Below are 56813 nucleotides of genomic sequence, written 5' to 3' on the forward strand. Positions count from 1 at the left end.
CTGCCACAGCTCGAACCGCAGATCCTGCAGCGCTGGGACAGTATTGGCCTGTACGGAAAGTTGCGCGAGATTGGCAAGGATCGTCCGAAGTTCGTTCTGCACGACGGCCCTCCGTATGCCAACGGCACGATCCACATCGGTCACGCACTGAACAAGATTCTCAAGGACATGATCATCCGCTCGAAAACCCTGTCGGGTTTCGACGCGCCGTACGTTCCGGGCTGGGACTGCCACGGCCTGCCGATCGAGCACAAGGTTGAAGTGACCCACGGCAAGAACCTGGGCGCGGACAAGACCCGCGAGCTGTGCCGTGCCTACGCCACCGAGCAGATCGAAGGGCAGAAGTCCGAGTTCATCCGCCTCGGCGTGCTGGGCGACTTCGCCAACCCGTACAAAACCATGGATTTCAAGAACGAGGCCGGTGAAATTCGTGCCCTCGCCGAAATCGTCAAGGGCGGTTTCGTGTTCAAGGGTCTCAAGCCTGTGAACTGGTGCTTCGATTGCGGCTCGGCCCTGGCTGAAGCCGAAGTCGAGTACGAAAACAAGAAGTCCTCGACCATCGACGTTGCCTTCCCGATCGCTGACGAAGCCAAACTGGCTGCCGCGTTTGGTTTGCCGTCGCTGAGCAAACCAGCCTCCATCGTGATCTGGACCACCACCCCGTGGACCATCCCGGCCAACCAGGCGCTGAACGTTCACCCGGAATTCAACTACGCCCTGGTCGATGTCGGCGACAAGCTGCTGGTGCTGGCTGAAGAGCTGGTTGAAGCCTGCCTGGCTCGCTACGGCGTTGAAGGTTCGGTCATCGCCACCACTACCGGCAAAGAGCTGGAGCTGATCAACTTCCGTCACCCGTTCTACGACCGTCTGTCGCCGGTATATCTGGCCGACTACGTCGAACTGGGCGCTGGCACCGGCGTGGTTCACTCCGCTCCGGCCTACGGCGTGGACGACTTCGTGACCTGCAAGAAGTACGGCATGGTCAACGACGACATCCTCAATCCCGTGCAGAGCAACGGTGTGTACGTGCCGTCGCTGGAACTCTTCGGCGGCCAGTTCATCTGGAAGGCCAACCCGGCCATCGTCGAGAAGCTGACCGAAGTCGGTGCGCTGATGCACACCACCGTCATCGAGCACAGCTACATGCACTGCTGGCGCCACAAGACTCCATTGATCTACCGCGCCACCGCGCAGTGGTTCATCGGCATGGACAAAGAGCCGGTCAGCGGCGACACCCTGCGTGTACGCTCGCTCAAAGCCATCGAAGACACCCAGTTCGTCCCGGCCTGGGGCCAGGCGCGTCTGCACTCGATGATCGCCAACCGTCCGGACTGGTGCATCTCCCGTCAGCGCAACTGGGGCGTGCCGATCCCGTTCTTCCTGAACAAGGAAAGCGGCGAGCTGCACCCACGCACCGTTGAACTGATGGAAGAAGTCGCCAAGCGCGTTGAAGTCGAAGGCATCGAAGCCTGGTTCAAGATGGACGCTGCCGAACTGCTTGGCGACGATGCGCCGCTGTACGACAAGATCAGCGACACCCTCGACGTCTGGTTCGATTCGGGTACCACTCACTGGCACGTTCTGCGCGGTTCGCACCCGATGGGGCACGAGACCGGCCCGCGTGCCGACCTGTACCTGGAAGGTTCCGATCAGCACCGTGGCTGGTTCCACTCGTCGCTGCTGACCGGTTGTGCCATCGATAACCACGCGCCGTATCGCGAGCTGCTGACCCACGGCTTCACCGTCGACGAGTCCGGCCGCAAAATGTCCAAGTCTTTGGGCAACGTGATCGCACCGCAGAAAGTCAACGACACCCTGGGCGCCGACATCATGCGTCTGTGGGTCGCTTCGACCGACTACTCCGGCGAGATGGCCGTGTCCGAGCAGATCCTGCAGCGCAGCGCGGACGCCTACCGGCGTATCCGTAACACCGCGCGCTTCCTGCTCTCGAACCTGACCGGTTTCAACCCGGCCACCGACCTGCTGCCGGCCGAAGAGATGCTGGCACTGGATCGCTGGGCGGTGGATCGCACGCTGCTGCTGCAACGCGAGTTGCAAGAGCACTACGGTGAGTACCGTTTCTGGAACGTCTACTCCAAGATCCACAACTTCTGCGTGCAGGAGCTGGGTGGTTTCTACCTCGACATCATCAAGGATCGTCAGTACACCACTGGCGCCAACAGCAAGGCCCGCCGTTCGGCGCAAACCGCGTTGTTCCACATCTCCGAAGCGCTGGTGCGCTGGATCGCACCGATCCTGGCGTTCACCGCCGACGAGCTGTGGCAATACCTGCCGGGCGAGCGTAACGAATCGGTCATGCTCAACACCTGGTACGAAGGTCTGACCGAGCTGCCGGAAGGCTTCGAGCTGGGTCGCGAGTACTGGGATCGCATCATGCAAGTGAAGGTCGCGGTCAACAAAGAAATGGAAATCCAGCGCGCGGCGAAAGCCGTCGGTGGCAACCTGCAAGCCGAAGTGACGCTGTTCGCCGAAGACGCCTTGAGCGCCGATCTGGCCAAGCTGAGCAACGAACTGCGCTTTGTCCTGATCACTTCGACCGCCAGCGTTGCACCGTTTGTCCAGGCTCCGGCCGACGCGGTAGCGACCGAAGTCAGCGGCCTGAAGCTGAAGATCGTCAAATCGGCCTTCGCCAAGTGCGCCCGTTGCTGGCACTGCCGCGAAGACGTTGGCGTAAACCCGGAGCATCCGGAAATCTGCGGTCGCTGCGTTGATAACATCAGCGGCGCCGGCGAGGTTCGTCACTATGCCTAATGCCGTTGGCCGTTTCGGACGGTTGAGCTGGCTCTGGTTGAGTTTGCTGGTTCTGGTCATTGACCAGGCCAGCAAGTTCTACTTCGAAAACAAGCTCGAAATGTTCCAGCAGATCGTGATCATTCCCGATTACTTCAGCTGGACCCTGGCTTACAACACCGGTGCTGCGTTCAGCTTTCTCGCTGACGGTTCCGGCTGGCAGCGCTGGCTGTTCGCCCTGATCGCGATCGTGGTCAGCGCGGTGCTGGTGGTCTGGCTCAAGCGACTGGGGCGCAACGAAACCTGGTTGGCCATCGCTTTGGCGCTGGTGCTGGGTGGTGCGTTGGGCAATCTGTATGACCGCATTGCCCTGGGCCATGTGATCGACTTCATTCTGGTGCACTGGCAGAACCGCTGGTACTTCCCGGCGTTCAACTTCGCCGACAGCGCCATCTCCGTTGGCGCGGTGATGCTGGCACTGGACATGTTCAAAACCAAGAAAACCGGAGAAACCGTTCATGACTGAACAGGTATTGGCTGAGCAACGCATCGGCCAGAACACGGAAGTCACCTTGCACTTTGCATTGCGCCTGGAGAACGGCGACACGGTCGATAGCACCTTCGATAAGGCCCCGGCGACTTTCAAGGTCGGCGACGGCAACCTGCTGCCGGGTTTCGAGGCTGCTTTGTTTGGCTTCAAGGCCGGCGACAAGCGTACGCTGAGCGTCGAGCCGGAAAACGCTTTCGGTCAACCGAATCCGCAGAATGTGCAGATCATCCCACGTTCGCAGTTTGCTGATATGGAGCTGTCGCCGGGTTTGCTGGTGATCTTCAACGATGCGGCCAATACTGAGCTGCCGGGTGTGGTGAAAGAGTTCGACGATGCGCAAGTGACCATCGACTTCAATCACCCGCTGGCGGGCAAGACGCTGGCCTTTGACGTGGAAATCATCAGCGTCAAGGCGTTGTAAAAATGTGGGCGCGGGCTTGCTCGCCAAAGCGGTGTGTCAGACAACTTATAGGTTGAATGTCAGTCAGCATTCGCGAGCAAGCCCGCTCCCACAGTCGTTATTCACTGTTTTTTTCGCGCGCAAGACACGAGGCACAGCATGCAAATCAAACTCGCCAACCCCCGTGGCTTCTGCGCCGGCGTGGACCGGGCGATAGAAATCGTCAACCGCGCCCTGGAGGTCTTCGGGCCGCCGATCTACGTGCGTCATGAAGTAGTGCACAACAAATTCGTCGTTGAGGATTTGCGCAGCCGTGGCGCCATTTTCGTCGAAGAACTGGATCAGGTTCCGGACGATGTCATCGTGATCTTCAGTGCCCACGGTGTTTCGCAAGCCGTGCGTACCGAAGCCGCTGGCCGTGGCCTGAAAGTATTCGACGCCACCTGTCCATTGGTCACCAAGGTGCATATCGAAGTCGCCAAATACAGCCGCGACGGTCGCGAATGCATCCTCATCGGCCACGCCGGTCACCCGGAAGTTGAAGGCACCATGGGCCAGTACGATGCCAGCAATGGCGGTGCAATCTACCTCGTCGAAGACGAGAAAGACGTGGCCGAGTTGCAGGTACATGACCCGGAAAAACTGGCGTTCGTCACACAGACCACGCTGTCGATGGACGATACCAGCCGCGTTATCGATGCTTTGCGCACGCGTTTCCCTGCCATCGGTGGCCCGCGCAAGGACGACATCTGCTATGCCACGCAAAACCGACAAGACGCGGTCAAGCAACTGGCCGACGAATGCGACGTGGTCCTGGTGGTCGGCAGCCCGAACAGCTCCAACTCCAACCGCCTGCGTGAACTGGCCGAACGCATGTCCACTCCGGCCTACCTGATCGACGGTGCCGAAGACCTGCAAAAGAGCTGGTTCGATGGCGTCGAGCGCATTGGCATCACCGCCGGTGCTTCCGCACCTGAAGTGCTGGTGCGTGGCGTGATCCAACAGTTGCAGGCCTGGGGCGCTACCGGTGCCGATGAGCTGGCGGGCCGCGAAGAGAACATCACGTTCTCGATGCCTAAAGAGCTGCGCGTACGTTCGATTTAAGCGTATTTGTTTTCTGACACAACGCCTGTTCAGCGTTTTTGCTGCTCAGGCGCACTCGACCGGTCGCCGCCAGCACCACCTGGCGCTGGCTGATCGGCTCGCGAGTCGAGCAAATGTGTAATGTCCCGGCCTGAAAGGCTCGACCGGGCATCAGCGGTTGCCCCAGGCTGCTGAAGCGCACATAACGGCTCACCAACCAGTTGCCGACAATCGGCACCTTCGCGTCACTCGCACGCTCCACCAGCAGCGGATTGCTGCTGTCCTCCGGCCCCTTGCCGCTGATATCCAGAATGATCCGCCAGCCCTGACTCCAGTCGCCATTGATGCCATGGATTACCACGCTTTGATTGCGCGTGATCGCCATTGTGCGGGCATTGCGGATGCCGTCGAGCAGCGACTGTGCGGCCTGATCACGATGGTTCGACTCCCTGAACGTGGCAAACGTCGGACTGACCAGCAGCAGAACAATTGCGCCAATCGCCAGTCCCATAAGCAGTTCAATCAGGCTGAAGCCTCGTTGCGGCATGAAAATTCCCTCCATGGCGTGTGATGTGCGGCGCGATCCGTGCGCCGCACAGGGCAAATCAACCGACACAGGTCGGTTGAATGTTCTAGCGTGTAGAAGCAGGTATAGCTGACGGCAACGGAGGGCAACGATGGATCTTCGTACAAAAGGTTTCACGCTGATCGAGTTGCTGGTTGCGGTCGCGATATTCGTAACCCTGATCACTTTGGCGGTGCCTGCGTTTACCCGTTCGATACAGGGCAGCAGGGCCGATACCGAAATGGGCGACCTGCAACGAGCGATCAATTTCGCACGACTGGAAGCGATTGATCGGGGCGTGACGACGCGGCTGCGGCCGACGGCCGGGGGCAATGCCTGGACCGGCGAACTGTCGGTCTACGACAGTACTGGCACTTCGGCCAATGTGTTGCGGGTTGTTCCAGCCATGAGCAGCGGCGCAACTCTGGCGCTAACCTCTGGGGTGACCGCACTGGACTTCAACAATCTCGGCGGTCTGGCCGCGCCATCGACGGCGGTGGTCTTCAGTTACACCTTGGGAACGCAAAGCAGGACGCTGAATGTGTGTTTGAACGGACGAATTCAATTGGGTGGAAGTTGCGGATGAGGGCAGGGAGTAAAAACGCACAGGAAGGCATGACGCTGATCGAAGTGCTGGTCGCGTTGTTGATTCTTACGGTCGGGCTGTTGGGGGCGGCGGCCGTGCAACTCAATGCCCTGAAGTACACCGACAGCTCGCGCATGACCAGTCAGGCCAGTTTCATTGCCTACGACATGATGGACCGTATCCGCGCCAATTCCGGCGCCGACTACACCGTCACGCCACCGACGTCGGGCAACCTTAGCGTCGCCCGCGATCAGGATCTCTACGATTTCACCACCAACATCGTCGGTTTCGGCGGGCCGACGGCGACCGGCAGCATCACGCTCAACCAGCGGGTTTACACCATCACCATCACCTGGAGTGACGCGCGGGCAGCCAACACGGCCAGCGCTCAACGCAGTTTCGTGCTGACCAGTCGCGCTGCGGTCGATCCGGTGGCCACGCCATGAAGCGTCACAACCGCGGTTTTGGCCTGATCGAGATGCTGGTCGCCCTGGCACTGGGGCTGATTGTGGTGTTGGGCGTGGTTCAGACTTTCATCGCCGCGAAGAATACCTACGTCAGCCAGAACAGTGCCGCTGCCATGCAGGAAGATGCGCGTTTCGTGTTGAGCAAAATGATTCAGGAAATCCGTATGGTCGGGATGTTTGGCTGCCTTGGCACGATCACCGACGCCAGCACGTCAGGGGATTTCAGTGCGGCGCAGATCACGCCGATCAGTTGGGACAACGCGAACCTGAAACTGACGCTGGTCACGGCCGACATCGGCGGCAGCGGCGGCACACCGACCTGGACAGTGCTCTCCGATTGCCGCAACAGCGCAACGGCTTACACCGGTTTGCGAAGCCCGGCGACCGGGCAGATCGCTTTCCCGATTCGCCGTCTGCTCTACAGTTTCAGCAACAATCAGATTCTGATGGGCACCGGCAGCGGCACACCTGCTCAGCAAGTGTTGGTGAATAACGTCAGCGCTTTCAACGTGACTTTCGGTCTGGCCAGTTCAGCCACCGATGTGGCGGCTTCGACTTACAGTACCAACCCCGGTGATCCAGCGCGGATCCGCAGCGTGCGCTTGAGCCTGACCCTCAACGACCCGAGCAAACGGGTGGCCGATCAAACCTTCAACGTGGTTGCGGCTGTCCGCAACCGCTTGCAGTGAGGGCTGCTCCTGTGAGGATTTCTTTCCATCAACGTCAGGCGCAACGCGGCATGGTGCTGCTGGTCAGCCTGGTGTTTCTGTTGTTGCTGACGATGATCGGCCTTTCGTCGATGCAAAGCGCCACCCTTCAGGAAAAAATGGCGGGCAGTGTGAGCCTGCGCAATCAATCGTTCCAGACCGCTGAAGCCGCGTTGCGGGTGGGTGAGAGTGCGGTGCAACTCGATACCTATACGCTGGCAGTGTGCAGCGGCACGACACAATGTGCGCCGCCGGCAGAGTCATCGGTGGTCAGTGCGGCCGGGTTCAATTCGACATCGGGCGTGACCTGGATCACCGCCGGTAACGGCTTCTATGGCGTGCAGAACATCGGCACGACGCTGACCGCCGTCAACGTGCCGAGCAACACCTCGGCAACGCTTTATCGGGTGACCGCGGTCGGCATTGCCGGCACTTCGCGCAGTGTGGTGGAGAGTGTCTATGCGAAGTATTAAGCGCTGCGCATCGCTGCTGTTCGGCATGCTGCTGGGTTTCTATTTGGCAACACCGGTCTATGCGTTCACACCATCCGACTCGCCGCTGTTGAGCGCTGCAGCGGTAGCGCCGAATGTGATGCTGCTTATCGACGACTCGGGAAGCATGAACAGCATCATTTATGCGCCGGGATTCGATCCTGCCGTTGACCGCACACCGGCACGACAGTGCAACGGCTTTTTCGGGTTGTGCTTCAGTTCGACGGAGATCAGCGGTAACACGGTATTTTTGTCGAGCCTTTCGACATCCGGTTGCTTCGGCGGAGCGTATGCGTTTTACAACAACAGTCTGACGCCGCTTTGCCTGAAATTGCCGGATCCGGTGGGTGGTGGCAACACGCGATACTCAGCGGACTACATTTCCTACGTGGTCGGTCTGGCCAACGGCAGTAACCGTGACTTCACCACCGGAGCGATTCCCAACGACTACCGGATCAACGTCGCGCGCAACGTATCGACAGCTCTGGTGACCAGCAATCGCACATTGCGCATTGGCCTGTCGACGTTCAATCCGGTCACCAGCAACAATTCAGGTAATGGCGGTTACATCGCCCGTACCATCAGTGATCTGTCACCGGTGACCGGCAGCGTTACCCAGGCCCAGGCCGACAGCAACTACAACGCTCTGATCTCCTCGATCAACGGACTGAGCGCTGTGGCGAACACGCCGCTGGCGGAAACCTATTACGAAGTCACCCGCTACATGCGCGGTATGACGCCGTACTACAACAATTCGCCGAGCACCTACACCAGCCCGATCCACTATCGCTGCCAGAAAAATTACGGTGTGGTGATCACTGACGGGTTGCCGACATTCGACCGTACCTTCCCGACCAACGATCCGTTAGGCGGCAGCCGTTTACCGAACTGGGATGGCGTCAACAATGACGGCAATAACCTCAATGGCGACGATGAGGGCGACACACTCTATCTGGATGACATCGCCAAATTCGCTTTTGACATCGACATGCGTTCAACCGGTACGGACGCGGCGGGCAAGAGCTGGAATGCAGTGGATTTTCCCAAACAGAACATGAACACCTACACCGTGGGGTTCACCGCTGACAACGAGATGCTCTCCGATGCGGCCAGTTACGGACAGGGCAAGTACTATCAAGCGACCGACAGCACTGGGCTGAACGCGGCATTGTCGTCGGCGCTCAGCGATATTACGTCCAAGGCCGGCTCCGGCGGCAGCGGTGTCACCAGCGGCACTACACTCGCCAGCGGCACCAGCTATTTCCAGACCAGCTACGACCCCAAGGACTGGCGCGGCACGATCAAGTCCTTTGGCTTCACAGCGGCCGGGGCGGTGAACACGTCGGCGACACTCTGGACCACTGACACGACCATCGTGCCGGGGGCTACGGCGCCGATCTACCAATCCTGGAACACATCCAGCAATGCCGCTGTAACGCTGTCCTACGGTAACTTTTCCGCCACACAACAGACGACACTCAGTCAGGGCCTGCCCACCGGCATGACGGGTAACGATCTGGTGGAATGGAGCAAAGGGACCAACAAGGCCGGGTTCAAGGTTCGCAGTGTGTTGTTGGGCGACATCATCAACTCGCCACTGGTGCTGGCGTCGCCAACAGATAAAACCGCCTCAGACCTGTCCGGCGACACCACTTACAGCGCCTACCTGACCACCAAAGCGGCGAACATGAACGCCAGCCTTGTGGTGAATGCCAACGACGGTTTCGTCAACGTCATCAACTCGGCCAACGGCACTCGGCGCTACGCCTACATGCCGTCCAGTGTGTTGCCGTCGCTGCGCTTTATTGCCGATCCGACGTACATCAACGGTGTCAGCCACAAGTTTCTGGTCGACGGTCAGGTCGGCGTGTATGACGCCCAACTCAACAGCGCCTGGAAAACCCTGGCCATCGGTGGCACCGGTGCCGCTGGCAAGACGTTCTATGCGCTGCAACTGTTTGACGCGTCTGCGGGCAACGTTTTACGCGCTCTGTGGGAAGTCAGCGCACCGGCCACCGCCAGCACCGCCAACGCTTTTAATGATCTGGGTTACGCCTATGCCCGACCGGAAGTGGCACGCTTGGCCGATGGGCGCTGGGCGGCGTTCATTGCCAACGGTTATGGCAGCAACTCCGGGGTGGCCGCCTTGTATGTACTGGATGTGCGTGATGGATCGTTGATCAGGAAAATCGTGATCGACAGTACAGAAACCACTAACGGTCTGTCCTCGGTGAAACTCAAGGTCAACTCGTCCAATGTGGTGCAGGCTGCCTATGGCGGCGACTTGAAAGGGCGATTGTGGAAGTTCGATTTGAGCGCGACGTCGACCAGCAGTTGGGGTGTAGCATTTTCCGGCAAACCGTTGTTCACCACGGCAGGTGGATCGACTCAGCCGATTACCGCGCAACCGTTGCTGGCAGACAACGCGCTGGGCGGCAAACAGATTTTCGTCGGTACCGGTAAATTCAACGAAACGGCAGATAAGACCAACAAGGATTTGCAGGCGTTCTACTCGGTGTGGGATGCCGATGGTGGCTCGGGGCAACTCACTGTCAGTAGTTTGCGGGCGCAGGCCGTCACGGGCGTATTCTCCGGTAGTTCCGGGCAATTCATTACCACCACCCAGAACGACACGACTTATCCGGGGGAGAAAGGCTGGTATCTGCCATTGGTGTATAACAACGCGCTGACCGGTGAGCGGGTGATCAATCAGGCCAGCCTGGTGCTCGGTCGGATCATCTTCACCACGGCGAGCGTCGATACCTCCGATCCCTGTGCCAGTTTCGGCACTGGCAAACTGGTCGAACTCGATGCGTTCAGCGGTAAGATGCTTAACTACGCGGTGCTCGATACCAACGCCGATGGTGTGGTCGACAGCAACGACACGATTTCCAGTGGCGTTGTGTTTACCGGCGGTATCCCGACCCTGAATGCCATCGTCAACGGTGCAACGCGCAAGATCGTGAGTGACTCCAGTGGTGGCGTGACTACCCTGGTGGAAAAATCCGGCGGCGGCAGCCGTCGTATCATGTGGCGACAAATACAGTAAGTGAGAGTTTGAGGCATGCGCAGATTCAACCGAGGTTTTACCCTGATCGAAATCATGATCGTGATTGCGATCATCGGGATCGTCATCACCATCGGCTATCCAAGCCTCACCGAGTACGTTAAAAAGGGCCGCCGTGCCGAGGTGGTATCGCTGTTGTCGGAGCAGGCGCAGACCCTCGAGCGTTTCTACACCAAGAACAATGTCTACACCGGCATTACCGGGCTCAGCACAGGCAACGATTTCTACACCGTCACGCCGACCATTGCTGACCAGACCTTCCTGCTGACCGCCACCCGTAAAACGGGCACGGCCATGGCCACCGACAAGTGCGGGGACTTCACCCTCACCAACACCGGTGTCAGAAGCATGAACAACGCGACTACCGGGCTGACCACCAAGGATTGCTGGGGCCGCTGAAGCGCTTTTCTCAGGGCGCTTTTTGCGCCCACTGTCTTTTTTACGGTTGGATCAAACATGACCAGGCAACAGCAAGTGGTGATTGTTGGTGGCGGGGTAATTGGCCTGCTCACCGCCTACAATCTCGCCTCCGAAGTGCGCAGCGTGGTGCTGCTGGATCGCTCGAACGTCGGCCAGGAATCGTCCTGGGCTGGCGGCGGCATTGTTTCTCCGCTGTATCCGTGGCGCTACAGCCCGGCCGTTACTGCGCTGGCGCATTGGTCGCAGGATTTTTATCCACAGCTCGGCGAGCGCTTGTTCGCCGATACCGGGGTTGATCCCCAGGTGCATACTACGGGCTTGTACTGGCTGGATCTCGATGACGAGGCCGAAGCGCTGGCGTGGGCCAAACGGGAAAACCGTCCGCTGCAGGCTGTGGATATCTCGGCTGCCCACCAAGCGGTGCCGGTGCTCGGTGAAGGTTTCTCACGGGCGATCTACATGGCTGATGTAGCCAATGTCAGGAACCCACGGCTGGTCAAGTCGCTGAAAGCGGCGCTGCTGGCGCTGCCAAACGTGACCATTCACGAACAATGTGAAGTCAGCGGATTTGTTCGTGAGGGTGAGCGCGTCGTGGGTGTCGAGACATCCAATGGGCTGATCGCGGGCGATCAAGTGGTTCTGACGGCGGGCGCATGGAGCGGTGACTTGCTCAAGACGCTGGACCTGACATTGCCGGTCGAGCCGGTCAAAGGCCAGATGATTCTATACAAGTGCGCAGCGGATTTTCTGCCAAGCATGGTGCTGGCCAAAGGGCGCTATGCTATTCCGCGCCGTGACGGGCATATCCTGATCGGCAGTACGCTGGAGCACGAGGGCTACGACAAGACACCGACCGACGTGGCGCTCGAAAGCCTCAAGGCTTCTGCGGTTGAGTTGTTGCCGGCGCTGGCAGATGCCGAAGTGGTCGGGCATTGGGCGGGGTTGCGTCCGGGGTCGCCGGAAGGTATTCCCTATATTGGCCGGGTGCCGGGGTTTGATCGGTTGTGGCTCAACTGCGGTCATTACCGCAACGGACTGGTGCTGGCACCGGCGTCGTGCCAGTTGTTTGCCGATGTGATGCTGGGACGGACGCCGATTATTGATCCGGCGCCGTATGCACCTGAAGGCCGTATCTAGTCAGGTATTCGTTGGCGTTTGCGTTACCGCTTTCGCGAGCAAGCCCGCTCCCACAGGGGGCTTGCTGTACACACTATTCATGTACACCCTCTAAACCTGTGGAAGCGAGCCTGCTCGCGAAGGGGCCTCAATCCAGACCGAGCTTCTTCAGGCGATAGCGCATCGAACGAAACGACAGACTCAAGCGCTGCGCCGCCGCCGTGCGGTTCCAGCGGGTTTCCTCCAGCGCCTGCAAAATCAGTTTGCGCTCGACGTTCTCCAGATAATCCTCAAGATTGTCGATCTGCGTGAGGTCGGCAAGGCCGCTCTCGGCCGCGCAATTCCCTTCGCTCAGTCGCAAGTCCCCCACCTCGATCACTCGGTTTTCGCACAATGTGTGCGCGCGTTCGAGGACGTTTTCCAGTTCCCTGACATTCCCCGGAAACCGGTAACTTTTTAGTGCTTCCAAGGCCTGTGGGTGCAAGCGTGCCGCCGGTTGGCCGCTGCCGCTGGCCAGGCGCTTGAGCATATGACTGGCCAGCACTTCAATGTCATCGCGTCGTTCGCGCAGGGACGGTACGCGCAGTTCAATCACGTTTAGCCGGTAATAGAGATCCTGACGAAAACGCTCGGCCGTAACCTGCGCCTCCAGATCTTTGTGTGTGGCGCAAAGAACCCGCACGTCGACCACGCTTTCCTGTTGGCCGCCGACACTGCGCACGGCTTTTTCCTGAATCGCCCGCAGCAGTTTTACCTGCATCGACAGAGGCAAGTCCGCCACTTCATCAAGGAACAACGTGCCGCGATTCGCAGCTTGAAACAACCCGGGTTTGTCCTCGACGGCGCCGGTAAAGCTGCCTCTGCGATGACCGAAGAATTCGCTTTCCATCAGCTCCGAAGGAATCGCCCCACAGTTCACCGGCACGAATGGCTGACTGGCGCGCGGTCCTTGTTCGTGAATCAGTCTTGCGACCAATTCCTTGCCGCTACCGGACTCGCCACTGATGTACACCGGCGCCTGGCTGCGGGCGAGTTTGTCGATTTGTTTGCGCAAGTTGCGCATCGGTGGCGATTCGCCCAGCAAGCGTCGATCAATCGATGTGCCGAGTCCGCCAGAGGCAGGCATGCGCAGGGCCGTGCCGACCAGTTCGCGCAGGCGAGTGAGATCGACAGGTTTGGTGAGAAAGTCGAACGCGCCGGCTTTGAGGGCGTTGATCGCCGTTTCCAGGCTGCCGTAGGCGGTAATCATCGCCACCGGCAGTTGCGGGTAACGTTGCTGGATGTGCTGCACCAGTTCCAGCCCCGTACCGTCGGGCAAGCGCATATCGGTCAGGCACAGGTCGAACGACTCGCTGTGTAACAGCGTCCGGGCTTCACTGAAGTTGCGTGCGCTGAGGGTGTCGAGTTTCATCCGTCCCAAGGTGATTTCCAGGAGTTCGCGGATATCCGGTTCGTCGTCGACGATCAGGATTTTTTGCCGTGGGCTCGTGTTCAACTTTGTTTCCGTCCGTGAGCAAAGGTGATGCGAAAGCAGCCGCCGCCTTGGCGTGGTTTGAAGTCTAGGCGCGCTTGGTTGCTTTCGCACAGCTCACGGGACAGATAAAGCCCAAGGCCGGTGCCTTGGCTGCTGGTGGTGAAGAAGGGTTCGAACAGGTGCGCCTGTTCATCGGGCGGCACGCCGGGGCCGTTGTCCTGCACTTCGAGTGTCGCCAACTGGCTATCGGCGTCGATGAACAGTGCCAGCCAGACCTCGGCCTGATCATGCAGCAAGGCGCTATGACGCCAACCGTTGCGTAACAGATTGTCGAGAATTTGCGTGAGTTGGTTGGGGTCCATCAGGGTGGTGAAGTCACCCGAGTTGATTCGCAGATGAATCTGCTGGCGCTCGGTGGCCTGTTCGCGGCTTTCGGCGACGAAGTTTTCCAGCCACGGCTTGAGTTCCAGCCGTTGGGGGGCGCTTTGCTGGCGGCGGGACAGTTGCAGGACGTTTTCGATGACTCGGTTCATGCGCTGGGAGTGATCTTGAATAATCTGCGTCAGACGCCGATCCGCGCTGTCGAGTTCCTCGGATTCACCCAATAACTGCGCGGCATGACTGATGGCGCCCAGCGGATTGCGAATCTCGTGGGAGATGCCGGCAGTCAAGCGTCCGAGGGCGGCGAGTTTGAGTTGCTGGGCCTGTTGGGCGATCTGCGCCAGATCCTCGAGGAACACCAGGGTTTGCTGGTTCGGACTTTGCTCAAGTGCAATGAAGTTCGGTTGCAACTCCAGACCGTTGCCGGGAATTTTCAGACTCTGCGGGCGCAGGGTCGGGTTATTCATCCACAGTTGCAGGCGATCGACCAGCGCCGGCGAGTAGTCGTCGATCAAATGGCCTTGAAGACGGGCTTGCGCGAGCAACGTCTGGGCGCTGTGGTTGGCCAGTTGTACCCGCCGTTGCTCGTCGAGCACCAGAATCCCGGTGCGCATGCGTTGCAGGATCAACGCGTTGAGGGCTTCCAGGCCTACCACTTCGCTGGCGCGCTGTTCGGCCAGTGTTTCGCTGACTTCCAAGCGCCGGGCCAGTCCTTGCACCAACAGAGACGCGGCAAAACACAGGGCGCCGAGAGTGCCGGCCTGCAGGTATTCGTTGGCGCTCAGGGGATGGCTGAAATTCAGCACAAAACTCAGGCCGACAATACCGAGAGCCCCAATGGCGGCGATCAGCAGACCGATGCGTCGTCGTAGCAAGGTATTGCTGATGGCCACCGAGACAATCAGCAAATTTCCCAGGGCGCTGGCAACGCCACCTGCTGCATAGAACAGGCCGCACAGCAGTAATACGTCGACCAGCGCGAGACTGAACAGTTGCGCGGGGCGGCGGATGTTTTCCAGAAACACCACGAGCAGAATGTTGAGGATCAGGTACAGCCAACTGCCACCGCGCAGCAGATCGTCGTTGGCCGACGTCAGCAGACGGTTGTCCATGTTGCTGGAGATCAGCAGCACCAACGTGATGCCGACACTTAAACGGTAGAGATGATAAAGGCGCAGCAGACGCTGAGCCTGTTTGCTGTTGGCGTTGGCGGCCTCAGCGATCACTGGGGCCTGGGCCTTGCTCAAGGTGAGCCTGGCTGCAATACCACTGTTGTTGAACGCTCAGCGCGCGGTCGCGGGGCAGGTGCACGCCACAATGGGCGCAACGCACCATTGGTGCGGCATCCTGTTCGCGAGGCGAGCGTGGAGATTGTGTGGACGAGGCGGATGCCTTGAATTTGCGCCACAGCCATACCGCAGCAAATATCAGGACGATCCAGAACAATAAACGAAACATGATGAGCGGCTTTCCGACTGATGATCCGGCAGTTTAGCCAAGGACCTGACAAGCGCACAGCCTATTAAAGCGCGGTAATGAAAAAGGGAGATCCGAAGATCTCCCTTTTTGTCCATCCGGTGTGATCAGTCGAACACGCCGAAAGTCATGTAGCTGAACCACGAACGGTCGCTGTTGCTCGACTCAGGTTCCGGCTCTTCAATCACGTCGCCGTTTTCGTCTTTAGGCTTGAGCTCGTTCGGGATCGCGTCTTTGGCGTCCTGGAACTGCTTCTGTACGTCCTGGTTGGCGCGGGTCTCGCCTGGCGGCAGCGGTGGACGCGACTCGATCAGACCGAGGGTCGCCTTGCTCAGGAACGAACGGTTGTCGGCTTCGGCGACCGATGGCACGAACTGACCGTCTTGCAGGCTCGGGTGGTTCGGGTAGTTGAGCTTCAGGGTTTCCAGGCTGGTGGCCGCCAGTTCGTCCAGGTGCAGACGCTGATAGGCTTCGGTCATCACCGCCAGGCCGTCACCGACCGATGGGGTTTCTTGGAAGTTCTCCACGACATAACGGCCACGGTTGGCCGCAGCAACGTAGGCCTGACGGGTCAGGTAGTAGTCGGCGACGTGGATTTCGTAGGCCGCCAGCAGGTTGCGCAGGTAAATCATGCGCTGCTTGGCGTCCGGCGCGTAGCGGCTGTTCGGGTAGCGGCTGGTGAGCTGGGCGAACTCGTTGTAGGAGTCGCGGGCAGCGCCCGGGTCACGCTTGGTCATGTCCAGCGGCAGGAAGCGCGCCAGCAGGCCGACGTCCTGGTCGAAAGACGTCAGACCTTTCAGGTAGTAGGCGTAATCCACGTTCGGGTGCTGCGGATGCAAACGAATGAAACGCTCGGCAGCGGACTTTGCAGCTTCCGGCTCGGCGTTTTTATAGTTGGCGTAGATCAGCTCCAGCTGTGCCTGATCGGCGTAGCGACCGAACGGATACCGCGACTCCAGAGCCTTCAGCTTGGCTGTGGCGCTGGTGTAGCTGTTGTTGTCCAGGTCAGTCTGAGCCTGCTGATACAGCTCGGCTTCGCTGAGGTTTTCGTCTACGACTTCCTTCGATGAGCAAGCAGCGGTCAATGCGAGGATGGCGATCAGCAGCAGGTGTTTCACTTGCATGGCGGCTTGCGTCCCTATGACGGCCGCTGTCTTGGGCGGGGCCGTCCTGTTATGATGAGCGCCCCGTTGAAAAGCCTCGGGGCAAAAGACGCCGTATTTAACCACAAGCGCGCAGCCGAAACCAAAGGCTGTGCCGACGCCCAGTCAGAGCATGTCCGATAAAATTGAACTTCGCGCAGAGGTGCCGTCCGATTTGGGCGGCCAACGCCTCGATCAAGTCGCCGCCCAACTCTTCGCTGAGCACTCACGCTCGCGCCTATCCGCCTGGATCAAAGAAGGTCGCCTGACTGTGGACGGGGCGGTCATCCGCCCTCGCGACATCGTGCATGGCGGTGCCATCCTTGAGCTGACTGCCGAGCAGGAAGCCCAGGGCGAGTGGATCGCCCAGGACATCGAACTCGACATCGTCTATGAAGACGACGACATTCTGGTGATCAACAAGCCTGCGGGCCTGGTGGTGCACCCGGCTGCCGGTCACGCCGACGGCACTTTGCTCAACGCTTTGCTGCACCACGTGCCGGACATCATCAATGTCCCGCGCGCCGGTATCGTGCATCGTCTGGACAAGGACACCACCGGTTTGATGGTGGTGGCCAAGACCATTCAGGCGCAGACAAAGCTTGTTGCACAATTGCAGAGCCGCAGCGTTAGCCGGATCTACGAGTGCATCGTGATTGGCGTGGTGACCGCCGGTGGCAAGATCAACGCCCCGATCGGCCGTCACGGCCAGCAGCGCCAGCGCATGGCGGTGATGGAAGGCGGCAAGCCTGCCGTCAGCCACTACCGCGTGCTGGAGCGTTTCCGTTCCCACACCCACGTTCGGGTGAAACTGGAAACCGGCCGTACCCACCAGATCCGCGTGCACATGTCGCACATCAACTTCCCGTTGGTCGGCGACCCGGCGTACGGCGGTCGTTTCCGCATTCCGCCAGCCGCAAACCCGACCATGGTCGAGTCGCTCAAGCACTTCCCGCGTCAGGCCCTGCATGCGCGCTTCCTTGAACTGGATCATCCGACGAGCGGTGAGCGCATGAGCTGGGAATCGCCGCTGCCGGAAGACTTCGTCTGGTTGCTGACCCTGCTCAAGCAGGATCGCGAGGCTTTCGTCGGATGAACTGGCTGACGCCGGACTGGCCTGCGCCGGCCAGCGTCAGGGCCTGTGTCACTACCCGCGAGGGTGGTGTCAGCGAGGCACCGTTCGACAGCCTCAATCTGGGCGATCATGTTGATGATCGCCCGGAGGCTGTTGCCGAAAATCGTCGGCGTCTGACTGATCGCTTCTCTATAAAGCCTGCCTGGTTGCAGCAAGTTCACGGCATTTGCGTGGCGCATGCTGATCCGGGCGTGGTTGCAACGGCTGATGCCAGTTGGTCGGCAACCCCCGGTATTGCCTGCACGGCAATGACGGCCGATTGTTTGCCGGCGCTTTTCTGTGATCGCGCCGGCACCCGCGTTGCAGCGGCCCATGCCGGTTGGCGTGGTCTGGCGGCCGGTGTGCTCGAAGCCACGCTGGATACGCTCGATGTCCCGGCACAAGAGGTGCTGGTCTGGCTCGGTCCGGCCATCGGCCCGCAAGCGTTTGAAGTTGGCCCGGAAGTGCGGGAGGTCTTTATCGATCAACTGCCCGAAGCGGCGACAGCCTTTGTCCCGAGCCACAATGCGGGCAAGTTCATGGCTGACATCTATAAGCTGGCCCGCCTGCGTCTTGCAGTTCGTGGTGTCACTGCGGTTTACGGCGGCGATTTCTGCACCGTGACCGATCCGCGTTTCTTTTCTTACCGCCGTGCGTCGCGCACGGGTCGCTTTGCCTCCCTGGTTTGGCTCACCCGCTAGACTTGCCTGACCTGCATCAACTCTCCGCCGCTTGAATCTCGCAGAATCGACCGCATCTACAGTGGTATCTGGCAGGTTTCTTCATTCAGGATGGTTTTCAGGTCCGGCCTGCTCAAAAGGAAGGTGACCCATGCGTATAGACCGTTTAACCAGCAAATTACAGTTGGCCTTGTCCGACGCCCAATCGTTGGCTGTCGGCCATGATCATCCGGCTATTGAACCGGCGCATTTGATGCAAGCCATGCTTGAGCAGCAGGGCGGTTCGATCAAACCTCTGCTGATGCAGGTGGGCTTTGACATCAATAGCTTGCGTAAAGAGCTGACCAAAGAGCTCGACCAATTACCGAAAATCCAGAACCCCACCGGCGACGTCAACATGTCGCAGGACCTGGCGCGTCTGCTCAACCAGGCTGACCGTCTGGCTCAGCAGAAGGGCGACCAGTTCATCTCCAGCGAGCTGGTGCTGCTCGCCTCGATGGATGAGAACAGCAAACTCGGCAAGTTGTTGCTTGGCCAAGGCGTGAGCAAGAAAGCGCTGGAGAACGCGATCAACAACCTGCGCGGTGGCGACGCGGTCAACGACGCCAACCATGAAGAGTCGCGTCAAGCGCTGGATAAATACACTGTCGACCTGACCAAACGTGCCGAAGAAGGCAAGCTCGATCCGGTGATCGGTCGTGACGATGAAATTCGTCGCACCATTCAGGTTCTGCAACGCCGTACCAAGAACAACCCGGTGCTGATCGGTGAACCCGGTGTGGGTAAAACCGCGATTGCCGAGGGCCTGGCCCAGCGCATCATCAACGGCGAAGTGCCGGACGGCCTCAAGGGCAAGCGTCTGCTCTCGCTGGATATGGGCGCATTGATTGCCGGTGCCAAGTACCGCGGTGAGTTCGAAGAGCGCCTGAAATCGCTGCTTAACGAGCTGTCGAAGCAGGAAGGGCAGATCATTCTGTTCATCGACGAACTGCACACCATGGTCGGCGCCGGTAAAGGCGAAGGCTCAATGGATGCTGGCAACATGCTCAAGCCAGCGCTGGCTCGCGGCGAGTTGCACTGCGTCGGCGCGACCACGCTCAACGAGTACCGCCAATATATAGAGAAGGACGCAGCCCTCGAGCGGCGCTTCCAGAAAGTGCTGGTGGATGAGCCAAGTGAAGAAGACACCATCGCGATCCTGCGTGGCCTCAAGGAGCGTTACGAGGTTCACCACAAGGTCGCGATCACTGACGGTGCAATCATCGCAGCGGCCAAGCTGAGCCATCGCTACATTACTGATCGGCAACTGCCGGACAAGGCCATCGACCTGATCGACGAGGCCGCCAGCCGCATCCGTATGGAGATCGATTCCAAGCCGGAAGTGCTGGATCGTCTGGAGCGCCGCCTGATTCAGTTGAAGGTGGAATCGCAGGCACTGAAGAAAGAAAGCGACGAAGCCGCGATGAAACGCCTGGAAAAACTTCAGGAGGAAATTGTCCGTCTCGAGCGTGAGTATTCGGATCTGGAAGAAATCTGGAACTCGGAAAAAGCCGAGGTACAGGGTTCTGCACAGATTCAGCAGAAGATCGAACAGTCCCGTCAGGAGTTGGAAGCGGCGCGCCGTAAAGGCGACCTGAACCGCATGGCCGAGTTGCAGTACGGGGTGATCCCGGATCTGGAGCGCAGCCTGCAAATGGTCGATCAGCACGGCAAGAGCGAAAACCAGTTGCTGCGCAGCAAGGTGACTGAGGAAGAAATCGCTGAAGTCGTGTCGAAGTGGACCGGCATTCCCGTGTCGAAAATGCTCGAAGGCGAGCGCGACAAGCTGATGAAGATGGAAAGCCTGTTGCACCAGCGTGTGATCGGCCAGGACGAAGCGGTCGTGGCGGTGGCCAATGCCGTTCGGCGTTCCCGCGCCGGGTTGTCGGATCCGAATCGCCCGAGTGGCTCGTTCATGTTCCTCGGCCCGACCGGTGTCGGTAAAACCGAGCTGTGCAAGGCGCTGGCTGAATTCCTCTTTGATACCGAAGAGGCGATGGTGCGGATCGACATGTCCGAGTTCATGGAGAAACATTCCGTGGCACGATTGATCGGTGCACCACCGGGATACGTCGGTTACGAAGAGGGCGGTTATCTGACCGAAGCGGTACGGCGCAAGCCTTACTCGGTGATCCTGTTGGACGAAGTCGAGAAAGCGCACCCGGATGTGTTCAACATCCTCCTGCAAGTGCTTGAGGATGGTCGCCTGACCGACAGCCACGGTCGTACGGTGGACTTCCGTAATACCGTGATCGTCATGACGTCGAACCTGGGCTCAGTGCAGATCCAGGAACTGGTCGGTGATCGTGAGGCGCAACGTGCGGCGGTGATGGATGCGCTGACCAGTCACTTCCGTCCGGAGTTCATCAACCGGGTTGACGAAGTGGTGATCTTCGAGCCTTTGGCGCGGGATCAGATCGCGGGCATTACCGAGATTCAGTTGGGCCGTCTGCGCAGTCGTCTGGCCGAGCGCGAATTGAAGCTGGAGCTGAGTCCGCAAGCGATGGATAAGCTGATTGCCGTCGGTTACGACCCGGTCTACGGCGCGCGACCTTTGAAACGGGCGATCCAGCGCTGGATCGAAAACCCGCTGGCACAATTGATCCTCTCGGGGCATTTCATGCCGGGGGACACGGCAACCGGTACCGTTGCGGACGACGAAATCGTTTTCAACTGAGCCGCAGCGTCAATGAAATAAGGAAGGCCTCGCTTTGCGAGGCCTTTTTTTCGCCAGGCTGTTGAACTCAAAGGAAAAGGCTTGTAAAGTGCGCCCCGCAGTCAGTCACCCACAAGGTTTCAGCTCACTGAGCAGAAATCTGAAATAAGTTGCAAATCATTAACTTGAAAGCGATTTAGGGGGTTGACAGAGGTGATCTAGGTTGTAGAATAGCGCGCCTCAGACACACGAACGCAGCGATGCGAACAAGGGTCTAAGAGCTGTAAGTTTCACCGTTGTAAATTGAAATATGTAGTTCCGTGATAGCTCAGTCGGTAGAGCAAATGACTGTTAATCATTGGGTCCCAGGTTCGAGTCCTGGTCACGGAGCCAATTTCAAACCGGGGTATAGCGCAGTCCGGTAGCGCGCCTGCTTTGGGAGCAGGATGTCAGGAGTTCGAATCCCCTTACCCCGACCATATTAAAAATCCTCGTATCGAAAGATACGGGGATTTTTTTTGCCTTCACGAAAGACAAATCCCTTCAAGTCATCGTACAACTTGCCGATAGCTCGCTAACAAGAGGGGCTGCCATTGCTTTGCCCCTTGATTCTGACCACTACAAGAATAAGGGCGCTCGTCATGTTGCTTCGTCAGTTGAATATTGCTCCTCGAGCAGCATTGGGCTTTGCCCTGATCGCGGTACTGGTGGCATTGCTTGGGGTGTTTGCGCTCGGACAGATGTCGAGTATTCGCGACAGTGAGGTTGCGGTAGAAAATCAGTGGTTGCCGAGCATTCGTGGCGGGGACGAAATTCGCGAGCTGATGTTGCGTATTCGCACCATTTCTTTGCGCATGGCGCTGGATCAGGATCCGAAGAACATCGCCACTTACCGCGGCCAGATGGACATCCGTGACAAAGAGTTGAGCGAGAAAATCGCCGCCTACGACAAACTGGTCACCACCCCTGAAGGCCAGCAGATTTATGAGCAGTTCAAAAAGACCTTCGCGGCTTACCGTAACGGCATTGCACAATCCTTCACCTTTGCAGAACAGGGCAAGCGGGACGAGTTGACCAAGCTGCTGCTGGTCGATATGAAAACCGTGGTCGACGGCTCCGGCAAACAACTCAATGACCTAGCGGATCTGTTCGCCAAACAAGTTGCCGTCGAAAGCCAGAACTCTGCAGCGCACTATGAAGCGTCGCGAATGATCGTTAGCGTGTTCATCGCTCTGGCGGCACTGGCGACCGTTGCGTTGGCGATGTTGCTCACCCGCAGCATCGTGCGCCCGCTAAGTAGCGCCGTCAGCGCCGCGGAGAGTGTGGCGCAAGGGGACCTGACCCGCCCCATCGAAACCCACGGCAACGACGAAGTCAGCCGCTTGCTCAAAGCGTTGGCGACCATGCAGCAGAACCTGCGCGAAACCCTGCAAGGGATCAGCGGTTCGGCCACGCAGTTAGCGACCGCTGCCGACGAGCTCAGTGCGGTGACGCTCGACAGCACACAAGGCCTGCAACAGCAAAACAACGAAATTGAGCAGGCAGCGACGGCTGTGAATGAGATGACCACGGCCGTGGAAGAGGTTGCACGCAACGCGGTGTCGACGTCTGACGCCACCCGGCAATCCAGTGAATCGGCGCATCTGGGGCAAGAGCGGGTCAGTGAAACTGCCAGTGCCATCAATGCGCTGGTCGGCGATGTGCAACACACGGGGGATCTGGTGCAGTCGTTGGCCAACCAATCGCAGGACATTGGCAAAGTGCTGGACGTGATCCGGGCGATTGCCGAGCAGACCAACCTGCTGGCGCTCAATGCGGCCATTGAGGCGGCACGGGCAGGCGAGAGCGGTAGAGGTTTTGCTGTCGTCGCCGATGAGGTGCGAGCGCTGGCTTATCGTACGCAGCAATCGACCCAAGAGATCGAGCAGATGGTGCAAGGCATGCGCAACGGTTCGAGCCTGGCGCTCGATTCGATGCAGGCCAGTGCCGCGAGAGCCACGACCACGCTGACATTGGCAGAGCGTGCGGGTGAGGCGCTACAAACCATCACGTCTTCGGTGCATGAGATCCATGAGCGCAACCTGGTGATTGCCAGTGCCGCCGAAGAACAGGCTCAGGTGGCGCGGGAGGTGGATCGCAACCTGGTGAATATTCGCGACCTTTCTGTACGTTCCGCTGCCGGAGCCGACCAGACCAGCGCTGCCAGTCTTGAGTTGTCGCAACTGGCCAATGCCTTGCAGGGCATGGTGCGGCGATTCCAGTTGTAAGTCGGCCGGCGCAAAGAACGGTGGTGAGCTCAGTCAGGCACCTCATCTTTCGCTCAACACAAACCCCGTGGGAGCGGGCTTGCTCGCGAAAGCGGTCTATTAGCCAGCACATTGGCCGACTGATCCACTGCCTTCGCGAGCATGCCCGCTCCCACAGGTTTTTACATCAATGCAGTTTCAGGCGAGGCTCGGTCCCGCGGCCAATCTTGCTGCCCAGCATCAGCATCGCCGTGCGAAACGGCCCGTACAGCGCCATCTGGTGCATGCGATACAGCGACACGTAAAACATCCGCGCCAGCCAGCCTTCGAGCATCACGCTGCCGGTCAGATTGCCCATCAAGTTACCCACAGCCGAAAAACGCGACAGCGAGATCAGCGAGCCGTAGTCGGTGTATTTGTACTCCGGCAGGGTCTTGCCTTCGATGCGCAGTTTCAGCGATTTGGCCAGCAGCGACGCTTGTTGGTGCGCGGCTTGCGCGCGTGGCGGTACGTTGCGGTCGGAGCCCGGTTGCGGGCACGCGGCGCAGTCACCGAAGGCGAAGATGTTCTCGTCGCGGGTGGTCTGCAGGGTTGGCAGCACCTGCAGTTGATTGATGCGATTGGTTTCCAGGCCGTCGATGTCCTTGAGGAAGCCCGGTGCACGAATGCCGGCTGCCCAGACTTTCAGGCTGGCGTTGATCACGTTGCCGTCGGCGGTGATCAGGCTGTCCGCCGTCACTTCGCTGACTGCGGCGTTGGTCATCACATTGACCCCGAGTTTCTCCAGGGTCTTGTGCACTGGCCCGCTGATGCGTTCCGGCAGGGCCGGCAACACCCGTGGCCCAGCCTCGATCAGGGTGATGTGCATGTTTTCCGGTTTGATCCGGTCCAGCCCGTAGGCTGCCAGTTCATGGGCGGCGTTGTGCAGTTCTGCCGCCAGTTCGACGCCCGTGGCGCCAGCGCCGACGATCGCCACGCTGATCTGCTCGACCACATCGGTTTGCCCGGCATGCGCACGCAAATAGTGGTTGAGCAGTTGCTGGTGGAAACGCTCGGCTTGTTTGCGGGTGTCGAGGAACAGGCAGTGCTGCGCTGCGCCCTCAGTGCCGAAATCGTTGGTGGTGCTGCCGACGCTGATCACCAGCGAGTCGTACTGCACTTCGCGCGCCGGTACGAGTTCGATGCCGTTTTCGTCGTAGGTCGCGGCCAGCTGGATTTTCTTCTGTGTGCGATCAAGCCCGCTCATGCGGCCCAACTGGAACTCGAAGTGGTTCCATTTGGCTTGGGCGACATAGTTGAGTTCGTCTTCGGAAGAGTTCAGCGATCCGGCGGCCACTTCGTGCAACAGCGGTTTCCAGATGTGCGTCAGGTTCGCGTCGACCAGCATCACACTGGCCGTGCCGCGCTTGCCCAGCGTCTTACCCAGACGGGTAGCCAACTCCAGACCGCCGGCGCCGCCGCCGACAATAACAATACGATGGGACATGGGGATAACTCGCAAGGTTTTTAAAGGAAATCGGTGCGGTTACCCGAGCGAGCGCGATGCAGCTCATAGCGTCAGGTAACTGATAAATCGGCTCAGCAGGCCCAGACCAATGGTCACTGCCAATACCAGCACCAGGAGCATCCACGGCCGGAAAGGCCGGCGCTCGACTCGGTGTTGGGACAGTTGCAGGTACTCTTCGACATGTTTCTGGTCTTCGGGGTTCAGGCGGCTGGTCATAATGGCCTCGTCAGATAGACGTTGCTGAATGTGCAGAAGCTACAGCGGTTTTCAACCGGGGTTGAACGCAGCATAGCCGCTGTCCGGAACCGGTTCGACGGACACGCCATCGTCGAGGCGAATGATTCCGCTTTGTAACACTCGTGCGGTGATACCGCCATGCCCGCGCACCGCTTGAAAGGTGCCCGGGCCGAGGTTGGTCTGCAGGCGCGCGCAGGGCTGGCACCAGCCAGTGGTTTCGAAAATCGCCTGACCCATGCGAAAACGCCGACCCTTGAGGCTGAACAGGTTGATCCCGCTGATAACGAGATTGCGCCGAAGATCTTCAGGCTTGACCGGTTGCTCCGCCGGGCGGCCCATCAAGGCACTGATCACCGCCAGGTGCTCCCACTGGATCAACGTCACCTGCCGCGCGTTGCGGATGCCGGGGCGAGCGTGATCGCCAGTCAGTCCGGCCTCCAGTCGCGCTTCCACGGCATCGAGTTCGATCATCGGCCCACGGGATTCCGGTCGCACGCCGATCCAGCGCACACGGCCGGTTTGCGGTACGTCGGCGATCAATTGTTGAAGTGGCGTCACAGGCTGATTCCTACGTCGAAAACGATGCTACGGCCCAGGTTGCTGCGCAGAAAATCCGGAGCATCGGGGTGCGCGAACAGCACGCGGGCGAATGTCGGGCCGACGAGGGACAACGAGCGCCAGCCTTGGCGCAAATATTCGGTGGGGGGCGGAAAGTGGCTGTTGAGGTCCAGTACCTCGCGTTTGAGACTGGCGAAAGCGATGATGTCCAGTTCGCCCAGATCCATGCCGCGTTCCTTGTAGTTGTGGGCTTTCTTGCGCAAGGTCGGCGCCAGTCTGAGCAGAAATTCATTGGCTGGAATTCGTCGCGGCTTGGCCTCCCGGCGCACCAGTTGGCTGAGGGAGAACGCACTGCGCCGACGCTGCAATTCGTCGCGCCATTCATCGTTGAGTCGCCGGCCTTCATCCAGAACGAAGAACACCTCGAAATTGGCATCACGAAACAGCACGTCCGGTGGTTCGCCGGCCGGGGCGAACTCGTCGGCGCGGTAGGGAATGTTCAGGCCTTGCAGCAGGCGCTGGCAGACCCAACGCTCACGCTCCCATTTGCGGGCATTGGACAGGAACGCGTTGGCTTGCTCGGCCGCGATGGTCAGCAGGCGTAAATAATCTGAGTCATCCATAGGCCCAAGCTTAGCGTTCAAATGCGACAAGCAGAAAGCCTTGCGTGGCAAAGTGCGTCAGTGGGCAGTCTGGATGGGCGGTGTAGACTGACGGAAATCGTCCATTGAACGTAAACCGAGGGGATTGAACGTGAAATCACGCTGGTTACTGTTGTTCGCTCTTGTTCCGCTGTTGGCTCATGCGCTTGAGACCGGCGAGCAACTCGCCCCCTGGACGTTGCTGGATCAGAACGATCAGGCATACACGCTCGACAACACAACCACGACGCTGCTGGTGGCCCGGGACATGGAGGGCGCCAAACTGATCAAGGAAGCGCTGAAGGATCAGCCCAAGGGCTATCTGGAGGCGCGTCACGCGGTATTCGTTGCCGACATCCAGCGTATGCCGACGCTGATTGCCAGGATGTTCGCTGTGCCCGCCATGCGTGACTACAGCTATCGGGTCATGCTCGATCGCGAGGGTCGGGTTGCGTCACGCTATCCCGGCGCAGAGGGTCAGGTGTTATGGCTGCAACTCAAGGATCGCCGATTGCTTGAACAGCATGAATATGCCAACGCCGCCGGACTGCGCGAGGCACTGGAGAACGCGCGGCCATGATCGGCGCCGAGGTGCTGTCCACTGGAAGCCTGGTACTGGGCTGGCTGATTTATTTGCCGGTGCTGCTCTGGGCGATCTTTCGCGCACCTTGGGTCGAATTGTTCAGCGATCGCCGCCGTCAGCATTTGCTGTTCGGCACCGTGTTCGCGCTGTTTCTGTTGTGGCTGGTGCGCAGGGATTTTGACACGGGAGTGTCTTATCACTTCATCGGCATGACAGCGGTGACGTTGCTGTTGGACTGGCCGCTGGCGGTTGTCGGCGGGCTAGTGGCGCAAGTCGGCCTGGTGCTGCTCGGACGTCAGGACCTCGCAGCACTCGGGGTCAACGGCGCATTGTTCATATTGCTGCCCGTGCTGGTCACTGAGTGCGTGGCGATCCTCGTCGAGCGTGCGCAGCCGCGTAATCCATTTGTTTACATCTTCTGTTCCGGGTTTCTGGCGGCTGCGTTGTCGGCGTTGATGTGCCTGCTGTTCAGTCTGACGTTGCTCTGGTATGACGGCCTCTTTGCCATGCCAGAGTGGCTGGAGGACTTCATTGGCTACGTGTGGCTGATCATCTTCCCCGAAGCATTCATCAACGGCATGGTCATCAGTGCGCTGGTGGTGTTCTGCCCGGAATGGCTGGAGACATTCAACCGCACCCGCTACCTTTCGGCGCCGTGGAAGGACGACGATCCCAAATCTTGATCCATATCAAACCCGCCACACGCGGGAAATTTCATGCTCGTGCAAATCCCTTCAGGAGCAGCAGCATGAGTGTTTACGAGTGGGCAAGACAGGAGACCCGGCAGAGTCTGGAGATGGCGCAGGAGGTGGGGTTCGATCCGGGTTTGAGCCTGCGCGCCTTGCTCAGCGCAGTGGTGCAACAGAGCAAGACCGTGCGCAACGCCGAAGACCTGGCCGACGAGTTGCGCTTTTTGGCGCAGAACCTCGACGACGATCAGGACTACGGTTTCATGCGGCCCTGAGCGGGATCAGTGACGCGGGTCGAAGTCGCCGGAAAACAGTTCATCTTCGGCATCCGGGGCGACCGGAATCTTGTGTTCTTCGGATGCCCAGGCGCCGAGGTCGATCAGTTTGCAGCGATCGGAACAGAACGGCCGAAAGGTGTTCTCAGGCGTGAATTCAACGGGCGCGCCGCAAGTTGGGCATTCTACGGTTGGGATCTGGCTCATGATTGGCCTCCACTTAAAGTCAGGTAAAAGTCATGCAGACGCTCGACCTCGCTGTGCAGCCAGGCGAGGTCGCGGTCGTTGACCACCACGTCGTCGGCACGGCTCACGCGGTCTTCGCGGCTCGACTGGGCCTTGAGGATCGCCTGGACCTGCTGTTCGCTGGTCTGGTCACGCTGCAAGGTGCGTTCGATTTGCAGTTGTTGCGGGGCGTCGATCACCAGAATGCGCTGAGTCATCGCGTATTGCCCGGATTCGATCAACAACGGCGAAACCAGAATCGCGTAGGGCGATTTTGCCAGCGCTAGATGATGGGCGATTTCCTCGGCGATCAACGGATGGAGCAGGGATTCGAGCCAGCGGCGTTCTTCGGGGACTTCGAAGATCAGCTTGCGCAGGGCGGCGCGATCCAGCGTTCCGTCAGCCTGCAGCACGCCTGCCCCGAAGTGCTCGGCGATCTTGGCCAGCGCCGGGCGCCCCGGTTCAACCACCCAGCGCGCTGCGTGATCGGCGTCGACCACACGGATGCCGAGGTCGATGAAGTGCTGCGCCGCGGCGCTTTTACCGCTGCCGATGCCACCGGTCAGGCCGAGAATCCAGGGTTTTTCCACAGGGGTATTCATTTCAAACCGACAAACTGCCAATAGAAGTCGGTTATTTGACCACCCCAGAGCAAGGCAATCCAGCCGGCAATTGCCAGATAGGGGCCGAAGGGGATCGGCGTCGAGGTTTTCTGCTGACGCAGACGCAGCAAAATCACGCCGATGATTGCGCCCACCAGCGATGACAGCAGAATTGTCAGCGGCAGAATCTGCCAGCCCCCCCACGCTCCGAGCAACGCCAACAGCTTGAAATCACCGTGACCGATACCGTCCTTGCCGGTGATCAGCTTGAACAGCCAGAACACCGACCACAGCGCCATATACCCGGCCACCGCGCCCCACAGTGCGTCGTGCAACGGCACGAACAGCCCGAAGCTGTTGACGATCAACCCAAGCCACAGCAGCGGAAGTACCAGCACATCGGGCAGCAATTGGTGCTCGGTGTCGATCAGACTCATCGCCAGCAAGCCCCAGGTCAGAAAGATCAACAGGCACGCCGGCCAGCCAAAACCCAGATGCCAGGCGATGAACGCCGAGAGCAGGCCGCAGGCCAGTTCGGTCAGCGGATAGCGTTTGCTGATCGGCGCGGCGCACGCAGAACAGCGTCCGCGCAGCCACAGATAGCTGAGCAGCGGAATGTTCTCCCACGGGCGAATTCGATGAGCGCAATGCGGGCACTCGGAGTGAGGCAGCATGAGGTTGTAGGCCGGCCGTGACGTTTCGCCGGGCAGGCCAAGTACATCCTGAGCCTGCTGGCGCCAATCACGCTCGAGCATTTTCGGCAGGCGCCAGATCAGCACATTGAGGAAGCTGCCGACCACCAGCCCGAGCAGCAGCGCAGTGAAAACAAAGGCCGGCGGATACAGGGCAAACAGTTCGTCGATAGGCATGTCAGATCGCTGAGCCGAGTTGAAAAATTGGCAAGTACATGGCCACCACCAGACCGCCGACGATTACCCCGAGCACTACCATGATGAACGGCTCCATGAGGCTGGTGAGGTTGTCGACCATGTTGTCCACTTCGTCCTCGTAAAACCCCGCGACCTTGGCGAGCATGTCGTCCAGTGCGCCGGACTCTTCGCCGATCGCCGTCATCTGCACCGCCATGCTTGGAAAGACGCCCGTGGCGCGCATCGAAAAATTCAGCTGCATGCCGGTAGAAACATCCTGGCGGATCCGCAGCACCGCACGCTTGAACACCACGTTGCCGGTGGCACCTGCCACCGATTCGAGGGCTTCCACCAGCGGCACACCGGCAGCGAATGTGGTTGACAGGGTTCGGGCGAAACGCGCAACGGCGGATTTGTACATCATCGTGCCGACCAAGGGCAGCTTCAGCAGCCAGGTGTCTCGACGGTCACGCAAACCCTGGGATTTTTTCAGCGCATGGCGGGTGCCGAACACCGCCGCCACCAGTGCGCCGAGTACCGCCCACCACCATTGCTGCATGAATTCCGAGAGGCTGATCACCATCAGGGTGAAGGCCGGCAGTTCGGCGCCGAAGCCTGCGAACACCGACTGAAATTGCGGCACCACCTTCACCAGCAGGATCCCGGTCACGACCCCAGCCACCAACACCACGGCGGTCGGATAGGTCATGGCCTTCTTGATCTTGGCTTTCAGGCTTTCGCTTTTTTCTTTATAGGTCGCGACGCGTTCGAGCAAGGTGTCGAGGGCGCCGGACTGCTCGCCGGCGTCCACCAGGTTGCAATACAACTCGTCAAAATATTGCGGCTTTTTGCGCAGGGCGTTGGCGAAACTGTTGCCCGCAGCGACTTCCTGTTTCACGTCGTCGACCAGTTTGCGCATGGCCGGGTTTTCAAAGCCCTCGCCGATGATGTCGAACGACTGCAGCAGAGGGACGCCGGCCTTCATCATGGTTGCCATTTGCCGGGTGAACAGGGCGATGTCCCGGGCCTTGATGCGGTTGCCGAAACTCAACAGGACAGCTGATTTCTTGCGCACCTTACCGGGGTTGATACCTTGCTTGCGCAATTGCGCCTTGATCAGCGCGGGATTCTGTCCACTCAATTCGCCAGTGATCTTGCTGCCTTTCCTGTCCGTGCCTTCCCAGGCGTAGACGCTGATTTTCGCTGCCTTGCCCGCCATGTTCAGTCCTTGGTGACCCGGTTGATTTCTTCAAGGCTGGTGATGCCTTGCATGGCCTTGTGCAAGCCTGAGGTGCGCAGGTCGTCGAAGCCGTCACGGCGCATCTGGCTGTCGATTTCCAGCGAGTTGCCTTCGGCCATGATCAGCCGTTGCAGTTCCGGTGTGTTTTTCACCACTTCATAAATCCCCACACGCCCCTTGTAACCGCCGTTGCAATGATCGCAACCGACCGGCTCGTAGATCGTGAAACTGCCAATGCGTTCCTCGGGGAAGCCTTCCTTGATCAGCGTTTCGCGCGGGATCTCGATGGGTTTCTTGCAGTGGCTGCACAACTTGCGCGCCAGCCGTTGCGCGATGATCAGGCTGACCGAGGTGGCGATGTTGAAACCGGGGATGCCCATGTTGTGCAGGCGGGTCAGGGTTTCGGCTGCGCTGTTGGTGTGCAGCGTGGACAACACGAGGTGGCCGGTTTGCGCTGCCTTGATCGCGATTTCGGCGGTTTCCAGATCGCGGATCTCGCCGACCATGATCACGTCCGGGTCCTGACGCAGAAACGAACGCAATGCCTGAGCAAAGTCGAGCCCTTGTTTGGGGTTGACGTTGACCTGATTGATGCCTTCCATGTTGATCTCCACCGGGTCTTCGGCGGTGGAAATATTGATGTCGACGGTGTTGAGGATGTTCAGGCCGGTATACAGCGATACGGTTTTACCCGAGCCGGTAGGGCCGGTGACCAGAATCATCCCTTGCGGCTGTTTGAGCGCGGCCATGTACAGGTCTTTTTGCGCTGGCTCATAGCCCAGGGCATCGATCCCGATCTGCGCGCTGGACGGGTCGAGAATCCGGATCACCACTTTTTCGCCCCACAGAGTGGGCAGGGTGTTGACCCGGAAATCGATCGACTTGCTCTTCGACAGGCGCATTTTGATTCGCCCGTCCTGGGGTTTACGGCGCTCCGAGATATCGAGGCTGGCCATGACTTTCAGGCGTGCGGCGATGCGCCCGGCCAGTTGAATGGGTGGTTTGGCCACTTCGCGCAGAATGCCGTCGGTGCGTACCCGTACCCGATAGGTTTTCTCGTAGGGCTCGAAGTGCAAGTCGGAAGAGCCGCTCTTGATCGCATCGAGCAGCATCTTGTGGACGAAACGCACCACTGGCGCATCGTCGACATCGAGTCCGCCGATGGCGTCCTGATTGCTGTCGTCGATGGCTTCGACATCGAGACCGTCGAGATCGACATCGGCCATGTCTTCAAGGCCTGAGGTGTGGGTGTCGAAGAATTTTTCGATGGCGTCGGTGAGCTTGTCGTCCTCCACCAGAATGGCTTCGGTGCTCAGGCCGGTGCTGAACTGGATGTCATTGATCGCTTGATGATTGCTCGGGTCGCAAATGCCCACGAACAGTTTGTTGCCGCGCCGCCACAAGGGCAGGGCGTGGTGCTGGCGCACCAGTTTTTCACTGACCAGATCTTTGGGCTGGGTTTCCAAGTCCAGGCAATTGAGATCAAGGAACGCCATGCCGAAGTGCTCCGAGGCGATCTCGGCCACCTGAGCGCTTTTCAGCAGTTTGTTCTGTACCAGATAAGTGACCAGCGACAGCCTGTCGCGCTGGGCCTGTTGCCAGGCTTGCTGGGCGCTTTTTTCCGTCAGCAGTTCGGCCTGCACCAATTGCTTGGCCAGACCGCTCAGAGCGATGTCATTCATGGGGATTCCGCGCACTTGCCGTTCATGACTTATAGCCTAGTCAAGTGACAGCGCCAAACACGGCCCATGCAGGTGACAAAAAGTGTCAGATAGTGCGGTTACAGGTTGTAGGAAACCGCGCCGCCTGCTGCTCGCGCCCAGTCAGCAGGGGTTTATGGCGATTGGCATGGGCTATGCTCGGTCCTTCTCAGATCATGAGATTTCGACTCATGCATGGAGCGTGTCTATGAAAAAACAACAAGGTTTTACGCTGATCGAACTGCTGATCGTGGTGGCGATCATCGGCATTCTGGCGACCATCGCGTTGCCGCAGTATTCGAAATATCAGGCACGGTCGAAAGTGACGGCGGGGTTGGCGGAAATCAGTGCTCTGAAAGTCCCTTTCGAAGACACCATCAATCAAGGTACTGATCCGTCACTGACGAACGTCGCCGGCAGTGCCACGGCCACCACCTCCAACTGCACGCTGGCCGCTTCGGGTACAGCGTCCACAGGCGCTGGCACCATCACCTGTACTTTGGTGAACGCGCCAGGGCCCGTGTTGGGTAAAACCATCACATTGACCCGCACTGGCGCTGCAACGGGCAGTACCTCTGGCACTTGGAGTTGTGCGTCCACGGTCAATCCCGACTACGCGCCTAAAGGTTGCCCGGGCAGCGGTGCCTGAGGCGTTCAACGGCGTCACGGAATGCCCCGCACAGCGGGGCATTTTTCATGGCGCGGCGCTTTATAAAAGCCTCAATAATTTCAGCATCTTAGGAACTTATCCAAAAGCCGCAACTTGCATGTGCATATTGCGCAAGTCATGCAATTTGCATGAATCCGAAAATTTGCCTTATTTGTAAGTTGTTGATTTATATCGTTTTTATTGCGTCATGAAAGTTGGCACAGCGTTCGCAATATCTCCAGTAACCCTGCTGACAAGACATCCAGCAGACTTTCCAGAAAAACAGGAGTTACTCGTATGAAGAAGTTCGCTATCACTGCCGCTGCTGCTACCGCGCTGACCCTGACCATGTCCTGCGGTGCATTCGCACAATCCACCCAGGCTACTCAGGCACCCATGACGCTGGCTGCCGGTGAAATGACCAAGGCTAAAGAAGTTACTTCCGATACCTGGATCACTACCAAAGTGAAAAGCGATCTGGTGACCGAAAAAGGCATCCCAGGCACCGACATCAAAGTTGAAACCAACAAAGGCGTCGTTTCCCTGTCCTCCACTGTTGCAGTGACCGATGCTCAAAAAGAAATGGCTGTGAGCATCACCAAGAAAATCAAAGGCGTCAAAGCGGTGTCCGCTGCTGGCCTGAAAGCCGAGTAAGGCAAAGGCTTCTCGCCTGGACCGGGAGAAGGCGCGACAGACGGGCCGAGCCATACGTCTGTCGCCACTTTAGAGTTCATGCGACTGGTCACATGGATGTGACCATTACAGGCCCCGACACTTGTGTCGGGGCCTGTTCTATTTCGCGGTGCCACAAAAAACAACTGCGGGGGGCTGGGGTTAATGCCCGCGTTCGCTGTTGATCTGGCGCAGGCGGTTGCCCTCAAAGTGCAGGTATTGGTACATGCCGTTGTTCGGGCCGTAAGTCCATTCCTCGACCTGAAACTCTTCGCGGCGATTGGCGCTGCGCTTGTAGCCCAACAGGTCACGACTGACCGGCTCACCGCACTTGTGAAGCACTTCGCTTGCGCGGTCACCGATGCTGACCAGTTGGCTGCCGCAGCGCAGCGTATCGGACGCCCAAGTGTTTCCGGCAATGAGTGTCAGGGCCATCGCGGCCAGCCATTGTCGCTTCATCATTCGGCATCCAGGTGCATTTGCGTGACCACTCGACCGTCGCTTTGTGCCTCGCCAAGGTTGGCGTCGATGAAGTACACGCGGTCGTCCGCCAACTGGCCCTTGTCCACCAGATAATCCTTGATGCTGCTGGCGCGATCCTGGCCCAACTGGCGCAGCAACACATCGCTGCCGCTCCAGAACTTGATCACGCCTTCGCGCATTTTCGCGGTGCGCTCTTCCTTGCCCAGATCCTTCCATTGAGCCGGTGGCTGGGTTTTCAGGCGGGTGCGGTAGATGCCTTCAAGCAGCGGGCCTTTCTCGCCATCGGGGACGTTGATCAAGGACGCTTGGGCCGGGACTTTGTCGCCACGACGCTGGAGCATCTTGTAGTAGTTGTACTGGTATTCACGCTCCAGACGCTGTTCGGCAAGCAATGGGCCGTCGCTGCTTTTCGCGGCGGTGCCTTCGATTTCCAGGCGCAGGGCCGGACGCTCCTTCAGCGCTTGTGACAGCTTGATCAGCGCCGCTTCAGCGTCCTTGTTCAGTTCGCTGGAGCCGGGGGCAAAGGACACGGTGCCGAGGTCTTGCGAACCACCGCCGCTGACCAGCCCGCCGATCAGTTTGAACGGCGCAGCGGCGGCTTTGACGATCAGGTTGCGCAGGGTCTGCCAGACAATCGGCATCACGCTGAACTGCGGGTTGTTCAAGTCGCCCGTTACCGGCAATTCAATGGAGATCTTGCCGTCGACGTCCTTGAGCAAGGCAATCGCCAGTTTCAGCGGCAGGCTCACGGCGTCGGGACTGTCGACTTTCTCGCCTAGTTGCAACTGTTCGACCACCACTTTGTTCTCGGCTTTCAACTGGCCTTTGGTGATCAGGTAATGCAGGTCGAGATTGAGGCGGCCCTTACGGATGCGGTAACCGGCGAACTTGCCGGAGTAGGGCGTCAGCGTGGTCAGTTCAACCCGTTGGAAACGGGTGGCGATGTCGAGGCTGGCCATCGGGTCGAATGGGTTGACCGCGCCCTTGATGGTCACTGGCGCATAGCGGTCGACCTTGCCCTTGATGTCGACGCTGGCTGGTTTCGCCTCGCGACTGTCGATGGTGCCGATCTGGCCGTTGAGTTGCTGGACGGCGGTGGCGAAGTTCGGGGTCAGGCTGAAGTCGGCGAAGTTGGCGGAGCCTTCATTGATGGCGATGGCGCCGATGTGAATGCCCAGCGGTTTGTCTTTGCTGGCCGGTTTGGCTGCTGCGGTTTTGGCGCCACTGTCGGCAGGCTGCGGGATCAGCAAGTCATCGATGTTGGTGGTGCGGTCATCGTTGATCATGAACCGCACATACGGTTGGAACAGATTGACCTTGTCGATCGACAGGCTGTCGCCGTGCTGATAGTTCAGGCCCTCGACGACCACTTGCTGCCACTTGAGGAAATCGCGGGTTTTCAGGGTGTCCAGGGTGTGCAGTTGATCGATCTGGGCGCGCCCCGTGACGCTGAGCGCCAAAGGCTCGGTGCTCTTGAGGTTGACCTTCAAGTCACTGCCGAGCATGCCGCTACGCAGTTCCAGGCGAATGAACGGGTTGATGTAGGACTGCGCGACACGCAGGTCGATGTCCCGGGTTTTCACGTTGAGCTGGGCAGTGACCGGGGCGAGGTTGACCACGCCGTCGGCCATGATCTTGCCTTGCTTGCCCAGTCCGGTGTCGAGTTTGACCTTGAAGGGCGAGCCGTTGAGGCTGTCGAAATCCTGCAGGTCCGCGTTCAGCGGGCCGACGTCCAGCGCCACCGGTGGATTGGCCGAGCGGTCGGCCAGATGCACTTGGTAGTTGCGCAATTGCACGTCTTTGAGCAGCACTTGCCACGGCTTGCTCGGTGCGCTGGGTTCGGGTTTCGGCGAGTCGGCGGCGGCCGGGGTAGCCTTGGGTTCGGCGGCGGCTTGGGCGGCAGGTTTCGACGGTTGACTGGCAAACAGTTTCTGCCAGTCCAGTTGGCCGTCGGCTTCAAGGGCGGCCCAGGTTTCGAGTTTCTGGCTGCGGATCTTGCCGACCACCACCTGCTGTTTGGCCAGATCGACCGTGGTTTCGCTGACATCGAGGCGTTCGAGCTTCGCCAGCGGGCGTCCGTCCGGCGCTTTGATCGCGAATGGCGCAATGCTCACCGCGACATTGTTGAGCAGCAATTCGGTTTCTTTCGACAGATTGAGTTTGTAGTCGGTACTGAGGCTGACCACGCCGTTTTCCAATACCAACGGCACCGCGTCCCGCACATAGGGCCAGAAGGATTTCATCTGGCCATCGGTGACTTTCAATGTGCCTTGGGAGGTGAATGGAATCAGGCTGAGGTTGCCTTTCCAGTCGATTTGCCCACCGGCCGGGCCAGCGGCCACCAGCGTCATGTCGGCGTTGTCTTCGGGCAGGGTGCTGAGGTTTTTCAGTTCGAAGTCGAGTTTGTCGTAGAGAAATTCGATGGGCTCGCTGGGCCGCGCGTCTTCAAAGTGGACATAGCCGTCGGCCAGCTTGATTCGTTCTATGCGCAGTGGAAACGGCTTGGCATCTGGATCTGCCGGGGTCGGTTCGCTGGCGGGAATGTTGAATAACCCAAGCAGATTGAGCTTGCCGTCCTTGGCGAAGAGGATTTCGGTCTTGGGCTTGTCGAGTTCGATGTCGGACAGGTGCAGCGCTTTTGTCCACAGGCTGTCGAGTTGCAGGTTGGCATACAGGCGCTCGAAGCCGACCTGTTCCTTGCCCGGTTCGCCGATGCCCAACCCCCACAGGGTGACCTCAAGGCTGAACGGATTGAGTTCGATGCGCTGAATATGCGCAGGCACCGTCGCGTAGTTGGCCAGTTGCTGATTGGCCACGCGCAGGGCGATGCCCGGCAAAATCAGAAACCCCAGCAGGCTGTAGAGGGCCAGGGCGGTCAACAAGGCGCCAATCGCGCGAATCAATCCTTTGTGCATGTGCGGCTTCATCTGTCTGAATCGGAGTGCCTTGGAGTATGGCACGCGATTCTGGTTCCGAAGTGCTCACGCCTTGCAGCAAGTGTCTGAAAGTTGTGAGTGAGGCTCAGAATTGCAGGATCAGCGTTTTCAATGGCGGCTGTTGATCCTGCGACGGAAAGTCCCGGCCCGGGGTCATTGCGCTCCATTCACGCACCGGGCGCCCGGCCTTTTCGGCGCAGCGCAAAACCTGTTCGCGCCAGTCGTCCATGCTGACTTTTGCCAGGTTGTTGCAGCAGATCAGCACGCCGTTGTCGGCGGTGGACAGCAGGGCCGGTTTGAGCAGGCTTTGGTAGTCGCGCAGCAGGTCGACGGTGCCGAACGCGCTCTTGGCCCAGGCCGGTGGATCGAGCAGCACCAGATCGTATTGGCGCTGTTCGAGGCGCTGATAGCTGGGCAGTTTCTGCCCTCGGCGCTGACTGATCGGCAGGCCGGCGAGTTGACGGATCGCCGGGAAGTAATCGGACTGGATGAATTGCATCGTCGGCAATGTCGGGTTGAGCAGGCCGTTTTCGCGACCGACCGCCAGATTGCCTTCGGCGAAGTCCAGATTGCACACCTCACTCGCGCCACCGGCAGCGGCACTGAGGCCAACGCCACAGGTGTAGGCAAACAGGTTGAGGACGGATTTGCCTTTGGCGTGATCCTTGACCCAGCCGCGGGTGTTGCGCAGGTCGAGGAACAGCAGCGGATCCTGCCCGGCGTGACGTCCGCGAACGCGATAGTTCAGGCCCCATTCATGACCGACCAGATCGATCAGCGCAGCGTCGTCAGCGCGGTAGACAGGGTCTTGGCGGTCGATACGCGAGTTGCCACGGGAGCGGTCGTTGTAGACCAGCAGCGTCTCAAGGCCCAGGGTTTGATTGACCATGGCGTGCAGTTGCAGCAGATCGTCACGCTCCAGCGTCTGGTGGAAGCTTTGCACCAGCAATTGTGGGCCGTAGCGGTCGATGGTCAGGCCGCCGGCGCCTTCCTGGCTGCCGTGGAACAGCCGATAGCAATCGGTGCCCTGGCTGTGCAACTCAGCGAGCAGGTCCTGGCGTTGATCGAGGGCGGCGCGCAGCGCCTGATTCAAGGAAGACATGCGGGCGCCTTGCTGGAGGGAATTGGGGCGCGGGAGTTTAGCAGTTACTGGGGGGGAAGCTACGAGCTATGAGCTTGCAGCTTATCGCTCTGAGCGTCAGCTGAGCCCCATCCGTCGTTTGGCCCGCTGCACCGAACCATTGCGCATCGCCCAGCGCAGCATCGGCGCGCTGCGCTTGACGCTGGCGCGGATCAGTTGCCGTTGCAGCGGATTCTGCCGGACATTGAGCATGTCGCTGGCCCAGTCCGGCAGCAGGTCGATACCGGCCTTCATCATCAGATCGCCAAACGGGCGGGCCAGAGCGCTCGGCGCTGGCGCGTCGAGCAGCAGGCGCAGGACTTCACGGCTGCGTTCATCACACAACAACTGCGGGCGCATGCGTTGCAGGTAGTGCGCCACAGCTTCTCGCGATTTCGGCACATCCCGGGCGCCAAGGCGCTCAGCAATCACCGCGATTTCGGCGTAATAACGATCCTGATCCGCCAGCGACAATTGCGGATTGCGGTAACGCACATGCGCGGCAAGGAAGTTGCTGACTTCTGCCACATGCACCCACGTCAGCAGATCGGGATCGCTGGCCGCGTAAGGCCGGCCATCGGGCGCGGTGCCGACCACTTGCAGGTGAATGGTGCGCACTTTCTCGATCAGCCAGTCGGCGTCCCGGCGCGAACCGAAGGTCGTGCCGGAAACGAATTGACTGGTGCGGCGCAAGCGCCCGAGCATGTCTTCTCGAAAGTTCGAGTGATCCCACACCCCGGCCAGGGCCAGCGGATGCAGTGCTTGCAGCAACAACGCGCTGATGCCACCGATCAGCATGCTGCTGAAGTCGCCGTGCACCTGCCAACTGATTGAGTCGGGACCGAACAGGCCGGGATCGCCCTTGGGGTTTTCCAGATCGAGCTGACCGAGAGACAGACCGGTCAGGCTCATGAGTTGGTTTTCGATACGGCGGCGGATGAATTCCATGACCACTCATTGATAAAGGGCGGGCGCGCTCGGGTGACCGCGCCCGGGATGTTACTGGTTGAGGCGCTTGTCGATCAGGCCTTGCACCACGCTCGGGTCGGCCAGGGTCGAGGTGTCTCCGAGGCTGTCGAGTTCGTTGCCAGCGATCTTGCGCAGGATGCGCCGCATGATCTTGCCTGAGCGGGTTTTCGGCAAGGCCGGCGCCCACTGGATCAGGTCCGGTTTGGCGAAACTGCCGATTTCCTTGCTGACGTGGGCCAGCAGTTCTTTCTTCAGGTCATCGGTCGGCTCGGTGCCGTTAATGGGCGTGACGAAGGCGTAGATGCCCTGACCTTTGACGTCGTGGGGATAACCGACCACCGCGGCTTCGGCGATGCTGTCGTGCAACACCAGCGCACTTTCCACTTCGGCGGTGCCGATGCGGTGGCCGGAAACGTTGATCACATCGTCGATACGCCCGGTGATCCAGTAATCGCCGTCCTCGTCGCGACGGGCGCCGTCGCCGGTGAAGTAGTAGCCGGGGTAGGGTTTGAAATAAGTGTCGACCATCCGTTGCGGGTCGCCGTAGACACTGCGGATCTGCGCCGGCCAGCTCGATTTGATGGCAAGCACGCCGCTGCCGGCGCCTTTGATTTCCTTGCCGTGCTCATCGAGCAGCACCGGTTGTACGCCGAACATGGGTTGCGAGGCGCAGCCGGGTTTGATCCGTTGTGCGCTGACCAACGGGCTGAGCATGATGCCGCCGGTTTCGGTCTGCCACCAGGTGTCGACGATGGGGCAGCGCTGTTCGCCAACCACGTTGAAATACCATTCCCACGCTTGCGGGTTGATTGGCTCACCGACGCTGCCGAGTAATCTGAGGCTCTGGCGAGAAGTGTCCTTCAACGGTTCGGCACCTTCGCGCATCAACGCACGCAGGGCGGTGGGGGCGGTGTAGAAGATGTTGACCTTGTGCTTATCGATCACCTGCCAGAAGCGCGAACTGTTCGGATAGCTCGGCACGCCCTCGAACATCAACGTCGTCGCGCCATTGGCCAGCGGACCGTAGACGATGTAGCTGTGACCGGTCACCCAGCCGACATCGGCGGTGCACCAGAACACTTCGCCGTCGCGGTAATCGAGCACGTACTTGAAGGTCATCGCCGCTTGCAGCAGGTAGCCGCCGGTGGTGTGCAGCACGCCTTTGGGTTTGCCGGTGCTGCCGGAGGTGTAGAGGATGAACAGCGGATCCTCGGCGTCCATCGCCTGCGGCGGACAATCGTCGCTGACCTCGCGCACGGTCTGGTGATACCAGAGATCGCGGCCTTCGACCCAATCGACTTTGCCCTGAGTGCGCTCGACCACGACGACGGTGCTGACGTCGGGGCAACTTTGCAGGGCTTTGTCGACGTTGTTTTTCAGTGGCACGAATTTACCGCCACGCACGCCTTCATCGGCGGTGATCACCGTGCGGCAGTCAGCATCGAGGATGCGGTCACGCAGGGAGTCCGGGGAGAAGCCGCCAAACACTACCGAATGAATGGCGCCGATCCGCGCGCAGGCGAGCATGGCGTACGCGGCTTCGGGGATCATCGGCATGTAAATGCACACGCGGTCGCCTTTCTTGACGCCACGGCTTTTCAACACGTTGGCCAGTCGGCAGACATGGTGATGGAGCTTTTTGTAGGTGATTTGCACTGATTCGGCGGGGTCATCGCCTTCCCAGAGCAGGGCGGTCTGATCGCCGCGTTGTTCGAGATGGCGGTCGATGCAGTTGTAACTGACGTTCAGTTGGCCGCCGGTAAACCAGGAGGCTTCGCCTGTTTTCAGGTCATAACGCTGAACGGTCTGCCACGGCGTGCTCCAGTCGAGGAACCGCGTGGCCTGTTCGGCCCAGAAGGCGCTGGGGTGTTCAATGGATTCGCGATACAGGCGTCGGTAGTCGTCTTGACTCAACTGCGCAGCCCGGCGGACGGCATCGGCTTTGGGGAACGTGCTGATATCGAACATGACGGTTCCTTATTCTTGTGGTGCGACAAGGATAAAGATGCGCCGAGCGGTCAACAGGTTCAAGCCAGATTCGGAATCTGATTTTGAATGCACCGGAAACAACTGTGGGAGGGGGCTTGCTCCCTCCCACAGGGTTACAGCGGTGCGTTCAAATCAACCGCGGTGACGACCGCGGAAGTAGTTGATCAGGCCTTGGGTCGATGGATCGTCAGCGGTGGTTTCATCGCTGCCGACCAGACGGTTGTAAACGCCTTTGCCCAGTTCCTTGCCCAACTCCACACCCCACTGGTCGAAGGCGTTGATGCCCCAGACCACGCTTTGCACGAACACTTTGTGTTCATACATTGCCACCAGCGCGCCGAGGCGACGAGGGCTGATGCGTTCCACCACAAGCGTGTTGCTTGGACGGTTACCCGGGATCACCTTGTGCGGTGCGAGTTTGTGCACCTCTTGCTCGCTCATGCCTTTGTCGCGCAGTTCAGCTTCGGCTTCCGGCAAGGTTTTGCCGAGCATCAGCGCCTGACTCTGCGACAGGCAGTTGGCGTACAGCCACTGATGGTGGTCGGCGACCGGGTTGAAGCTGACGATCGGCACGATGAAATCGGCCGGGATCAGTTGGGTGCCTTGGTGCAGCAACTGGTGGTAAGCGTGCTGACCGTTGCAGCCGACGCCGCCCCAGATCACCGGGCCCGTGTCAGTCGACACCGGGGTGCCGTCCTGACGAACGCTCTTGCCGTTGGATTCCATGTCCAACTGCTGCAAGTGCTTGGTGATGTTACGCAGGTAGTGATCGTACGGCAGGATCGCGTGGCTTTGCGCGCCCCAGAAGTTGCCGTACCACACGCCGAGCAACGCCAGCAGTACCGGCATGTTCTGTTCGAACGGTGCGGTCTGGAAGTGCTGGTCCATGGTGTAGGCCCCGGACAGCAGCTCCTTGAAGTTGGACATGCCGATGGCCAGGGCAATCGGCAAACCGATGGCCGACCACAGCGAGTAACGGCCGCCGACCCAGTCCCACATCGGGAAGATGTTTTCTTCACGGATACCGAACGCCACGGCTGCCGCATTGTTGCTCGATACGGCAATGAAGTGACGATACAGCTCGGCTTCCGACCCCCCCTGAGCCAGATACCAGGCGCGTGCAGCCTGAGCGTTCTTGAGGGTTTCGAGGGTGTTGAACGATTTCGACGAAACGATGAACAGCGTGGTTTCGGCGCGCAGCTTTTGCGTCAGTTCGTGGAACTCACTGCCGTCGATGTTCGCCAGATAGTGGCAACGCACGCCTTTCTGCGCGTATGACAGCAAGGCTTCGGAGACCAGCTCGGGGCCGAGGAACGAGCCGCCGATGCCGATGTTCACCACGTCGGTGATCGGCTTCTCGGTGTAACCGCGCCACAGACCGTCGTGGATGCGGCCGACCAGATCGGTGATCTGGTTGAGTACCTTGTGAACTTCGGGCATCACGTTGACGCCATTGACCGACAACTTGTCGCCCACCGGGCGGCGCAGGGCTGTGTGCAGCGCCGGGCGGCCTTCGGACGAGTTGACCATTTCGCCGTCGAACAGCGCTTTGATCGCGCCCTTCAGATCGACTTCATTGGCCAGACCCACCAACAGATCGCGGGTCTGGGCGTTGATCAAATTCTTTGAATAGTCGAGAAACAGTCCGCAGCTGCTGAGGGTGAACTGATTGAAGCGCTGCGGATCGGCGTTGAAGGCTTCGCGCATGCTGAAATCCTGCATGGCTTGGCGGTGATCTTTCAACGCTTGCCAGGCAGGCAGAGCGGTAACGTCGTGAGGAGTGCGGTAGTACGCCATCGCTGCGGTTTTCCTTTTTACTTGAACGGCCTTTTGAACACTGAACAGGCCAGCACGCCTTGGTTGGGCGCAGGCCAACTGCGTCGACACGGTTTTTGGACACAGGGCGAATACAGTAAACCTCGCGCTGCGTTCTGTCTTGACTTTGTCTGACCCATTCCCTGTACTTTTTTAACATTGATGCCGGCAATGGGCCGACAAACGGAAGAGCACAGGCGACTTAATGGCGCACATGAGTGTTTTTTCGGGTTGGAAGCGAACGGCGGGCAGTGTGCCCCAAGGCTTTGAGGCCGGCAATGCAGGCCGCGAGGGGGCCTGAAACAACTGTGGGAGCACGCTTGCTCCCACAGGGGTATCGCGGTGTTTCAGGTCGGCGTATCGAGGTTCAGGTGCAGGTTGTCGATCAACCGTGTGGTGCCAAGGAACGCCGCCACCAGAATGACCAGATCGCGGTCTTCAGCCGTCGCCGGACGCAGTGTCAGCGCATGGCGAATGTCCAGGTAATCAGGACGCAGGCCAGCGGCTTCCAATTGTTGCAATTGGGCAGTGATCAGCGCCGGGAAGTCGCGATTACCTTGTTTGATCGACTCGGTAATCGTGCTCAGGGTGCGATAGACCACGGGGGCGATGGCACGTTGTTCTTCGCTGAGGAAACCGTTGCGCGAGGACAGCGCCAAGCCGTCAGTGGCACGCACAGTCGGCTCGCCGATGATCTGGATCGGCATGTTCAAGTCATGCACCAGGGCACGTATCACCGCCAGTTGCTGGTAGTCCTTCTGGCCAAAAATCGCCAGATCCGGCTGGACCATGTTGAACAACTTGCTGACCACCGTGGCCACGCCTTCGAAGTGCCCCGGACGGCTGGCGCCGCACAAGCCTTCAGAGAGTTGCGGCACGCTGACCCGGGTCTGCCCGGCCATGCCGTCGGGGTACATTTCTTCGACGGTCGGAGCGAAAAGCAGATCGCAACCGGCTTCCAGCAGTTGTTCCTGATCCGCAGCGAGGGTGCGCGGGTACTTGTCGAGGTCTTCGCCAGCGCCGAACTGCAGCGGGTTGACGAAAATGCTCGCGACCACGAAATCCACCCGTTGCGTGGCTTTGGTGATCAGTGCGATGTGGCCGCTGTGCAGGTTGCCCATGGTCGGCACGAAGCCGATGCGCTTGCCTTCACTGCGGGCGCGGGCTACGGCGGCGCGCAGTTCGCGTACGGTTTTTACGGTGTTCATGCAGAGAATCCGTGTTCGATACCAGGGAACGTGGTGGCTTTGACTTCGCTGACGTAAGCCTTCAAGGCCGACTGAATGCTGTCCTGACCGTCCATGAAGTTCTTGACGAATTTCGGCACGCGGCCGGTGATCGACAGGCCGAGCATGTCGTGCAGCACTAGGACCTGACCGTCGGTGGCGTTACCGGCGCCGATACCAATGACCGGAATCTTCACGGCCTGGCTGATTTCAGCGGCCAGTTCACTCGGCACGCATTCAAGCAGCAACATCGCCGCACCCGCCTGTTCCAGCGAGATCGCGTCGGCACGCATCTGCCGTGCCTGGTTCTCGTTGCGGCCCTGCACTTTATAGCCACCGAGAATGTTCACGGCTTGCGGGGTCAGGCCCATGTGCGCGCAGACCGGCACACCGCGTTCGGCCAGCAGGCGGATCGACTCCGCCAGCCACAGCGCCCCTTCAACCTTGACCATGTGCGCACCGGCCTGCATCAGCAGGGCGCTGTTGGTCATGGTTTGTTCGAGAGTCGCGTTGGCCATGAAGGGCAAGTCGGCCAGGATCAGGGCATCGGTGTTGCCGCGTTTGACGCAGGCGGTGTGGTAGGCCATTTCCGCAGTGGTCACTGGCAATGTGCTGTCGTGACCTTGCAGGACCATGCCGAGGGAGTCGCCCACCAGCAGCACTTCGACACCGGCCTCGTTGCAGGCGTGGGCGAAGGTCGCGTCATAGCAGGTCAGCATGGTGATCTTTTCACCTTTTTGCTTGAGGCTCTGGAGCGTGGTCAGGGTGATGGCTGGCATGTAAAAAATCCTCGTTCAGGCGCTATGGAAACTACTGCGAGTAACGCGCGTGATTCTTCATTTACTCAGGCGCACGGTCTTTTGTCGTGCTTATAAGGCCTGGATGGCGCCCGTATGTGCCGGGTTGGCGGCAGCGGGACGCCTATAGTCGTGATGAGCCAACAGGAAGTCAATTGCGTGTGTTACCGCGTTGTTACGAGGGGAGTGTTACCGGCGTTACTGATCCGATTCAGCGGCGCGGCGGGGCTGATTCGAGGCTTTCTTGTCCGACAACATCTAATGGGGAATCGTCAATGTGTGCGGGGTTGCTCGCCAAGGTGTCGTGTCCATCGGTATCTGAATCAACGGATACTGCGCTTTGGCGAGCAAGCCCGTGCCCACAAGGGGGAACTGATTTTAAGTTTTGGAGAGGCGTTCCAGGCCGACGAACGGGCACGCGGCCAGTAGGTCGGGGAGGCTGCGGCCATCGGCCAGGCGCAGATCCTCGGGAGCCAGTTCGGCCAGTGGATACAGGACGAACGCCCTTTCCTGAATCTGGTAATGAGGGACTTTCAGCCGTGGTTCGTCGATCAACCGATCACCGAACAGCAGAATATCCAGATCCAGCGTGCGCGGGCCCCAGCGTTCCAGGCGTTCGCGGCCCTGATCGTTTTCGATCGCTTGCAGCGCATCGAGCAGATCCAGCGGCGCAAGATCGCTGTCGAGCGCCGCCACGGCGTTGGTGTAGCGCGGTTGGCCCGGCAGCAATGAGTCGCTTTGATAGAAGGCGGAAACACCGGCGACCATGGTTTGCGGCAATTGCCCCAGCGCCTCGACGGCGCTGCGCAATTGTTCGGCCGGGTCAGCGAGGTTGCTGCCCATGCCGATATAGATCCGTTCCATGCCTATTCGCCCGTTGCGCTCGGTGCACCGGCACGTTTGCGCTTGGAACCGCCGCTGCGACGACGTTTGCGCGGCGCACCGCTGGCGTCGTCACCTTTGCCGCTGAGATCGCGGATCATGTCACGACGCTCGCTGTCGTTGGCGTCCTGATAGTCCGTCCACCATTCACCCAGGCCATCCGTTTGCTCGCCCGCGCTTTCACGCAGCAGCAGGAAGTCGTAACCGGCGCGGAAACGTGGATTGTCCAGCAACAGATCGGCACGTTTGCCGCTGCGCCGTGGCAGGCGCTCCTGCATGTCCCAGATCTCGCGGATCGGCATGGTGAAGCGTTTCGGAATCGCGATGCGCTGGCACTGCTCGGCAATCAACTCGTGTGCGGCTTCCTGCATCGCCGGGATCGGCGGCATGCCACGTTCCTGCAAACGCAGCACGCGGGCCGGCAGGGCTGGCCACAACAGGGCGGCAAACAGGAACGCCGGCGTGACCGGTTTGTTCTGCTTGATGCGCAAGTCGGTGTTGGTCAGCGCTTCGCTGATCAGCGTGTGGGTATATTCCGGGTTGTGCTCCAGCGCGTCGGCACTGCCCGGGAACAGCGGGGCAAACAGTTGCAGGTCGACCAGCATCTCGAAGGTGATCGCGCCGTGTCCGGAGAGGAACAGCTTGAGCACCTCTTCAAACAGGCGTGCCGACGGGATCTCGCGCAACATCGGCGCCAGTTCGCGGATTGGCTGAACCGTGTGTTTCTCGATGCCGAAATTGAGCTTGGCGGCGAAACGCACGGCCCGCAGCATGCGCACCGGGTCTTCCTGATAGCGCTGCTTTGGATCGCCGATCAGGCGGATCAGGTGATTGCGGATGTCGTGCACGCCGTTGGCGTAGTCGAGGATGCGCTCGCTGACCGGATCGTAATACAGGGCGTTGATGGTGAAGTCGCGGCGTTGCGCGTCTTCTTCCAGGGTGCCGTAGACGTTGTCGCGCAAAATTCGCCCGCTTTCGTTACGCGAAGACTGATTGCTGTCTTCGTCGTCCTCGTTTATCGGGTGATTGGCGCGGAAGGTCGCGACTTCGATGATTTCGCGACCGAAATGAATATGCACCAGTTTGAAGCGACGGCCGATGATCCGCGCATTGCGGAATTCGGCGCGCACTTGTTCGGGCGTGGCGCTGGTGGCGACGTCGAAATCCTTGGGCGTAATGCCCAACAGCATGTCACGCACGCAGCCACCGACCAGATAGGCCTGGTAACCGGCGCCCTGCAAGCGTTCGACGATATTGACCGCATAGCGGCTGAATTGCGTTTTCTGCAGCGAATGTTGGCCGCTGTTAAGCACTTCAGGGGTGCTGCGGATGTGTTGCGTACGACGCACGGGAGTTCGGAATGACTGGAACAGCTTCTTCAGCATGGGATGCACTGTTTGAAGGAATGTTCGGCCATACCAAAGAATGACCGCATGATGGGCGCAGATTCTAGCATTTAGTCGGGGGATGGTGTAGGACACGGCAGATTTGAGCTGTAAGCCGCAAGCTGCAAGGGTCGAGGAGGGCAAAACAGCAGGATTTCCCGGATGGGAGAAACTACAAGGGGAGCCGGAGCTCCCCAAGAAGTAGTTGCGTGCTCTTTTTATTATTGATTCGGGCTTCTTGTTTTTGTTGAGTGCCCTCGTCACGAAGCTTTTGCTTCGTGACCCTCCCAATCGGGAGCCAAGAGCAAACGGATTGCTTTGGTCGCTGAATTGCAGTGATCTCTCGATCCAACCAGTACAGGCTCTGTCTTAGGACAGTTTTTGTTGTTCTCGGCCTGGTCGTGGGGCAAGCCCCAAATACAACGCCTCTCCAAAAGAATCAGTTAGCTGCGCCTCTCGCCGTCTTGTTTTTATTGTGCGTGAGTCGATTCGTCTTATTTTTATTGTCTTGTGCATTGCTTGTTATTGTTCTTGTACCAAACATATAGCAGGTGCCGTGCCAACTTTTGCGAACCCCAATAAAACAAGGGGTTAGGTCGATCGGGCCCTTTTGTCAGGGCGAAAAAAAGCCGGGGTTTCGTTACCGATAACCCCGGCTTCTGTTACGTGGAAAGACTGAGGTAACAGTTTTTTCACATCTTCAAGCGTTACCCGCACACTCGACAGGTAACGTTCAGCTCTCGCTGGCGACCCCGGTCTTGCGTCGTGGAATGCCCAGGCGCTGACGCCGTTCCCACAGGCATTTACGGCTGACGCCCAGTTTGCGCGCCAGTTCGGTCTCGGTCATGTGGTCCTGATGCTCGAGGACGAAATGCTGGAAGTAGTCTTCCAGCGACAAGTCTTCGGTCGGTTCGTGGCTGCTGTTGCTGGCGTTACCTGAGGTTTGCGGCGGCAGACCAATGAATTCATCGTCGTCCAGATCGCTCAGCTCAATGTCGATACCCAGCAGTTCAGCGGAGATTTCCGGGCTCTCGCTGAGGATCACCGCGCGCTCGACCGCGTTTTCAAGTTCACGAACGTTACCCGGCCAGGAATAGTGACGGATGGCCTGTTCGGCATCCGCTGCAAATTTCAGGTCGGTACGGTTGATCCGCGCGCTCTGGCGAGCGAGGAAGGCATTGGCGATCTCGTTGACGTCGGCACCGCGCTCGCGCAGGGCTGGCAGTTTCAACGCGATCACATGCAGGCGGTAATAAAGGTCTTCCCGGAACTGGCCGACTTTCGCCAGGCTCTTGAGGTCTCGGTGAGTCGCCGCGATCAGACGAACATCGACCTTCTGCGATTGCACCGAGCCCACACGGCGAATTTCACCTTCCTGCAAAACGCGCAACAGGCGGGCCTGGGCTTCCAGCGGCAGCTCGCCGATTTCATCGAGGAACAGCGTACCGCCGTCCGCCGCTTCCACCAGGCCGGCACGACCGGCGCTGGCGCCGGTGAATGCGCCTTTTTCGTGGCCGAACAGTTCGGACTCGATCAGGCTTTCCGGAATGGCGGCGCAGTTCACCGAGATCATCGGTGCCTTGGCGCGTTTCGACAGGTTGTGCAGGGCGCGGGCCACCAACTCTTTACCGGTGCCGGACTCGCCCTGAATCAGCACATTGGAATCGGTCGGCGCGACTTTGCGGATCTTGCTGTACAGATCCTGCATCGGTGGGCAGGAGCCGATGATGCCGATTTCGCCGTTGCTGTTGTCGGTGGCTGTTTTGCCGCTGCCATTGGCAGATTTGCTGGCAACGGCTTCGCCCGCTGCCGGCGCCGATTGGCGATCACGCAGGATCCGCGCAACGGCCTGAAGCATTTCATCGTGGTCGAAAGGCTTGGCGATGTAATCCACCGCGCCCATCTTCATCGAGTCGACCGCCGAGCGCAGGCTGGCATAACTGGTCATGATCAGCACCGGCGTGCCCTGGCCGAGCTTGATCAGCTCGGTACCCGGAGCGCCCGGCAGACGCAGATCGCTCACGATCAGATCGAACGTAGGAATGGTGAAGCGTTCTTGTGCTTCCTGCACTGAACCGGCTTCGCTGACCTGGTACTGGTTGCGTTCCAGCAGGCGGCGCAAGGCGGAGCGGATAATGGTTTCGTCTTCGACGATCAAAATGTGCGGCATTGATTAGATACTCTCGACGGTCTCAGTTCACAGCGGACGTCGCTTCGACATGACGCGGTAAGGTCACCCGGATACGGGTGCCGCGCTGGCTTTGTACATCAGCCGGGCTGTCGATGGTGATTTGTCCATAATGCTCTTCAACGATGGAATAGACCAGTGCAAGGCCCAGACCGGTACCTTCACCAGGATCCTTGGTGGTGAAGAAAGGTTCGAACAATCGGTCCATGATGTTCTTCGGAATACCGCTGCCTTCGTCCTCAACGATCAGGTCGACCGTGTGTTCGCCGGCCTCGCTCTTGACCCTCACGGCGCTGCCGGCAGGCGAGGCGTCACGAGCGTTGGAGAGCAGATTGATCAGCACTTGGGCAAGGCGTTGTGGGTCACCTTCGACCCAGTGATCCGGGTCGCACAGGTTGTAGAACTGCACTTCGAAATTGCGCCGGTTCAGCGCCAATAGCCCGATGGCATCCTGGGCCACTTCGGCCAGACAAACGGGCTCGTCGTTATGCTGATGACCGCCGGCATGGGCAAAACTCATCAGCGACTGAACGATGCGTGACACGCGTTTGGTCTGTTCGAGAATCTGTCCGCTGATCTCGGTCAGCTCGTCGTCTTCTTCGCGTTCTTCGCGCAGGTTCTGCGCCAGACAAGCGATGCCGGTGATCGGGTTGCCGATTTCGTGGGCGACACCCGCGGCGAGACGACCGATGCTGGCCAGACGCTCGGAGTGGACCAGTTTGTCTTCAAGCATCTGGGTTTCGGTCAAATCTTCTACCAGCAACACCAAACCGCTGTTACCCGGTGCCAACGGCTCGTCGATTGCCGCCTTGTGCAGGTTCAGCCAGCGGGTCTGTCCGTCGAGTGCCAGATGCTGTTTGTGCAAGTGTTCGTCCGGCAGGTTGATAAAGCCCTGGAGCAATTCTTTCCATGGATTGCCAATGGTGCTCAAGCGCGAGCCGACCACGCGCTGCGCGGCGATCCCGGTCAGCTCTTCCATAGCCTTGTTCCACATCAGGATCTCTTGGTCCTTGGCCAGCGAGCAGACGCCCATTGGCAGTTCCTGCAGGGTCTGGCGGTGGTAGCGGCGCAGTGCGTCGAGTTCGGCGGCCAGGCCCGTGAGGCGCGAGTGGTAATCCTCAAGGCGGCTTTCGATGAAGTGGATGTCTTCGGTGACGTAATTTTCGCCGCCGGCCTTGTACGGCAGGAAGGTTTCGACCATGTCCTGCGCCACACTCGGCCCCATCAGCCCGGAGAGGTTGGCTTCAATACGGTCGCGTAATCGGCGCAAGGCGTAAGGCCGACGCTCATCGAAGGGTAGGTAAAGGTCGCGCAAGGCCTGTTCGACTTCTTTCTGCGCCGCTTTGGCGCCGAGCGGTTTGGCCAGTTGTGTGGCGAATTCCTGCGGCGAGGCGGCGTGCAGCTCGCGGCGTTGCGGACGGCGTACGTTATCCACCGCGCAGGCTTCGGCGGCGCTGGCCTCTTCGGGGCTGGCATTGGTGAACAGCGAAATCAGGGTGAACATCAGCACGTTGGCGGCCAGCGACGCGATGGCCGCCATGTGCCAACTGGTGTCGTCCAGCACGTAAATCATGTTCAGCAGCGGAATGTAGAAACCCTGCAGATTGCCGACCAGCGGCAGCAGCATGGTGACGACCCAGACCAGAATCCCGGCCAGCAGACCGGCAATAAAGCCGCGCCGGTTAGCGGTCGGCCAGTACAGCACGGACAACACGCCGGGCAGGAATTGCAGGGTCGCGACAAACGCGACGATGCCGAGGTTGGCCAGATCCTGTTCGGCACCAAGCATCAGGTAAAAACCGAAACCGGCCATGATGATCGCGACGATCAGTGCGCGACGGGTCCATTTCAGCCAGCGGTAGATATTGCCTTCGGCGGGCGGCTGATAGAGCGGCAGCACCAAATGGTTCAACGCCATGCCTGACAACGCCAGGGTGGTGACGATGATCAGTCCGCTGGCGGCCGACAGCCCGCCGACATAAGCAAGCAAGGCCAAGGGTTTGCTGTTGGCGGCAATGCCGATGCCGAGAGTGAAGTATTCCGGATCGGTGGTGGCGCCGAGCTTGAGACCGGCCCACAGGATCAGCGGCACCGCCAGACTCATCAGCAGCAGGAACAGCGGCAGGCCCCAACTGGCACTGACGAGGGAGCGCGGGTTGAGGTTCTCGGTAAAGGTCATGTGATACATGTGCGGCATCACGATGGCCGAGGCGAAGAACACCAGCAGCAGTGTACGCCACGGGCCTTCCTGCAGCGGCGTGTGCAGAGCGGCGAGGGCGGTCTGGTTTTGCAACAGCCACAGTTCAAGCTGTTGCGGGCCGTCGAACACGCCGTACAGCGCATACAGGCCAACGCCGCCGAGAGCGATCAGTTTGATCACCGACTCGAAGGCAATCGCGAACACCAGCCCTTCGTGCTTCTCGCGGGTGGCGATGTGGCGTGAACCAAAGAAAATCGTGAACAAAATGATCAGCGCGCAAAACGCCAGGGCCACGCGGCTCTGAATCGGCTCGCCGGTCAGAATGCCGATGGAGTCGGCCACCGCTTGAATCTGCAACGCCAGCAACGGCAGCACGCCGATCAGCATGAAAATCGTGGTCAGCGCACCGGCCCAGGTGCTGCGAAAGCGGAAGGCGAACAGGTCGGCCAGCGACGACAGTTGATAGGTGCGGGTGATTTTCAGGATCGGATACAGCAACACCGGCGCCAGCAAAAACGCGCCAGAGACCCCGAGATAACTGGAAAGAAAGCCGTAGCCGTACTGATAGGCCAGGCCCACCGTGCCGTAGAACGCCCACGCACTGGCGTAAACCCCCAGCGAAAGGGTGTAGGTCAACGGATGGCGAATGATCGCCCGCGGGATCATGCCCCGTTCGCTGATCCAGGCAACACCGAACAGCACCGCCAGGTACGCGGCGCTGATCAGGATCATCTGGGTCAGGCTAAAGCTCATCGGCATCTTTTTGGCTCTGCAGGATGAAGGTCACGACAATCAGGATCAGCCAGAGCAGATAGGGGCGATACCAGGCGCCCGTAGCGTCGATCCACCAATCCATGATGGCGGGAGAAAACAGATAGATCCCCACGACCAAAAGCAGGACCAAGCGATAGATGTACATCCCGGCCTCTCTTTTTTATGTGCGTGCCCGAAAACGTGCGGCGATGGTAACGGATGGCGGCGCGACTGCAAGTGTCGTCATCGCAGTTGTGCTTCGGGCAGGGTCAGTGTGCGCGGGATCTTCGTGGCGTCCCAGTGGGTGCTGCCCCAGTTGAGCAGTTCCTGCGGCGTCGCATATTCGAGTTCGGCGCCGGGGTTTTGCCCCAGTGCGCGCAGGGCCCTTAGCAGCAATGGCGTGGCTTGATCAGCTTGCAGTGGCGGCGAGCGGTAGGACTTGCCCAGTTTGTTGCCGTCCGGCTGGGTGATCAGCGGCAGGTGCAGATAACGCGGCTGACGCAGGCCCAGCAACTCCTGCAGATAGAGCTGGCGCGGGGTGGAGTCGAGCAGATCGGCGCCGCGCACGATGTCAGTAATGCCCTGCCAGGCATCGTCAAGCACCACGGCCAGTTGATAGGCATAGAGGCCGTCGCGACGGCGGATGACGAAATCGCCGACATCACGGCCCAGATGCTGGCGGTATTCGCCTTGCACGCGGTCGATGAAATGGTATTCGAGCTCCGGCACACGCAGGCGGATAGCGGCATCCTGCTGGTCGTGCCCGGCATTGCGGCAAAACCCGGGATAAATCCCGTGATACGGCTCCAGTTGTTTGCGCGAGCAAGTGCAGGCGTAGGCCAGACCATGGTTGAACAGGCTGTTGAGGACTTCGGCATAGGCATCGTGCCGATCACTCTGGCGCACCATCTCGCCGTTCCATTCAAACCCATAGCTTTGCAGCGCCTTGAGAATCGCGCTCTGCGCGCCGGGCTCTTCACGGGGTGGATCGAGATCTTCCATGCGCACCAGCCAGCGACCACCCACAGAGCGGGCGTCGAGATAGGAGGCGAGCGCTGCGACCAGCGAACCGAAATGCAGGTGGCCACTGGGGGTTGGGGCGAAGCGGCCGATGTAGGCAGGGGAGGTTTTGGCAGTCATGGGAGCCATATAACTTTTCAGGTTTCGCGCGCATTACCGTTGTGGGAGGGGGCTTGCTCCCGAATGCGGTTTATGAGTCAACATCTCTGTTTATGACACACCGTATTCGGGAGCAAGTCCCCTCCCGCAATGGCAGAGAAAACAGAGAAGGCAGGCAAAAGGCAGAAACAAAAACGGAGCGTTCGCACGCTCCGTTTTTTGTTCAGGTCGAAATTATTTGCCGACCTGCTTTTCCTTGATTTCCGCCAGGGTCTTGCAGTCGATGCACAGATCCGCGGTAGGACGGGCTTCGAGGCGCTTGACGCCGATCTCGATGCCGCAGGACTCGCACCAGCCGTATTCTTCGTCCTGAATCAGCTCAAGCGTCTTGTCGATCTTTTTGATCAACTTGCGTTCGCGATCACGGGCGCGCAGTTCGAGGGCGAATTCTTCTTCCTGGCTGGCACGATCGGCCGGGTCAGGGAAGTTGGCCGCTTCGTCTTTCATGTGATCAACAGTACGGTCGACTTCCTGCATCAAGTCCTGTTTCCACTTGTTCAGGATCTTGGTGAAGTGCGCTCGCATCGGGGCGCCCATGTACTCTTCGCCAGCCTTCGGAACATAAGGTTCGAAGCCGCTGATCGTCGCTTGTTGCTGTTGCTTTGCTTGGGTGGGCATGAAATGGACCGCCTCTACTCTTGTAATCCATTGCGCAGGATTGCTCCATCACCGACACCTGCCGGCCCTGCGGCTGCAAGCGGGCGAACTTACCAGATCAATTCGGCCTGCGCTACTCCCGGATGTCGAGGCCCCGGCGGGTGGCGCTTGCAAATGTTTGGCAAGCCGTGTCTGGCGGTGTGGAAGACCTGTTCAATCACTGATTTTAGTCAATCCTGGAGCGTACGCTTGTGTCATTACAATCCAGAGTTCTTGAGGCTGTGACCTCTGCGGGTTCTCGCTCGTTCCGGCAGATGGGTAGAATCGTTTCTTTTCCCTCGTCGAAGGAAGGCCAATGGCTCAGCCCTACAGTGCGCGCAGTCGTGCGATCGAACCGTTCCATGTGATGGCGCTGCTGGCGCGGGCCAATGAATTGCAGGCCGAGGGGCACGATGTCATTCACCTGGAGATTGGCGAACCGGACTTCACGACCGCAGAGCCAATCATCCGTGCCGGCCAAGCCGCGCTGACGGCGGGCAAAACCCGTTACACCGCTGCCCGTGGCATTCCTGAGCTGCGCGAAGCAATTTCCGGTTTCTACCAATCGCGTTATGGCTTGAGCATCGATCCGCGACGCATTCTGATCACCCCGGGCGGCTCCGGCGCACTGTTGCTGGCCAGCGCCTTGCTGGTCGACCCCGGCAAGCACTGGCTCCTGGCGGACCCCGGATACCCGTGTAATCGCCACTTCCTGCGGTTGGTCGAAGGCGCTGCGCAGCTAGTGCCCGTCGGGCCGGACGTGCGTTATCAACTGACTCCGGATCTGGTCGAGCGCTATTGGGACCACGAGAGTGTTGGCGCGCTGGTTGCTTCGCCAGCCAACCCGACGGGGACCATTTTGACGCGCGATGAATTGGCCGGCTTATCCACCGCCATCAAGGCCCGGCACGGCCATCTGGTGGTAGACGAGATCTATCACGGCCTGACGTATGGCACCGATGCGGCGAGCGTGCTGGAAGTCGATGACAGCGCATTTGTCCTCAACAGCTTCTCGAAATATTTCGGCATGACCGGCTGGCGCCTCGGTTGGCTGGTGGCGCCGGATGCGGCGGTCAGCGAGTTGGAGAAGCTCGCACAGAACCTCTACATCAGCGCACCGAGCATGGCGCAATACGCGGCGCTGGCCTGTTTCGAACCTGACACGATCGCGATTCTGGAGCAGCGCCGCGCCGAATTCGGCCGTCGCCGCGATTTTCTCCTGCCGGCGTTGCGCGAACTGGGTTTCAACATTGCCGTGGAACCCGAAGGTGCATTCTATCTTTATGCAAATATCAGCCAGTTCGGCGGCGATGCCTTCGCGTTCTGCCAACATTTCCTCGAAACCGAGCACGTTGCGTTTACCCCGGGTCTGGATTTCGGACGCTATCAGGCCAGCCACCATGTGCGTTTTGCCTACACGCAAAACCTCCCTCGCTTACAGGAAGCGGTGGAGCGGATCGCGCGTGGCTTGAAGAGTTGGCAAGGCTGATGCGTTTTCATCCTCCTCTGGAAGAGGCGCGGCTAATCCGTCGTTACAAGCGTTTTCTCACCGATATCGAAACCGTTGGCGGCGAGTTGCTGACGATTCACTGCCCAAACACCGGCTCGATGCTCAATTGTCAGGTCGAGGGCGGGCAAGTCTGGTTCAGTCGCTCCAACGACCCGAAACGCAAATTGCCCGGCACTTGGGAAATCGGCGAAACCCCGCAGGGCCGTTTGTTTTGTGTCAATACCGCGCGCGCCAACGGGCTGGTCGAAGAAGCCTTGCAGGCTGGCGTCATCACCGAGTTGAACGGGTTTACCGCGTTGAAGCGCGAAGTGGCTTACGGACAGGAAAAAAGCCGCATCGACTTTCGCCTCGAATACCCGAGCGGCCCGGCGTATGTGGAAGTGAAAAGCGTCACCTTGGGCTTTGATGGCACGAATGTGGCGGCGTTTCCCGATGCCGTGACCCAGCGTGGCGCCAAGCATTTGCGTGAACTGGCGCATCTGGCGCGGGACGGGATTCGTGCGGTGCAGTTGTACTGCGTGAGTCTCACCGGGATTGAGGCGGTGCGTCCGGCTGTGGAAATCGACCCGGCCTATGCCGAGGCGCTGCGTGAAGCGGTTGCCAGTGGCGTTGAAGTACTGGCGTACGGTGTGCGGTTGAACCATGAGGAAATGGTCATTGATCGTCGGTTGGAGGTACTGCTCAGCGGTTAAAGGGTGATCCACACACCTTGTACGTCTTCCCGGCAGGGGATGCGGGTCAACGATTGCCCGGCGCAGGGCCCTGCGACGCATTCACCGTCCTCGATCAGAAACAGTGCGCCGTGGGTGGCGCACTGGATCAGGCTGTTGCTCGGGTCGAGAAACTGATCCGCCTGCCATTCCAGGCCAACGCCTCGATGCGGGCAA

52 protein-coding genes, 2 tRNA genes and 1 pseudogene (1 of these 55 cut by a window edge) are annotated in these 56813 nt (G+C 59.5%); 25 read left to right on the forward strand and 30 right to left on the reverse strand.

The features are described 5' to 3' along the window. The 4 genes from ileS to ispH all read left to right on the forward strand — a co-directional run. Positions 1-2772, forward strand: a 2772-nt coding sequence (gene ileS / locus ACIOWA_RS10780; protein WP_401159734.1) for an isoleucine--tRNA ligase, incomplete at its 5' end; no start/stop codon positions are given. Next, positions 2765-3277: a signal peptidase II gene (gene lspA, locus ACIOWA_RS10785; protein WP_221730098.1), complete on the forward strand. Its 513-nt coding sequence runs from the start codon at positions 2765-2767 to the stop codon at positions 3275-3277. The genes ileS and lspA, both read left to right, overlap by 8 nt. 7 nt (positions 3278-3284) lie before the next feature. Beyond that, on the forward strand, positions 3285-3722 hold the full coding sequence (gene fkpB / locus ACIOWA_RS10790) for an FKBP-type peptidyl-prolyl cis-trans isomerase (protein WP_339432818.1): 438 nt from the start codon (positions 3285-3287) through the stop codon (positions 3720-3722). A 138-nt stretch (positions 3723-3860) separates the two neighbouring features. Then, complete coding sequence (gene ispH / locus ACIOWA_RS10795; RefSeq protein WP_221730097.1) at positions 3861-4805, forward strand: 4-hydroxy-3-methylbut-2-enyl diphosphate reductase; 945 nt, start codon at positions 3861-3863, stop codon at positions 4803-4805. Here ispH and ACIOWA_RS10800 read toward each other — a convergent pair. Further along, a complete protein-coding gene (locus ACIOWA_RS10800) occupies positions 4777-5331 on the reverse strand; it encodes a GspH/FimT family pseudopilin (RefSeq protein ID WP_401159735.1) in 555 nt (184 codons plus the stop codon). The two genes, ispH and ACIOWA_RS10800, sit on opposite strands and share 29 nt — an antisense overlap. A gap of 130 nt (positions 5332-5461) precedes the next feature. Here ACIOWA_RS10800 and ACIOWA_RS10805 point away from each other — a divergent pair, with 130 nt between their 5' ends. The 7 genes from ACIOWA_RS10805 to thiO are packed head-to-tail and all read left to right on the forward strand — an operon-like array spanning position 5462 to position 12224. Continuing rightward, positions 5462-5935, forward strand: coding sequence for a GspH/FimT family pseudopilin (locus ACIOWA_RS10805; protein ID WP_221730095.1), 474 nt, complete (start codon positions 5462-5464; stop codon positions 5933-5935). Further along, positions 5932-6381, forward strand: coding sequence for a type IV pilus modification protein PilV (gene pilV, locus ACIOWA_RS10810; RefSeq protein WP_339432771.1), 450 nt, complete (start codon positions 5932-5934; stop codon positions 6379-6381). The genes ACIOWA_RS10805 and pilV overlap by 4 nt, the downstream gene beginning before the upstream one ends. Then, positions 6378-7091 (forward strand): PilW family protein, encoded by a 714-nt coding sequence (locus tag ACIOWA_RS10815; RefSeq protein ID WP_221730093.1) that lies wholly within the window; start codon positions 6378-6380, stop codon positions 7089-7091. Before pilV ends, ACIOWA_RS10815 begins: the two co-directional genes overlap by 4 nt. A 50-nt stretch (positions 7092-7141) precedes the next feature. Next, positions 7142-7582: a PilX N-terminal domain-containing pilus assembly protein gene (locus ACIOWA_RS10820; protein ID WP_339432819.1), complete on the forward strand. Its 441-nt coding sequence runs from the start codon at positions 7142-7144 to the stop codon at positions 7580-7582. Next, complete coding sequence (locus ACIOWA_RS10825; protein WP_401159737.1) at positions 7569-10649, forward strand: pilus assembly protein; 3081 nt, start codon at positions 7569-7571, stop codon at positions 10647-10649. The genes ACIOWA_RS10820 and ACIOWA_RS10825 overlap by 14 nt, the downstream gene beginning before the upstream one ends. Positions 10650-10664: 15 nt before the next feature. Beyond that, positions 10665-11066, forward strand: coding sequence for a type IV pilin protein (locus ACIOWA_RS10830; protein ID WP_221730090.1), 402 nt, complete (start codon positions 10665-10667; stop codon positions 11064-11066). A gap of 57 nt (positions 11067-11123) precedes the next feature. Beyond that, positions 11124-12224 (forward strand): glycine oxidase ThiO, encoded by a 1101-nt coding sequence (gene thiO, locus ACIOWA_RS10835; protein WP_401159739.1) that lies wholly within the window; start codon positions 11124-11126, stop codon positions 12222-12224. Between the two features lie 127 nt (positions 12225-12351). Here thiO and ACIOWA_RS10840 read toward each other — a convergent pair whose 3' ends face one another. From ACIOWA_RS10840 to ACIOWA_RS10855, 4 genes are all read right to left on the reverse strand, one after another. After that, a complete protein-coding gene (locus ACIOWA_RS10840; RefSeq protein ID WP_339466273.1) occupies positions 12352-13698 on the reverse strand; it encodes a sigma-54 dependent transcriptional regulator in 1347 nt (448 codons plus the stop codon). Then, positions 13695-15284 (reverse strand): ATP-binding protein, encoded by a 1590-nt coding sequence (locus ACIOWA_RS10845; protein WP_339466289.1) that lies wholly within the window; start codon positions 15282-15284, stop codon positions 13695-13697. Before ACIOWA_RS10845 ends, ACIOWA_RS10840 begins: the two co-directional genes overlap by 4 nt. Next, entirely contained in the window at positions 15274-15516 is a 243-nt protein-coding gene (locus tag ACIOWA_RS10850) for a PP0621 family protein (protein ID WP_339432775.1), read from the reverse strand. The genes ACIOWA_RS10845 and ACIOWA_RS10850 overlap by 11 nt, the downstream gene beginning before the upstream one ends. Before the next feature lie 125 nt (positions 15517-15641). Continuing rightward, a complete protein-coding gene (locus tag ACIOWA_RS10855; protein ID WP_339432776.1) occupies positions 15642-16658 on the reverse strand; it encodes an outer membrane protein assembly factor BamD in 1017 nt (338 codons plus the stop codon). Between the two features lie 151 nt (positions 16659-16809). Here ACIOWA_RS10855 and rluD point away from each other — a divergent pair, with 151 nt between their 5' ends. From rluD to ACIOWA_RS10890, 7 genes and pseudogenes are all read left to right on the forward strand, one after another. Further along, positions 16810-17772 carry a 23S rRNA pseudouridine(1911/1915/1917) synthase RluD gene (gene rluD, locus ACIOWA_RS10860; protein ID WP_003228314.1) on the forward strand — a complete coding sequence of 321 codons (963 nt, stop codon included), beginning with the start codon at positions 16810-16812 and terminating at the stop codon, positions 17770-17772. Beyond that, positions 17769-18491 carry a peptidoglycan editing factor PgeF gene (gene pgeF / locus ACIOWA_RS10865; RefSeq protein WP_401159742.1) on the forward strand — a complete coding sequence of 241 codons (723 nt, stop codon included), beginning with the start codon at positions 17769-17771 and terminating at the stop codon, positions 18489-18491. The genes rluD and pgeF overlap by 4 nt, the downstream gene beginning before the upstream one ends. A gap of 130 nt (positions 18492-18621) precedes the next feature. Then, on the forward strand, positions 18622-21186 hold the full coding sequence (clpB, locus tag ACIOWA_RS10870; protein WP_339432778.1) for an ATP-dependent chaperone ClpB: 2565 nt from the start codon (positions 18622-18624) through the stop codon (positions 21184-21186). Positions 21187-21482: 296 nt separating this feature from the next. Then, a tRNA-Asn gene (locus ACIOWA_RS10875) sits at positions 21483-21558 on the forward strand. Positions 21559-21567: 9 nt separating this feature from the next. Further along, a tRNA-Pro gene (locus tag ACIOWA_RS10880) sits at positions 21568-21644 on the forward strand. Positions 21645-21806: 162 nt separating this feature from the next. After that, positions 21807-22577 (forward strand): annotated as a pseudogene (locus tag ACIOWA_RS10885) (MCP four helix bundle domain-containing protein); the annotation flags it as partial. Then, positions 22569-23432, forward strand: coding sequence for a methyl-accepting chemotaxis protein (locus ACIOWA_RS10890; protein WP_401159776.1), 864 nt, complete (start codon positions 22569-22571; stop codon positions 23430-23432). The pseudogene ACIOWA_RS10885 and the gene ACIOWA_RS10890, both read left to right, overlap by 9 nt. A gap of 166 nt (positions 23433-23598) precedes the next feature. On the opposite strand, the gene ACIOWA_RS10895 is transcribed toward ACIOWA_RS10890, so the two are convergent. The 4 genes from ACIOWA_RS10895 to ACIOWA_RS10910 form a co-directional block, all read right to left on the reverse strand. Beyond that, positions 23599-24897, reverse strand: coding sequence for an NAD(P)/FAD-dependent oxidoreductase (locus tag ACIOWA_RS10895; RefSeq protein WP_221733554.1), 1299 nt, complete (start codon positions 24895-24897; stop codon positions 23599-23601). A 63-nt stretch (positions 24898-24960) separates the two neighbouring features. Continuing rightward, positions 24961-25134 carry a DUF3094 domain-containing protein gene (locus tag ACIOWA_RS10900; protein ID WP_007909875.1) on the reverse strand — a complete coding sequence of 58 codons (174 nt, stop codon included), beginning with the start codon at positions 25132-25134 and terminating at the stop codon, positions 24961-24963. Positions 25135-25185: 51 nt separating this feature from the next. Further along, complete coding sequence (locus tag ACIOWA_RS10905) at positions 25186-25713, reverse strand: MOSC domain-containing protein (protein WP_339466279.1); 528 nt, start codon at positions 25711-25713, stop codon at positions 25186-25188. Continuing rightward, on the reverse strand, positions 25710-26336 hold the full coding sequence (locus tag ACIOWA_RS10910; RefSeq protein ID WP_003228301.1) for a DUF1780 domain-containing protein: 627 nt from the start codon (positions 26334-26336) through the stop codon (positions 25710-25712). Before ACIOWA_RS10910 ends, ACIOWA_RS10905 begins: the two co-directional genes overlap by 4 nt. Positions 26337-26466: 130 nt before the next feature. Here ACIOWA_RS10910 and ACIOWA_RS10915 point away from each other — a divergent pair, with 130 nt between their 5' ends. From ACIOWA_RS10915 to ACIOWA_RS10925, 3 genes are all read left to right on the forward strand, one after another. Continuing rightward, positions 26467-26934, forward strand: a complete 468-nt coding sequence (locus ACIOWA_RS10915) for an FAD/FMN-containing dehydrogenase (RefSeq protein ID WP_339432781.1) — start codon at positions 26467-26469, stop codon at positions 26932-26934. Continuing rightward, positions 26931-27620 carry an energy-coupling factor ABC transporter permease gene (locus ACIOWA_RS10920; RefSeq protein WP_401159745.1) on the forward strand — a complete coding sequence of 230 codons (690 nt, stop codon included), beginning with the start codon at positions 26931-26933 and terminating at the stop codon, positions 27618-27620. The genes ACIOWA_RS10915 and ACIOWA_RS10920 overlap by 4 nt, the downstream gene beginning before the upstream one ends. A 65-nt stretch (positions 27621-27685) precedes the next feature. Beyond that, positions 27686-27901, forward strand: coding sequence for a hypothetical protein (locus tag ACIOWA_RS10925; RefSeq protein WP_339432783.1), 216 nt, complete (start codon positions 27686-27688; stop codon positions 27899-27901). Positions 27902-27907: 6 nt separating this feature from the next. On the opposite strand, the gene yacG is transcribed toward ACIOWA_RS10925, so the two are convergent. The 5 genes from yacG to pilB are packed head-to-tail and all read right to left on the reverse strand — an operon-like array spanning position 27908 to position 32519. Beyond that, positions 27908-28108 (reverse strand): DNA gyrase inhibitor YacG, encoded by a 201-nt coding sequence (yacG, locus tag ACIOWA_RS10930; protein WP_221733559.1) that lies wholly within the window; start codon positions 28106-28108, stop codon positions 27908-27910. Further along, positions 28105-28728: a dephospho-CoA kinase gene (coaE, locus tag ACIOWA_RS10935; protein ID WP_401159747.1), complete on the reverse strand. Its 624-nt coding sequence runs from the start codon at positions 28726-28728 to the stop codon at positions 28105-28107. The genes yacG and coaE overlap by 4 nt, the downstream gene beginning before the upstream one ends. After that, on the reverse strand, positions 28725-29597 hold the full coding sequence (locus tag ACIOWA_RS10940) for an A24 family peptidase (protein WP_339466283.1): 873 nt from the start codon (positions 29595-29597) through the stop codon (positions 28725-28727). The genes coaE and ACIOWA_RS10940 overlap by 4 nt, the downstream gene beginning before the upstream one ends. A gap of 1 nt (position 29598) precedes the next feature. Then, positions 29599-30816, reverse strand: a complete 1218-nt coding sequence (locus tag ACIOWA_RS10945; RefSeq protein WP_339432786.1) for a type II secretion system F family protein — start codon at positions 30814-30816, stop codon at positions 29599-29601. A gap of 2 nt (positions 30817-30818) precedes the next feature. After that, on the reverse strand, positions 30819-32519 hold the full coding sequence (pilB, locus tag ACIOWA_RS10950; RefSeq protein ID WP_339432787.1) for a type IV-A pilus assembly ATPase PilB: 1701 nt from the start codon (positions 32517-32519) through the stop codon (positions 30819-30821). A 226-nt stretch (positions 32520-32745) separates the two neighbouring features. On the opposite strand from pilB, the gene ACIOWA_RS10955 reads away from it, so the two are divergent. Both ACIOWA_RS10955 and ACIOWA_RS10960 read left to right on the forward strand, forming a co-directional pair. Then, positions 32746-33186 (forward strand): pilin, encoded by a 441-nt coding sequence (locus tag ACIOWA_RS10955; protein ID WP_339432788.1) that lies wholly within the window; start codon positions 32746-32748, stop codon positions 33184-33186. A 297-nt stretch (positions 33187-33483) separates the two neighbouring features. Then, positions 33484-33840 (forward strand): BON domain-containing protein, encoded by a 357-nt coding sequence (locus tag ACIOWA_RS10960; RefSeq protein WP_401159750.1) that lies wholly within the window; start codon positions 33484-33486, stop codon positions 33838-33840. Between the two features lie 180 nt (positions 33841-34020). Here the strand turns inward: ACIOWA_RS10960 and ACIOWA_RS10965 are convergent, their stop codons facing one another. The 15 genes from ACIOWA_RS10965 to dksA all read right to left on the reverse strand — a co-directional run bounded on the left by ACIOWA_RS10965 (position 34021) and on the right by dksA (position 54398). Continuing rightward, on the reverse strand, positions 34021-34317 hold the full coding sequence (locus ACIOWA_RS10965) for a DUF2845 domain-containing protein (protein WP_339432821.1): 297 nt from the start codon (positions 34315-34317) through the stop codon (positions 34021-34023). Then, positions 34317-37268, reverse strand: coding sequence for a DUF748 domain-containing protein (locus ACIOWA_RS10970; protein ID WP_401159752.1), 2952 nt, complete (start codon positions 37266-37268; stop codon positions 34317-34319). Before ACIOWA_RS10970 ends, ACIOWA_RS10965 begins: the two co-directional genes overlap by 1 nt. Positions 37269-37362: 94 nt before the next feature. Further along, positions 37363-38379 (reverse strand): class I SAM-dependent rRNA methyltransferase, encoded by a 1017-nt coding sequence (locus ACIOWA_RS10975; protein WP_401159754.1) that lies wholly within the window; start codon positions 38377-38379, stop codon positions 37363-37365. Positions 38380-38475: 96 nt separating this feature from the next. After that, positions 38476-39345, reverse strand: coding sequence for an oxygenase MpaB family protein (locus ACIOWA_RS10980; protein WP_339432792.1), 870 nt, complete (start codon positions 39343-39345; stop codon positions 38476-38478). 51 nt (positions 39346-39396) lie between these two features. Next, a complete protein-coding gene (gene acs / locus ACIOWA_RS10985; RefSeq protein ID WP_401159756.1) occupies positions 39397-41334 on the reverse strand; it encodes an acetate--CoA ligase in 1938 nt (645 codons plus the stop codon). Positions 41335-41487: 153 nt separating this feature from the next. Beyond that, positions 41488-43152 (reverse strand): glucose-6-phosphate isomerase, encoded by a 1665-nt coding sequence (gene pgi / locus ACIOWA_RS10990; RefSeq protein ID WP_339432794.1) that lies wholly within the window; start codon positions 43150-43152, stop codon positions 41488-41490. A 365-nt stretch (positions 43153-43517) separates the two neighbouring features. Beyond that, positions 43518-44378 carry a pantoate--beta-alanine ligase gene (panC, locus tag ACIOWA_RS10995; RefSeq protein WP_401159758.1) on the reverse strand — a complete coding sequence of 287 codons (861 nt, stop codon included), beginning with the start codon at positions 44376-44378 and terminating at the stop codon, positions 43518-43520. Then, positions 44375-45175, reverse strand: a complete 801-nt coding sequence (panB, locus tag ACIOWA_RS11000) for a 3-methyl-2-oxobutanoate hydroxymethyltransferase (protein WP_339432796.1) — start codon at positions 45173-45175, stop codon at positions 44375-44377. The genes panC and panB overlap by 4 nt, the downstream gene beginning before the upstream one ends. 396 nt (positions 45176-45571) lie before the next feature. Next, positions 45572-46057, reverse strand: coding sequence for a 2-amino-4-hydroxy-6-hydroxymethyldihydropteridine diphosphokinase (gene folK / locus ACIOWA_RS11005; RefSeq protein WP_339432797.1), 486 nt, complete (start codon positions 46055-46057; stop codon positions 45572-45574). Positions 46058-46059: 2 nt separating this feature from the next. After that, positions 46060-47460 carry a polynucleotide adenylyltransferase PcnB gene (locus tag ACIOWA_RS11010; protein WP_339432798.1) on the reverse strand — a complete coding sequence of 467 codons (1401 nt, stop codon included), beginning with the start codon at positions 47458-47460 and terminating at the stop codon, positions 46060-46062. A gap of 733 nt (positions 47461-48193) precedes the next feature. After that, entirely contained in the window at positions 48194-49630 is a 1437-nt protein-coding gene (locus ACIOWA_RS11015) for a sigma-54 dependent transcriptional regulator (protein ID WP_339432799.1), read from the reverse strand. A gap of 22 nt (positions 49631-49652) precedes the next feature. After that, positions 49653-52607, reverse strand: coding sequence for an ATP-binding protein (locus tag ACIOWA_RS11020; protein ID WP_339432800.1), 2955 nt, complete (start codon positions 52605-52607; stop codon positions 49653-49655). Beyond that, positions 52591-52767 carry a hypothetical protein gene (locus tag ACIOWA_RS11025; protein ID WP_003176118.1) on the reverse strand — a complete coding sequence of 59 codons (177 nt, stop codon included), beginning with the start codon at positions 52765-52767 and terminating at the stop codon, positions 52591-52593. The genes ACIOWA_RS11020 and ACIOWA_RS11025 overlap by 17 nt, the downstream gene beginning before the upstream one ends. Before the next feature lie 77 nt (positions 52768-52844). Next, positions 52845-53741 (reverse strand): tRNA glutamyl-Q(34) synthetase GluQRS, encoded by an 897-nt coding sequence (gene gluQRS / locus ACIOWA_RS11030; protein WP_401159761.1) that lies wholly within the window; start codon positions 53739-53741, stop codon positions 52845-52847. Between the two features lie 213 nt (positions 53742-53954). After that, entirely contained in the window at positions 53955-54398 is a 444-nt protein-coding gene (gene dksA, locus ACIOWA_RS11035; RefSeq protein WP_003228250.1) for an RNA polymerase-binding protein DksA, read from the reverse strand. 334 nt (positions 54399-54732) lie between these two features. On the opposite strand from dksA, the gene ACIOWA_RS11040 reads away from it, so the two are divergent. After that, positions 54733-55905, forward strand: coding sequence for a pyridoxal phosphate-dependent aminotransferase (locus ACIOWA_RS11040; RefSeq protein ID WP_339432802.1), 1173 nt, complete (start codon positions 54733-54735; stop codon positions 55903-55905). Further along, on the forward strand, positions 55905-56618 hold the full coding sequence (gene sfsA, locus ACIOWA_RS11045) for a DNA/RNA nuclease SfsA (protein WP_401159763.1): 714 nt from the start codon (positions 55905-55907) through the stop codon (positions 56616-56618). The genes ACIOWA_RS11040 and sfsA overlap by 1 nt, the downstream gene beginning before the upstream one ends. On the opposite strand, the gene ACIOWA_RS11050 is transcribed toward sfsA, so the two are convergent. Next, a protein-coding gene (locus tag ACIOWA_RS11050) for a Rieske (2Fe-2S) protein (protein ID WP_339432804.1) crosses the window boundary here: on the reverse strand, positions 56615-56813 show its 3' portion. Its footprint extends 119 nt past the window's final position; the window shows 199 of its 318 coding nt (coding positions 120-318); its start codon lies off the right edge, out of view; its stop codon occupies positions 56615-56617. The two genes, sfsA and ACIOWA_RS11050, sit on opposite strands and share 4 nt — an antisense overlap.

This window comes from Pseudomonas sp. NPDC087614 (assembly GCF_044743485.1).
Taxonomy (GTDB): Bacteria; Pseudomonadota; Gammaproteobacteria; order Pseudomonadales; family Pseudomonadaceae; genus Aquipseudomonas; species Aquipseudomonas baetica_A.

Coding starts and splice junctions, on each gene's coding strand:
- lspA (WP_221730098.1), top strand. CDS start 2,765: ATGCCTAATGCCGTTGGCCGTTTCGGACGGTTGAGCTGGCTCTGGTTG.
- ispH (WP_221730097.1), top strand. CDS start 3,861: ATGCAAATCAAACTCGCCAACCCCCGTGGCTTCTGCGCCGGCGTGGAC.
- ACIOWA_RS10800 (WP_401159735.1), bottom strand. CDS start 5,331: ATGCCGCAACGAGGCTTCAGCCTGATTGAACTGCTTATGGGACTGGCG.
- ACIOWA_RS10805 (WP_221730095.1), top strand. CDS start 5,462: ATGGATCTTCGTACAAAAGGTTTCACGCTGATCGAGTTGCTGGTTGCG.
- pilV (WP_339432771.1), top strand. CDS start 5,932: ATGAGGGCAGGGAGTAAAAACGCACAGGAAGGCATGACGCTGATCGAA.
- ACIOWA_RS10815 (WP_221730093.1), top strand. CDS start 6,378: ATGAAGCGTCACAACCGCGGTTTTGGCCTGATCGAGATGCTGGTCGCC.
- ACIOWA_RS10820 (WP_339432819.1), top strand. CDS start 7,142: ATGGTGCTGCTGGTCAGCCTGGTGTTTCTGTTGTTGCTGACGATGATC.
- ACIOWA_RS10825 (WP_401159737.1), top strand. CDS start 7,569: ATGCGAAGTATTAAGCGCTGCGCATCGCTGCTGTTCGGCATGCTGCTG.
- ACIOWA_RS10830 (WP_221730090.1), top strand. CDS start 10,665: ATGCGCAGATTCAACCGAGGTTTTACCCTGATCGAAATCATGATCGTG.
- thiO (WP_401159739.1), top strand. CDS start 11,124: ATGACCAGGCAACAGCAAGTGGTGATTGTTGGTGGCGGGGTAATTGGC.
- ACIOWA_RS10850 (WP_339432775.1), bottom strand. CDS start 15,516: ATGTTTCGTTTATTGTTCTGGATCGTCCTGATATTTGCTGCGGTATGG.
- ACIOWA_RS10855 (WP_339432776.1), bottom strand. CDS start 16,658: ATGCAAGTGAAACACCTGCTGCTGATCGCCATCCTCGCATTGACCGCT.
- rluD (WP_003228314.1), top strand. CDS start 16,810: ATGTCCGATAAAATTGAACTTCGCGCAGAGGTGCCGTCCGATTTGGGC.
- pgeF (WP_401159742.1), top strand. CDS start 17,769: ATGAACTGGCTGACGCCGGACTGGCCTGCGCCGGCCAGCGTCAGGGCC.
- clpB (WP_339432778.1), top strand. CDS start 18,622: ATGCGTATAGACCGTTTAACCAGCAAATTACAGTTGGCCTTGTCCGAC.
- ACIOWA_RS10890 (WP_401159776.1), top strand. CDS start 22,569: ATGCAGCAGAACCTGCGCGAAACCCTGCAAGGGATCAGCGGTTCGGCC.
- ACIOWA_RS10895 (WP_221733554.1), bottom strand. CDS start 24,897: ATGTCCCATCGTATTGTTATTGTCGGCGGCGGCGCCGGCGGTCTGGAG.
- ACIOWA_RS10900 (WP_007909875.1), bottom strand. CDS start 25,134: ATGACCAGCCGCCTGAACCCCGAAGACCAGAAACATGTCGAAGAGTAC.
- ACIOWA_RS10910 (WP_003228301.1), bottom strand. CDS start 26,336: ATGGATGACTCAGATTATTTACGCCTGCTGACCATCGCGGCCGAGCAA.
- ACIOWA_RS10920 (WP_401159745.1), top strand. CDS start 26,931: ATGATCGGCGCCGAGGTGCTGTCCACTGGAAGCCTGGTACTGGGCTGG.
- ACIOWA_RS10925 (WP_339432783.1), top strand. CDS start 27,686: ATGAGTGTTTACGAGTGGGCAAGACAGGAGACCCGGCAGAGTCTGGAG.
- yacG (WP_221733559.1), bottom strand. CDS start 28,108: ATGAGCCAGATCCCAACCGTAGAATGCCCAACTTGCGGCGCGCCCGTT.
- coaE (WP_401159747.1), bottom strand. CDS start 28,728: ATGAATACCCCTGTGGAAAAACCCTGGATTCTCGGCCTGACCGGTGGC.
- ACIOWA_RS10940 (WP_339466283.1), bottom strand. CDS start 29,597: ATGCCTATCGACGAACTGTTTGCCCTGTATCCGCCGGCCTTTGTTTTC.
- ACIOWA_RS10945 (WP_339432786.1), bottom strand. CDS start 30,816: ATGGCGGGCAAGGCAGCGAAAATCAGCGTCTACGCCTGGGAAGGCACG.
- pilB (WP_339432787.1), bottom strand. CDS start 32,519: ATGAATGACATCGCTCTGAGCGGTCTGGCCAAGCAATTGGTGCAGGCC.
- ACIOWA_RS10955 (WP_339432788.1), top strand. CDS start 32,746: ATGAAAAAACAACAAGGTTTTACGCTGATCGAACTGCTGATCGTGGTG.
- ACIOWA_RS10960 (WP_401159750.1), top strand. CDS start 33,484: ATGAAGAAGTTCGCTATCACTGCCGCTGCTGCTACCGCGCTGACCCTG.
- ACIOWA_RS10965 (WP_339432821.1), bottom strand. CDS start 34,317: ATGAAGCGACAATGGCTGGCCGCGATGGCCCTGACACTCATTGCCGGA.
- ACIOWA_RS10970 (WP_401159752.1), bottom strand. CDS start 37,268: ATGAAGCCGCACATGCACAAAGGATTGATTCGCGCGATTGGCGCCTTG.
- ACIOWA_RS10975 (WP_401159754.1), bottom strand. CDS start 38,379: ATGTCTTCCTTGAATCAGGCGCTGCGCGCCGCCCTCGATCAACGCCAG.
- ACIOWA_RS10980 (WP_339432792.1), bottom strand. CDS start 39,345: ATGGAATTCATCCGCCGCCGTATCGAAAACCAACTCATGAGCCTGACC.
- acs (WP_401159756.1), bottom strand. CDS start 41,334: ATGTTCGATATCAGCACGTTCCCCAAAGCCGATGCCGTCCGCCGGGCT.
- pgi (WP_339432794.1), bottom strand. CDS start 43,152: ATGGCGTACTACCGCACTCCTCACGACGTTACCGCTCTGCCTGCCTGG.
- panC (WP_401159758.1), bottom strand. CDS start 44,378: ATGAACACCGTAAAAACCGTACGCGAACTGCGCGCCGCCGTAGCCCGC.
- panB (WP_339432796.1), bottom strand. CDS start 45,175: ATGCCAGCCATCACCCTGACCACGCTCCAGAGCCTCAAGCAAAAAGGT.
- folK (WP_339432797.1), bottom strand. CDS start 46,057: ATGGAACGGATCTATATCGGCATGGGCAGCAACCTCGCTGACCCGGCC.
- ACIOWA_RS11010 (WP_339432798.1), bottom strand. CDS start 47,460: ATGCTGAAGAAGCTGTTCCAGTCATTCCGAACTCCCGTGCGTCGTACG.
- ACIOWA_RS11015 (WP_339432799.1), bottom strand. CDS start 49,630: ATGCCGCACATTTTGATCGTCGAAGACGAAACCATTATCCGCTCCGCC.
- ACIOWA_RS11020 (WP_339432800.1), bottom strand. CDS start 52,607: ATGCCGATGAGCTTTAGCCTGACCCAGATGATCCTGATCAGCGCCGCG.
- ACIOWA_RS11025 (WP_003176118.1), bottom strand. CDS start 52,767: ATGTACATCTATCGCTTGGTCCTGCTTTTGGTCGTGGGGATCTATCTG.
- gluQRS (WP_401159761.1), bottom strand. CDS start 53,741: ATGACTGCCAAAACCTCCCCTGCCTACATCGGCCGCTTCGCCCCAACC.
- dksA (WP_003228250.1), bottom strand. CDS start 54,398: ATGCCCACCCAAGCAAAGCAACAGCAACAAGCGACGATCAGCGGCTTC.
- ACIOWA_RS11040 (WP_339432802.1), top strand. CDS start 54,733: ATGGCTCAGCCCTACAGTGCGCGCAGTCGTGCGATCGAACCGTTCCAT.
- sfsA (WP_401159763.1), top strand. CDS start 55,905: ATGCGTTTTCATCCTCCTCTGGAAGAGGCGCGGCTAATCCGTCGTTAC.